Below are 57,671 nucleotides of genomic sequence, written 5' to 3' on the forward strand. Positions count from 1 at the left end.
CTAACTCGATTTGTCCTTTTCCGTTTGACATCTTTTCAGTATGAAGACGTCTAAAATTAAAAACTTCTCGCTAATACCGACTTCTTGGTATTACCTCCCTAAGATTCCCATAACTGCTGTATTTACGTTAGAGTGATAAATGGAGAAAAGCACTACTTCTGCTGTTCCCACTGTGCCGACAAATTTGAGGCCAGGTTAAAACGAAAGACCCAGTAATAATTAATAGGCTACGGAGCGGCAGGTTTCGCTTCGCTTATTGAGGTAAATGAACTGGGAATTAAGTCGGTTTTAATAGGTTATGGCCCTATTGGAGGTACTTGCGTAAACGTAGGTTGCGTTCCTTCAAAGAGATTACTCCATTTGGGAGAAAAGGGAGGAGATTTTTTCTCATCTTTTGAGGACACAAGACAGTTCGTAAGGAAGGCTAGAAAAGAGAAATACGAGGACGTCCTCATTTATTATGACGTGGAATTAATAGAAGGTAAGGCTCACTTTATTTCTCCTCATGAGGTAAAAGTTGGAGATAAAGTAATAGAAGGTAAGAAATTCATTATAGCTACCGGGTCTCCTCCTTTTATCCCAGAAATTCCGGGATTAAAAGACTTGGAGTACTGGACTAACGTTGAGGCTCTAAACCCTGATGGGAAAATCTCCTCTTTAGTAATTATAGGCGGTAGGGCTGAGGCATTGGAGTTTTCTCAAATGTACAGAAATTTCGGCGTTGAAGTGGCGATCCTTCAGAGGAGTAAAACTCTTATCCCAGATTGGGAGCTGGAGATCTCTCGAGATACAGAGAGTGTTAGAAGAGGAAGGAATTTACGTAATCACAACGTTAAGGTTAAGAAGGTAAAGTGGGGAGAAAGTGACAAGCTAGTAATTACGAACATGGGAGACATAGAAGCTGATTAGATCCTCATAGCTGCCGGAAGGAAACCTAACGTCGATTTGAATTTATCCTCAGCCGGAGTAGAACTAAACGAGAAGGGAGGAATAAAAGTGAATGACGAGCTTCAGACTACTAACCCTAACATTTAAGCTGCAGGTGACGTAATAGAAGATAAGATGTTGGAAGCCTTAGCTGGTTATGAGGGAACTATAGCAGTGAGGAATGCAATTAAGGGAGAGCATAAGAAGATTGACTTCCTTAGTGTTCCTCAAGTGATATTTACTCGTCCAAATTTGACAAGAGTGGGGCTTAATTCCTTTGATAGGGATTTTGATAGTAGAACTGTAAAGATGAAGGACATTGTAAAGGCTCAAATAATTGATGCAGAGAAGGGTCTAATAAAGATGGTAGTGGAGAGGCTCAAAGAGGATAATGGGAGTTCATGTAATGGCCGAGAACGGTGCAGAATTCATAGGCCAAGCAGCATTGGCAATAAAGCATAGGATGACGATAGATGATATTATAGGTACAGTTCACGTGTTTCCTACAGTGGCAGAATCGTTAAGGATAGTCGCTTTAGCGTTTTATAAGGATGCGGAAAAGTTAAGTTGTTGCGTTTAATCAAGTATATGTTCGAAACAACTTAAAATACTTTTTATAGGGATAAAATAACTTCGATTTAGTGTAGAAATTCCTAGTTAGAGAAAATCATAAAATATGGCTTTTTTAAGTTATACGGAGTAAATTAAATTATGGAAGAGAAGTTATCTTCGCCTAAGATCGATAGAAAAGCTTACATAAGAGCTAGGATTTTAGAAACGTTAGATGATATTGACGTAGGAATAAACATGTGGCTTGCGGGAAGGACTAGGAATTCTGCTGGGAAAATATTTAATGCAGTTAAAGCTTTGTTATCAGCTTTAGTAACTAAAAACTTAGATAAACTATCGGCTAAAGACGAGTGGTATGCAAAAAGAGGTTATACTGCACCTACTCATGCATTAAAAGGCATTTCCATTGACCTGGCAAAGTTAGGCTATCGGGACGTTGAGAATATAACTAATTTAGCTTTTCTCCTTCACGATTATCAATATAATGGTTTTGATCCAGATTTTTCTAAATATAAAAATAAGGAAGAAGTATTGCACGATATAATTACGCTAGCGAGAGGCATTTTAGACGATATAAAGAAGGAGTGGTTTAAAGAGGAGTGGGATGAAAAGCTAGACGTTTTATATAGCATAGTTACGTCCGATTTAGAGAGAATGGAGAAAAACTCCGTAAAATAATCCTGTAAGCTAACTTGCATGAGAGAGTAACGCTACTTGCTGTTTATCTTTTCATTCAAGTCATATCATTTCGAGCTTAGAAGTTTTTATCTATAATTCTAATGTTTAAATATATGTGGTTAAAGCAACAATCCATAATATAAAGTCGAAGTTGAAGAAATAAGATCCTTGTATTATTCGATTTCATAAATAATTCCTATGTAGCCGAAGTCTAGAAAATCTATAAAAAATTCTGTAAGTCTCCTATTCACCTTTAAGAAGTCCAGAACCTAAAATTTTAGGGAAACCTTTCTTGTTAAGGTATTTCGCCTCAATTGCCATTGCCTCTTTCAACCTTGGAAAGGATAAAGAGTGATGATATCTAAGGATAGGGGATAGCATAGCGTTAAAATTAATTGAAAATAGCCTTTTAGTACCGCAAACCTTCTCCTGAATTTCAAGGTATTTCCTTAATATCTTTCAGTAACTCGTTAGTGAAAACTACTTTGAATTCCAGTTCATAGACTTCCATCTCTTTTCCCTTACCGTTAAAAGTTATTTCTATTTCATTCTGAAAATTTCCCAAATCCTTGATCTTAACTTCACCTTTCCCTTCAGCGTTCATTTTAACTTGACTTTCCAATATTTTCGAAGAAGCTGATAGAAAGACCTTTTTAAAGGACAGCCTGTTAAACAGTTTTAATCTAATGAATTTATAGTTTCCAGATGAGGTTACGCTTTCGGTATATTTTTCCTCGGAATTAAAGGAAATGACATATTGGATTGCTTTTGATGCTGATGATAATCTTTCCTCAATCTCTTCCTGTTTCATTTTACTTTCCTTAGAAAGTAACTTAATTAATGAAGCATCCATGAGTATATAATTTTTTTGAAGTTAGAAAAGTTTAACAAGAGTTATTAGTCAATAAAATCTTCTCGCAGTTTCTAAAGAGTACAAAGGTCTGAAAATACTTTAATTTCAGAACATCTAAATTTCATTCGTGGAGGAGTTAATTAAAAAGGCTGAGGAAGAAGGAATTGATGTTGAGGATATTATAATAAACGCTATTAGGAATAAAAGCGAAGATCCGTCAATTTCAATAAAGTTGAGAATTGAAATCGCCGAAAAATACATTAATGAAGCAAAGAAATATCTTGAAAACGGAGATATAACTCAAGCCTCGGAGAAGGCATATAAGTCTGCAGAAGAGGTAATAAAGGCACTAGGTGAGAAGCTTAATACTAAAGAATACCAGTTAGCAACTAAGGAAGGCAGGTGGTTTACTTATTATTTATCGTCTGTAGCTTCGTTAACGGAATGGAGTAGAAAGGGTTGGTCTTCAGCTTATATTCTTCACGTTTGGGGATTTCATGAAGGTAAATTAGATATAGATACCGTAAAACGTTATATTACAGACGTTGAAGAAATGGTTGATAAGGCTAAGAAGGAACTCCTAAAAGTATAAATTCCTCCTAACTAATCACATATGACAGTTAATCAGGCTGAAATTGAGGAGATACGCAGAGACTGTGATGCTTCTACGTAACTACTCGTTATTTTTAATTACTCCTAAATATCGTTTTTACAAGTTGTTTTTATATAGTATTACCAAAGTGGTTTTTATTGATGATCCCCCTAACTGATGACGGTCACTGCTCATGAGGATGGGAGTGATAAAAGTGTGGACGGGAGAGTAGTGGTGTTTCTCTCGACCAGCCCCAATGGGTGACTGTGTATGATCCCTTAAGAGGGGTGCCCTTGGTGGAATTAAAAGTAAGGAAAAGTTACGCCACGGGTAAACACATTTGCGGTGAACTAGTTAGAGTGTGTACGTCAGGTCTAAAGGGGGGTCAGACTTTCATTGAGGTTTCATGAATTTGTATTCAACCTCTCGTCCTCATTCCCCTTATTTCACTCCCCGTGCCGTCTACGGGAGCGGTAGTTAAACCACTCCCTTCAAGGACATAGGGAGCCTCATCGAACTCATCCTCCCCCTCACATTGCTCATCGAGTTCACTGTAGGGCTCTCTTCTACATGATAGTATGTAACTACAAAATTTATAAACTCTCATGAGAAGAGCTAGGAATGTTAAATAATATCAAATGACATAAAATTCACGACTTATCGTAAACTTTTGACGACGGCGAACAAGACACCCGTTAACAATTAGTACAGCGTTTTCCAAAAAGCGTAAATATGCAATCAAGTTGAGTAACCGAGAATAACTGAACCGTGGGCAATCCCTTTAATGAGCTCAAGGTCACTATTTAGACCCTCTCTTCCATTATCATCCTATATAACTCGTACATGTTTACCTCACTGACCTCTTCTATTTCACTACCGGAGTTTACCATTTCCTTAACAATTTCACTAATTTTCCCGTCGTACTTGACCAAAAACTTACCACCACCGTACGCCCTGATAATTTTCACTCCTTGAGGAAAGCTCTTAATGTTACCTTTAATATACACTAAGTTCTTTCTCAGTTCCTCTAGTTTGTTGTCCATTATGATTCTGCCATCCTTAATGAAAATTATCCTTGTAGCGAAAATCGGTAAATCAGAGATGTCGTGTGTAGAATATATTATTATCCTACCCTCTTTAATCAAATTTATCTTATCGTATAACATCAACCTGAAGTTTACGTCTAAATTCGCTGTAGGTTCGTCTAGTATCAGAATTTTCGGGTTTTGGAGAAACACTCTGTAAAGGCTTAGGAGTTTCTTCTGTCCGCTACTCAACTTCTCGACCTTCATTTGGGCAGAAAGAGGAATGTCGATAGGCTGAGAGGACTCACCGTAGATTTCAGACCAGAATTTGATGAACTCCCCTACCGTGAGAGTAGTTGGCGGTGAATATTCAGCAGGCATATAGCCTATAAGTTTCCTCACCTTCTCCCCTTCTTTGGAGTAGAGGTCTATTCCGTCAACCTCTACCCTACCCTTAATCGGTCTCAAAACTCCGGCTAAACCTCTTAAAAGTGTGGTTTTCCCGGCACCGTTCGGTCCCACTAATGCGACGACCTCGTTCTCGTTCAACGTTAACGAACTTACTGTAACTATTGTCCTTCCACGGTAGCCGATCTCGGCATCTATGACACTCACTTTCACATACTCAATAACTTTATTCTAGTTATTTAAACGTTCCTTTAAAGACGATTACGGACTTGTAAGTTGAAATGAACGACTAACCGTCAGCGACTGAGTCGTGAAGATGGAAAAGATGAAGAAAATTTACGAACGAGGGTGAAAGAAGAGGACTTTTAAATTACGACGGTAAAGTTACGGTCTGTTATGGGCGTATGATAAATGCAATGAGGAGAAATGGCTCGAGAGTATCGGTAGTATAGAGAGAGTCTGAGTGAGATAACTATTGAAATACACGACGTGCCCCCATCTAGTTCACTCATTCCGAAAGACCTCAAATACTAGCTAAAAGTAGACGATAAACCAGAAATAAAGTAGCTTACGCAGACGTGTTATTTAGTAATAATGAGGTCCAGGCTAGAAACTACAAGAACTAAATACAAATATGAGATAACTTACTATTAGATGAGGTGTTGATGAAGTTATCAATTGACCCCGTTCTTAAGGTGTTCATTGAGAGAGCTTACTTGGAAAATTATGAAAGAAATTTTTACAACGTGATGACTTTAGTTTCTGGAGTTATAGTTTTAATTATCGTTTTTTCGCTCTTCCTCCTCCCTTCTAACGACCTCAACATGCCTAGTAACCCGGCACTATACTCGAGGATATTATACGAAACTTACGGAATCTCTTTACCCCCGTCTAAGGCTGTCGTAGTACTCGCGTTAATACCAATTATCATATTCCTCCCTTCGTTATTTACTTTAATTTTATCCTCTTCTATTCCTTACTATTTTCTTTATAATCTTAGGATGAACAGCGAAATCGAAATATTTCTGAGTTACCTGGGAGGACCGAAAAGGGTATTTTCAATAATTACGAAAGCTTCACTAATATTCACCTTGCTCTATTACATGATTTATTACGGGGTAACGACGGTCTTAATCCTCCTATTTATCCCTGTTCTTCTCAGTTCAATTCAGTTCTTAATACTGTTCTACATAGGCGGACTTGTGATAATCTTGCTGACATTACTGTTAATAATAATACTCAGTTTGAAATTCCCGTCACTGTCAAAGCCCTCCACGTCTTTCGGAAGAAGCGTACCACCGTCGTTAGCTATAGCTTCTCTAGTAAGTGTCGCAGAGTTAGTACTTTTTGAAATAATAAACGCTATGTTCGTATCCTACTCACAAATTACGACATTACTTATCATAGGCTTTAACTCGTCTATCGTGCTAATCTTAGCAGTGTTGTTCATGAAATTCCGAGGTAGCGTTACAGCAGAGGATTTCATAAGCAGGTAATAAGGTTCTCTTCCTAAATTAGGACGAGTTAAATTAGGACGAGTCCTGCTCTAACTTTTGAGTCATATTGCTAAAGATAATGAGCCATACACGGGAATAACTGAAGTTTGTGAACGGGAAAGAAATCACGTGATGACACATCACGCCTTCACTCACAATCAAACCTATTCGTAACGTTTATTACACCTTTAGGATTATAATATTACGTGATAAAGGAACCTTACGCTACTTTACTCAATAACATGCTTAAAATAATGAAGGAGGAGTTCAAAGACGACTTAATTTCAGTTGTAGTTTACGGAAGTGTTGCTAGGGGTGATAATAGAAACGATAGTGATGTTGACTTGCTAATAATTATGAAAAACCTTCCTAAAGACAGCATGCTTAAGAGGATAAGACTATTTGAGACAAAAGTAGAGGATAAGCTGAACTTAGACGAGTACTGGAAGATGGGGTATTACATATCGCTTTCACCCGTGCTAAAAACACCGGAAGAGGCTGAAAAATTCTCTCCACTATATTTAGATATGGTTTATGATGCCGTAATACTCTACGACAGAAATTACTTCTTCACAAGAATATTGCAGAAGTTAAGGGATAGGCTAAAGGAATTAGGTGCTGAAAGGGTTAGGATAGGTAAGAAGTGGTATTGGGTGCTTAAGAAGGACTCAAGATTTGGTGAAACGGTTGAATTTTGACCAATTCGCATATTCTTATATTTCACAAGCTGAGGAAAGAATAAACTTAGCTAAGGTAGAGAATGAAAGGAAGAAGTATAATATTGTAGTGAGATTGTGTCAAGAGGCTGTAGAGTTATCACTTAAAGCCTGCCTTAGGCTTGTTAACATAGAACCTCCTAAATTTTACGATGTAGGTCCTATATTGAAAAACAATGCTGACAAATTCCCCCAGTGGTTTAAAGAGAAAATAGATCTTTTCGTTTCGTATTCTAGGTCTTTAAGGAAAGAAAGAGAGCTTTCCATGTACGGTGATGAGGAATCTAACACTCCACCGGAGTTACTGTATTCTGAATATGATTCACATCAAGCGTTAAAGATGGCTGAAGAAGTATTGGACTATGCTAAGAAATTATATGAGGAGAAAAGAAATAGATAGTTTCTACAAAAGTGGTTATTCGATTTAATGTCACTTGTCCCAATAATAGAGTGTACAAGAGTTTGGCCTCCATAATGACTAATAGTCAACCGGCTGATCTGACTTTCTTCCCGCCATAGAAGGGTTCCCTTCCAAAGTGGCTCATCATTCTCGCCATCGGCTCGGACTACATTTGGTGAGCAGTCGAGATGTGCAGAGAACCAAACTCCTTTACATTTTAAAGTACCTGAGGGATTAGTATCCTACGTATCGAGAAAAGGGCTTCTTTATTGCTGGCTCTCTTTATTAAATTTAGTGTCAAGGGAATATATTGTTTACCCATTGACTAAGCATACATCTTTTTCACGTGTTAGAGAGTAAAGCTAAACACAAATGTTCTACCCCATTTTCTCTACATTTTTTAAGAAAATACTCTTCGTTAAAGTCATTACGAGCTTTGGAATACTTTATGACGTCCTTAGCTTTTAGGACGTCTTTCACCCCCCTCTGTTTAGAAGATATTACGTAAAGTACTGCTAAATCTTCCGGTGAAGTTATGTAAATCCTTCCAACACCTTTGATTACGGCCTGCCTCCTCTTAGAGAGGAACTCTTTGGTTATGTTATACCCTGGAGGTTTAACTAAGTCAACCTTTATATCGTCGATAATCATTACGTATTGCCAATGTCCTACGTCATTGGGAGTTATTTTATATTGTGAAGATATATACTCGATCAATTCCGCTAACCTCTCATAATCATCTAAATCTACCAAGAAGTCTATATCCAAGGTCGTCTCAGGCGGTGCATAAAAGTTCCTTGCAAACCTACCTATAAGTGCGTAATCCGGGTAGAACCTCTCTATTAGTCTCACCGCTTTTCTGAAAGCGTTTTTGTATTTCCATTCGATCTCCAAAATTCAACACCCAAGCTTAATGAAAGTAAGACGTACTCGACCTTGGTCATATTCGTTTCCCTATCTAAGTAATAGTTTAAGTAATCCCTTACCTCGTTGTCGCTAACCTTATATTCTCTCGCAATCGTAAACAGCTCTTCCCATTTCTTTAACCCCTCTTTTCTTCCTAGGTAATACCTCTTTGGTCTTTTACTTAATTTGTCCCACATTGTCACGTAAATGTAATCTCCTTTAACTTGGATTTTCATTACTAAAATATACTATGAATTCATAGTATATATGCATTCATAAACGATTAAAGCTTAACCACATATTTCGGAGAGTAAGCCAGCACGTGAAAATCACCCATGACGGAATATTATATCGGGAGTCCTGTAGTCTAGGGGGATTTTAGTAAAAGAAATTAATACAAATAGAGACTGAGATAAGATAGGTTTTAAAGTTACTTTTTCTTATTTTTAGGAAGTGTAGGGATTATCATCTAAATGTCAACCATCATCTTTAGGATAATGAACTTACGAAAGTTCTAGAAGATATCGAGATAGCAAGGAATTGTTAGTATAGTATTAATGATGTTAACAACGACCCTCACCAAGTATGTTGAACTTAACAGAAGTTTCATTGGCATTACAATATAACCTTAATCAGATAAGAGAAGTAGTAGTACAAAATATAATATTGGAAGGTTAAAAAGGAACGAAAAAACTGGCATCTCTGATAAGTTCCCTATTAAAAAAGTAGGAATTGAAATAAAATCTCATTAGTTTTTCTAATAAGTAATCCCGGTCTAACTAGTTAATTAATATTTAAGGTATGGAATTACAAGCTTCCACTCTACAAATTTTATGTTTACTTCAATTTTTACATTTTTATAATATATTAAGTATTACTTCAGACTGTGTAATACGTCATAAGATTAAGCTCGTTAATCTCCTCCAGAAAATATTGTATAACTATATCCCCCGTCTCGATAACGAAAAGATATTTTACAATTACTTCAATACAATTTATATAAATTATTTATAAACAATACTCTAACCTTTACAATTCGATATTATGATCACTAGTGGAAAGTATTAGAAAAAGCTTATAAATACTAAAAGCATAAATATATTAAAAATATGAGATTTCTAGATAAATAGTCCTAACCCACTTAATTTATATTACTTGATAAAAAAAGTATATTCACAATAAATTCTATTTAAGGTATAAATATCTCGTAGCTTAACTCTGAATACAATATCATGCATTCATGATTTATTGATCTGCTCTTGAGTATAAGGACTTTTAGAAAGATGTAATTGACGTTTATAACAACGTGAGACCGCTCTACGGGAGGAAAGATAAGGCTTATATTAGGAAGAGAATAGAAAGTAACTTGAGAAATTATTCATTTACAGTATAAGCCTGAATTATTATATAATTTTTAAGGAAATTAGACTCTTTAAATTACAACCTTAATTAACTATAAATACCTCTTAAACGTAAAGGCTTATTATGAAAACTTCTGAGATATTAAGGGAAAAAGTAAGAGAACTATGGGAAAAATACGTTAAACATGAATTCGTCAAGCAAATGAGGGACGGTACCCTACCGTTAGAGTCCTTCCGTTATTATTTAATTCAGGATTCTAAGTACGTAGAGGTAATGTTAAAGAGTCTAATGAGGGCCTCCTCATTTGCACCTACTAACCAGGCTACTAAAGTCCTATCCTCTATACTTTCAACGAGGGACAAGGGAATGGAAGTACACAACTATCTCTTGGATAAGCTAAACATAACTCACGAGGAAATAATGAGGACTGGATATAACTTAGCAAATTATGTATACACTCGTCACTTGTATTATTACTCTACTAAAGGTTGGAAGGAGTTTTTATCAGCTTGGTCTCCTTGCATGTGGGGTTATTATGAAGTGGGAAAGTTTGTTATAGAGTCCCCAAACCAACTGTATTCTAAATGGGCTGAGTTTTATGCTTCAGAGGACTATAAAAGAAGGGTTGATGCGATCCTTGAAGCTTTAAACTCATATGAGTTTAACGAAAACTTGCTAAAACCTTTTTCTGCAAGTGTTAGGTTTGAAATACTGTTTTGGGACTATTCCTTAAGGAGGGAAGAGACACCTTTTTACGAGATCACGTAGTTTTGGTTAAGCCTATTTCCTCACCACCCTAGAAAGGCTAGGGTTTCCCTCATCTATTCAGAGTTCCATGTATAAAACTATTCTTCATTAATACACGATACACCAGTTCTTTTTTAATTAGAGCTAAAAACTTACCGCGTAAAGATTTAGCTCTTAAGTGATTATGGGTTTTTAAGACAAGACGTAAATTAAGAAGTTAAATTCACGTAAAACTTCATGGTGATTATGACTTCACTTAAGAAAAAGCTTAATAAAAAGAAGTCAAGAAAAACACGTGGCTGTTAAGTTTTACTATCATGAATTAAAGCTTTTCATAGTCTCTGTCCTCTCGTTCCTAACAATACATTATTCAACAACTTTTTACATAACATTGCCGTATATACATAACCTACCTTATCGTGAGGTGATAGACGTAATCGTAAATCTTGTGGTCTATTCTTTCGTTCTGTCCTTACTGACTTATAAGCTCTTTAGGGGGAACGAACTTGGAAAATACTACATCATCTGGTTCTGGTCTATATTCCTTAACTACTACTTTTTTGGTGTTTCCCTCTATTTCCCTTTTCATCTAGGTATATTTACCGGTGTAACGTCTGCTTTATTATACTCCATCCCGCCATCACTAACAATGTCCGCAGTAAGGATCAAGAATAAGGCTTTTACTGGGTCTTTACCTACTCATCAATTATGGGCTGGTACAGTAATGTTCGCTTCACTGTTTTTACTCTCCCTTTATACTGGGATAATTATTAATACCTTTATTTATGGTGCACTAGCTGGGCTTTTACTGTCTTTCATAGCTGTGGGGACTAGGCAGACCATGATAAATCTTTCATTAATACCTTTATTCATTATAGCCCTTTATTATTCTGGCGACTCAATATATCACGTAACTCCTCTTACTCTCTTACTTGTTTTCGGGAGTTCTCTCCTTATCTTCTGGGTATCTATGAAGCCAGCACTCATGGTCAATCGCTTCACGGGTGAGGTTACTCCATTAGGAGTAGTATCTTCTATTTCTTTATCGTTATTCTTTCCCATATTAGTTCTAGCTTTGTGGTTTGTAACACGGATTGTAACTGTAGCATTTAAGCACAGTGATTACATTTCGCCCCTCACGTTGTCAACGATCCCTATAATCTTCTTACCTACTGTGATAAGTAGCACCGTAACGGACTATTTTAGGGGAAAAGAGCTTAATAAGATAACAAGGTATTACGGCGGTGAACCAGGGACAGGGATAATTGGCGGAGTAGGTCTTGCCGACGGTTTATGGCTAGACTTAATAGGGGTTCTGACATACTACTTAACGGTACTTAGATTCGGGTTCCTTGACGGCACCATACTTTATGTGGTAATAATAGTCCCAGCTATTGCAATTCTCTTGAGTTTTGCTTAGCTGAGTTTTCCTCCCAACCGGAGGGGCGAGGCTTTTTAACCTTTTGTAATTAGAGTATTACAGTGATTAGTTAAGCCAAAGAGGAAATAGTTTGCTAGAAGGGGTGTTAGGATGAGTAGTAAGAAATTAGGCATGCTAGGGAAAATGATAATGAGTCTAGTCGAATCTGCAGTATCTCCAGAAGCTAAAGAAAAAGCTATTAATATGACATCTGGAACAAAAACCGACGTTGTTTTGTCCCTAAGACTGTAACTCTTTTACGTAACTACTCACTACCTTTAATTACTTCTTATCCCATCGAGAGAGTGTCCTAAGCGCAAATAATTAAATAAATCTATGTACAAGTTTATAGATAATTATTGAAAAGTAAAGAAAATTAGCTGAGAAATTTTATGAGTATTTACAAGAGCTTAAGGACGATCCAGAAAATTACACCATAATATGGTATCAAGAAGTTAAGTTAGAAGATGTATAGAAAATAAAACGGGAAGATAATCCCATGTTTTTAGCCCTTGAAGGGAATAAGGTTGTTAGATCATTGCAAGTTATAAGAGGCAAATATTTTGGCATTGCTAGACAAAATCATGTTAGCGAATTGGCTTATTCAGTATCTAAGGAGTTCAGAGGGAAAGGATTAATTTATGCACCATTCTCAGACGCTTTAGAAAACGTGAAGTTAAAAATAATAACAGTTTAGGTTGATGAGAGGAACATAAGGTCCCAGAAGCTTTTAGAGAAATTAAACTTTGCCGAACTAGGTAAAATTAACGAGTTCATATACTCCTTGAGAAATGGATTTATATAAACTTATTATTTTATGTAGGGAACGAGCATTATGTACTAAAAAGAGCCAAAGAAGAGTTAGAAAGAAGGGGATTAAATATTTAGATAGTTAAGCTTAATTATTGGTAATTCGATTATTTTTTGGTAAAAGATGGAGAAAGTGGTAATAAAGAGAGTTGACAGCCAAGGAAGGATAGTTATACCAAAAGAATGGAGAGACAAGTTTAACACCGATGAGTTCATCCTAGTTCTAAAAGACGATAGGATTGAGCTTTACCCCCGTGCTTCAAACTTAACAAAACTTATTGATAGCATAGATGTTGAAGAATTGCCAAGTGATTGGCATGAGCTTAAACGTAAAGTTTATAGATTCTAACGTGTTCATTTATGCAATACTTAAACCAAAACGTTCAGTCAATGAAAAGATTAAGAAAATGAAAGAGAAAGCAAAGGAAATACTGGCAAAAATTGATAACGGGGAGGAAAAAGTTCTAACTACTGTAGTCCACATCTCTAAATCGCTAACGTAATTGAGAGTTTATCTAACCTCACAACCTCAATTAAGGTTATTGAAAACATAATTAACAATGAGAATATTATCATAAAACAAGTCACAGTACAAGATTATACTGAAGCTGTTAAAATAGCCGATGAGGAAAACGTTAGCATTAATGATGCTCTGGCTTATGTTGTAATGATGAATAACGGTATTAACGAGATTTACACTTTTGATGAAAAACATTTTAAGAAATTAAATGTGAAGATTTTGTGAATATCTGTAATATTTTTATGTAATTATTCATCATTTTTAATTATTTCTAATCTCCGTTAATGTGATAAGGTAAGCTAAAGTATGGGAACGTATTTCAACTCAACTACAAAAGTTTTATATTATAATACTGAACCTTGTATAGCATTTATTGGGAAAATCTTTGCAGTTTGAGGGATGCTTGAAAACTTTTTAAAAACATCCCTAGAGTGTTCAATGAAGTTCTTCATCTTCTTGGTGTACACTACAAAGTGATTAATTAACCTGAATTATTATTCTCCTTGATAGAAGACGGTGCTTCTTTAGCGAAGTTTTCGGCCCCATAAATCTCCCTTAATTTTCCTCAAACACAGTGTATTACCTCCACGTATTAATTATGAACCTTTTCTCATAAATACTTCGCATTTGGTAAAAAGGTTTAATTTTAAGGTGCAAAAAAACTATCATTATTTAACGTCATGAGAATCTATAGTGACCATAACATCACGGTAAGCTTAAGTTTTCTGACACATATAATATACCGTGCAGGCTTTTACCGTGAAGGAGGTCATTTATCACATAACTCCTCACGGTAACTTTAAGGAGTACAGAGAAGTAACCGCGACTCGTTATTTCACGAGGCATGGGTGGACTTTAACTAAGGTACATGAGGACAAAGTCCCAGAACACGAACCATGTACTTCGTATAGGTCTCCAGCAGTAGATCAGTTTTCCAAAGCCGAGGGGATCAGAATTACGGAAGGTTATGCTATTTCTAAGTTACTCACTCGTGCAGTTGACCAATGCGTAGAAGAAAAAGTCGTCAACATCGTGGAATACAAAGGTGTTAAGTTCTCCTATGCTGGAGACCCCTCTGATATCCCCACAGTAATAGACTACCTAAGGGGCACGGTTAAGGAGACGGCACAGTCAAGGGTGTTTAGCTTAGAACGGACTTATGGTATTTTAGACCCCGAGGTGACACTTCATCTTTTCCATCACGTTATATTTATGTTGAGGGCTGACAGACCTATGTTAAAGCTTGAAGAGAGGTTTTCACAGAGTGTGACTTTAATAGACGACCCGTTGAACCAGGAGCTCATCGGTTTTTCTACATTTGATGACGAGGGAGTGAGGACTAGGAGAAAAGAGGTCATTGGAGACGGTTACGTATTAAGTTATTTGGGAACACTAAGTAGAGGTCAGCCGGGTAACGCCAGAGGGGTGATCCCTAAGCCAGATTACTTCAACCTAGTCGTTAAGAACGGGGACTGGAGTTTAGAGGAGTTAAGGGAGGAGACGAGAGAGGGGTTGATTATAACCGGCGTTGAAAGGAGTGAGTTAGTAAAGAACAGTATAAGGATCTTTCCAAAAAGAGTAACGCTGATAGGAAAAGGGGATATACTGGTCAGAGAGATAGCTATCCCTTTACAAGAGCTCGACACTATTGATGCGTTGACTAAAGAAGTTAGGAGCGGTTATATTGACGACCACCACGGAGGTATAGCCCCTTATCTGAGGATGAAGGTTAGACCAATAATATATTAATTGATGATGTCACAAAACTATAAATGAGCGACACTGGTATATTCAATCAAAATACACTAGGTTAGTTTAGAATCTCTCTAATCTTACTTATGTAGCTTCTACTAATCTACGTTGACCTGGCTGAAGTTACATCAATTCTTTTTCCTGCCTTTTTAAATGTTATCCTTTACTCATTAGAGTAGGCATTATAGCTACATCAGTGCCTGAGAGTTTAACCTGAGGCGAACGTAACGGGTTTATTGACTTTACACGGTATCATTGATTAAGTTTGGAGTTAGCATCGTAAATTGCAAAGAGAGACTTAAAAAAACGAGTTATATGTGAGGCTACTTTTTATTAAAATCCTTTTATATATACGAAAGTTAATTTCAAATCATGCCTTTTGATTTTGAAGACCTTGGTATGGGAGTACTCTTAATAAAGCCAAAGGTCTTTCCCGACAAAAGAGGGTTCTTCCTTGAAGTGTTTAAGTCTACAGATTTCAGTAAACATAACATTCCGATACCCCTCCAAGTTAACATGTCCTTCTCAGTCAGAGGAGTAGTGAGGGGTTTACATTATCAGATAACACCAAAGGAACAAGGAAAACTTGTGTTCGTCCCTAAAGGGAAAATATTAGATGTCGCAGTTGATATCAGAAGGTCTTCCTCAACTTTTGGAAAGTATATAAGTGCAGAATTAAGCGAGTCAAACCACTACATGCTATGGATTCCTCCGGGGTTTGCCCACGGTTTTCAGGCGCTCGAGGACTCTCTAGTTGTTTACTTCGTTACTCATAACGAATATTCACCTCAACATGAGAGATGCATTAACTATTCGTATATTGACTGGGCAATAAAAGAGATTATAGTAAGCGATAAGGACAGACAATGTCCTCCTCTTGATAAGGCTGAAGTGTTTTCTTAAACTCTCCAGTGTTCTTGTTAATTTATTACAAATAAAAAGATATATAAGGGTCTCCTATCGTTTTCACAGTTTAATTAATTTTCCTTATAATCAATTTTATTTAACACTTTATTAATTATTCTACAAGATCTTTTTTCTATTACATCAGTAGTGAAAAAAGATTTATAATTTCTATTGAATAATAAGTACGATGCGGGTATTACTAATAGGAGCCTCAGGTCAGTTAGGCGTTGAAATAGATAAATTACTTTCTAAAAAACACCATGTCATCAAGTTGTACAACTCATCAGAAATCCCTGACGGTTATAAGATGGATATAACCGATTTTGCACATCTGGAAGATTTCATAATCAAGACCAGACCCGAAGTTATAATAAACACTGCAGCTATGACTGACGTAGACAAGTGCGAAACAGAAAGAGAGAAGGCGTATAAAATAAACGCTGAAGCAGTAAGGCACATGGTGAGGGCAAGTAGGGTAATAGATGCTTACTTTATTCACATCAGCACGGACTACATTTTTGACGGAATAAAGGGCAACTACAAAGAAGAGGACTTACCCAACCCGATAAACTACTATGGACTCACCAAGCTATTAGGAGAGACCTTTGCTTTATCATATGACGACAGCCTTGTTATAAGGACTTCTGGAGTGTTCAGGCACAAGGGATTTCCAGTCTACGTGTATAAGACATTGAAAGAGGGAAAGACAATCTTCGCATATAAAGGTTATTACTCGCCTATTTCCGCAAGGAAACTCGCTTCAGCTATAGAAGAGTTGTTAACCCTTAGAAAAACCGGTTTACTAAATGTTGCAAGCGAGAGGATATCACGTTATGAGTTAGCATTAAAGATTAAAGAAAAGTTCAATTTGTCAGGAGAAGTGAGGGAAGTAGATGAGGTTAAAGGGTGGGTAGCTAAGAGACCCTTCGACTCCTCTTTAGACTCCTCCAAGGCTAGGAAGTTCTTATCCGTTGATTTTTACAGTTTAGACCTAGACGGTATGGTGGTATGAGATGGAGGCGGTAATCCTACACGGAGGACAAGGGACAAGACTTAGACCGTTAACCCACACCGGTCCGAAACAGTTGATAAAAGTAGCAGGGAAACCGGTTTCACAGTGGGTTTTAGAGCAGATCAGAGACGCTGGGATAAGGGACGTAATAATTATCTTAGGTGATAACACGCCCACACGTGTTGTAGACTATTACGGAGACGGTAGTAGGTTCGGAGTGAGGATAACTTACGTTTACCAAGGTAAAGCTAGAGGACTAGCTGATGCTGTTTATAAAGTGAAGGACGTAGTGTCGGATAGGTTCTTAGTTTACTTAGGGGACAACGTGGTTCCTTACGATCTGAGTAAGTTCTCCTCTTTTAAAGGCTCGGCTTCAATCCTACTCGCTAAGGTTGACAACCCTAACAGGTTTGGAGTAGCAGTGATAAAGGACGGGAGGGTCATAAAACTAGTCGAGAAGCCTAAAGAACCGATTTCTGACTTAGCCCTAGTAGGTGTTTACGGGTTCACGAGGGAGATCTTTGATGTTATCGAGTCGTTAAAACCAAGCTGGAGAGGCGAACTTGAGATAACAGATGCATTACAAGGACTAATAGACAGAGGTAGGGAAGTGGATTACGAAATAGTTCAGGGTTGGTGGAAGGACACGGGAACTCCAAGGGATATCTTAGAGGCCAACGCATTCTTGTTAGATAGATACGCTGAAAGGAAGGTTCAAGGTGTAATAGAGAACTCTACAATTGACGGCAGAGTAATAATCGAGAAAGGAGCCGTAATAAAGAACTCTGTGGTAAGAGGGCCAACTTACGTAGGAAGGGACACGAAAATTGTCAACTCCTATGTAGGACCTTTCACTTCTGTTGGCGAGCAGAGCGAAATAACAGACAGTGAGATAGAGTACAGTGTAATCCTTGACCGCGTTAAGATAAGGGGAGTGACACTAATGGACTCTTTGATAGGAAATAACGCTACTGTTGAAAAGGGTGGAAGGTGGCAAAAATTAATTATAGGCGAGAACTCTTCGGTGATACTATGAAAATCATCGTAGTTGGGGGAGCGGGATTCATAGGTTCTGCTTTCGTGAGGGAGTTAAACAAGAGGGGGATCAGACCCCTTGTAGTCGACTTATTAACCTACGCTGGGAGAAAGGAAAACCTTAAGGAAACAGACCACGATTTTATCCAAGCTGACGTAAGGAGCGAGCAAATACACAATATAATTAAAGACTATTCTCCTGATGTAGTGATAAATTTCGCAGCTGAGACTCATGTAGATAGATCGATTTACAAACCCCAAGATTTCATAACCACTAACGTGCTTGGTGCCATAAACCTACTTGAGGCTTCAAGGAAGTTCGGTTTTAAATACATCCACATTTCAACAGACGAAGTCTACGGTGAGGAGTGCGGAGATGAGAACTCACCTTTAAGGCCATCATCGCCTTATAGTGCCTCTAAAGCATCAGCTGACCTATTCGTAAAGGCTTACGTAAGAACTTACGACATAAACGCGATTTTAGTGAGACCGTCTAATAACTACGGTCCCAGGCAGTTCCCTGAAAAGTTAATACCTAAGGCTATAATTAGGACACTGCTAGGGATGCATGTGCCGGTGTACGGTGATGGCAAAGCTGAAAGGGACTGGACATTCGTAGAGGACACTGCTAGGATAGTTTTCGACGTGATGAGTAAAGCGGAGTGGAAAGGAGAAGCTTATAACATCCCGGGTGGACAGAGATATAACGTGCTCGAGATACTGAAGATGTTGGAGGAAGTGAGTGGCAAAGAGGTTAGGATAAAATTCGTCTTAGATAGACCTGGTCACGACAGAAGGTATTGTATGATAACAAGGATGAAGTATGAAGTAACACCCTTCAAAGAAGGACTGAGAAAAACTTACGAGTGGTATTTAAATAACAGATGGTGGTGGGAGCCGTTAATTACGGATAAGTTCTTCGTAGAAGATGAGCCGTGGTTAGCAGTAAAGGGTAAGTAAACATTTAGGTAGTTTAAGGGAACTAGAGTTTTAGATAGCACCTACCACACTGTACATCTTATATTAATTTTTAGCCTTCTTGACAATCTCCCTGATTATCTCTAAGTCTATCTTGATGTCATATTTAGACTTCTACAACACTTTCTTCCACTTCTGCAATTCCTCAAATATCATTTAATATTACATTTTAATGATTAAGAATCTTCATCGTAAGGTTTTAAGTCCTTTCTGCAACTTCTATCATGTACTTGTAGAGGACGCAATGGAAAACTATGTAAGCTCCGCTTAATACCTCTCAGAGATATCCTACCTTTTTCTCATTCTCCTAAGTCCCTCTTTGTTATTGAGCCTTATAACTAGTTCAACTCTTTGATAGCATATTAAGTTTTTAGCAAGCTAGAATTACTAATACGTATTCGAGTGTATATTTGAGTTTGTTTGAGATCGAGCATAGTTATTATTATTTTCCTAAACTTTTATGAAAATGAAAAGAAGTCTATATCTTTTTCTTAAAGGTCCTAATAGAAAAAAGAACTTGAGTTTTACTGACTACGGCGTATTACTTGCAATGATCCAAAATGATATTTTTATCTAGCTAGCTTTGACTCCAATTTTGATGGTATATAGGAGAAAATTGAAGATAGAATTTGTGTACTATTCAACGGTAAAATACTAAATCTGAAGAAAATATTATAGAGAGATAGTCATTGTCTGGATTTAGATTTAATGTATAACCGTTGTGTACAAAATTTCTAAATTTCCGAGACTGTAACGCTTCTACGTAACTACTAGTTATTTTTAATTATTTCTGAATATCGTTTTTGATGTGACTATGATTACATAGTATTACAATAGTTTTTATTGATGATCTCCCTAACTGATGACTGCTCACAAGGATGTGCGTCAAAACCGGATGGGAGGGTTTTAGTGTTTCCTCGACTACCCCCAATGGGTGACTGTTTATGATCCCTTGAGCCCGTGGCAGAAATAAGGAGAAGTTACACCAAGAGTAAACACATAATCCTTCATAAATAATTTTTTAAAGTGTATAAAGATTTACATCATATGGCACTCATATTACGTGGCAGTTTTTTAGAATTGTTCGGTACTCGTCGTTATGGTCGTGGTATTAGTCAAGGTATTCTTGGTATTATATTTGTTTCCACGATCATGGTCACTGCACCACTTAAATATACTAATATCGGACTAGTCATTATCGTGGAGCTAATTTCTGTGTATTTTTTAATTGCCTTTATATATGGTGTCAGAGCATACTTACAATATTTAAGCCTTGTTAATTCAATTTCCATTTATACAACTACAGATAATAAACTGGTTGTAGAAACAGTTATTCCTAAAGAAAATACTGTACGTCAAGTGAGTGCTACTAGGTGTTGGGTAAGTGAGTATTATCGTAAGGAGAGATCTTCATCACAGTATTCATCATGGAAAAAAATAATTAAAAATATAATAATTGGATTTATTACAAGTTTAAACTTTGATGAGTTGAAGTATTTATCAAGGAAAACTTTCGTCTTTGACTTGCCGGTAAGGATAAGGAAAGTTAAGGTTAGTATTAAAGATTCTCCGACATTTTGTCTCGGCGTTATAGATCCTAAAAAATTTTATGAACTCTACGGAGTTGGTAATTTTTACGTATTAGGATCTGCCATTTACCCTGGGCTAGTTTACGGTTTAAAGATAAATTCAAATGAAATTAATGATATTAAGAATGAAATTGAATATTATGATAAAATTTGCGAAAGAGAACCTAGATTATGTGACTTTAATGAGAGAGTTAAATTAAGAGTTAAATTAATGGATAGAGTGATAAAGATTGTTCATAATTTTGTTTATAATCATACTCTTGAAGGTTATTTGATTAACGATTCTTACTTGATTTTAGGATTATCTAACGCTATTAATGAATTACTCAAGTATTCTACATTGGAGGAATAATAAAAAGGTAGATGTTTACGTAAAGAATTTGTAAAATATTAAATATTTTCTACGATTTCATCGCGTTAATAAAGAGAGGCAAAGAAAGACGAGCTCACAATTTTAAATAATATTAATTTTTTATTTATAAAAATTCAAAAGTAAATTTTAACTGACTTTTCCGTTATCACGTAAAAGAGAGCCCTACAATGAACCCAATGTGAGGACGAAGCTCCCGTTTGTCCCTACACTTTCATTTCAATCATTTTATGTTCATTCGTGATCGAGTGTAGGGACTTAGCCCTTAACCACCCACTTACTGTAGGTGGGTCATGGGACTCCTTCGAGCCCAACGACACGGGGTTCACATCTCCACGTTCACTCCCACCCTTTTGGGTAACACCTACGTCGGTTTGAGAGATCATCATTTATCAACAAAAATTCGTTATAAACAGAATATAAAAAATTTCTAACAACGCGAAAAAGGATTCACCCCAAAATTAATATTGGCTTTTATTTTATAAAAATAAGACAAACTATTGAAACTAAAGAAAAAATAAAAGATATGAAATAAGGTAAGATAAGGCTATTGGAGAAGCCCAATAATAGAAGTAGTAGTGAAATAACTGAATTGTATATGAATGATGAAATAGAAATTATGGGTAGCATATAATCACTTCGAATTATAATTGATGCTAATAAGTTCAAATTTGGCGATATAATTCCCCATGCAAATTCAAAAAATAAGACTCCTATGAAAATACCATTAACAATAAGGATAAAGGATATTGCGAGTATGGAAAAAGCTATATATAATTTATTTTTAATATCTAGATTAATTTTATAAGAGAATAAAGTACCCAAATTTAATATTATAATCATAATAGAGAGAAATAAACCTAAATCCTTCTCATGAAATCCCAAATTCTTCATAAATATCGGCCAAGTATATATAAAATAATTAAAAGAAAAATAAATTAATATATTTATAAAAATATATAAGATAACATTTCGAGAAAAAATTGAAAATATATTTTTTCTTAATTTTTCAATATTTAATATATTAATGGTATTATAAGTATTAATTATTTCTTCTTGATTTCTAGAATATAAAGTTAGAGTTAGTGAAGTTAAATACAGCACAATAGAAGCTGACAGTATTATTGTCAATGGCGATGAAACAAATGATCCAACCATTCCTGCCAGAACTCCTGCAATAGAACTGAAAACTCTACTTAGGTGGAATGCTTTATCTCTTTCTTTTATTTCAGCTTCACTCATATATACAAATAGGTATAAGGAAATCAATGCGTCACCGGTTCCGATTAGAATGAATGAAAATAGAGAAGGATAAATGAGTAATAGCGAAAAACCTAATGCATTAAGTAAAATACCCAAACTAATTAATAAAAGTTTATTATGTTTATATGATATAAATCCTATAAGCAATCTTGAAAAAGTATTACTAATCAATTGTATTGATCTGAAAATTGAAAGTGTGTACAAAGAAATACCTTGATCTATTAAATAAATCGGATAGTAAGGACCTAAATACTGAGTAATGAAATAAAGTAACGTAGATATTGCAATATAATTTTTGGCTTTTACATCCATCTTTTACCCTCAATTAAATATTCCGAAAACTACTTTAATCTTAACTCCCAGGTCGAGAAGAACTCGTCAAGCTATTCAAATCCAAAACGCGTTAGTCTGTCTTTGTATGTTATTAATACGACGTCTACACTCCTTCCCTCAACCAGTTTGAATAGCCTTAACAATCCTTTCCTTTGCGTGTTTAACCCGCTGGCAATATCTTTCAGTACTTCAGCTACCTTGTAACCTTTTGCTGTTGCGTAATTTGTTAGGTAGTCTATTTACCTTTCCAAGTCCTCTCTCTGGTCAGCCGAGAACACCCTAGCGTAAATTACAGCCCTCGTCTCTTCCCTCCTTTCTAAGTACTTTTTAATCTCGCTGTAAGGTATCCTATACTTCCCTCCTTCAGTCGTTACCGCCCTTATCCTCCCTTCTCTAATCCACCGTAGGAGAGTTGAGTATGAAATGCCGAGTAGTTGGCAAGCCTCCTTGGGTCTCAGTAGTCTCTCCACAAGATTGGTTGATAATAAATGAATATAAAAAGATCTCTGTTAACGTGGGAAAGGATTCACACCTGTTCGACAATTCCGTTAATATGAAATAAGTTAATGACCTTGAGCAGCTGGTTCTGCATTTGAATGTAGAAACATCTCTCTTCTAGTGACCTTTAGAGACTATTAAAGTGACGATTTCGCTATAATATGGTTGTTAACGAGATCATAATAATATAGAATGTAGTTAAGCGAAGTTAACACGTGGGTTTTCGGATTAAACATTTTAATACACCGAAAGAGAAAAATATCTCGTGAAAGTAAATCACGGAACACTCATTACTTCACTCCCTGCAGAAGTAACGTACCACGATAGAAAAAAGTCGGTATTGCCGAGGAAATACGTCCAAAAGGAGGGTAATTTGAGACTTTTTGTTCCTCCTTATCTCATCGATAGTGTGGCAGAAGTTCTGAGAAATCACGGGTTTAAGGATTTAAGGCTCACTTTTCACAAGGGTGAGAAATACTCCTTGTCGAAAAAGCTCTTGAAGATTTGGGAGCTTCATGTTAGAATTTTTTCCGACGGATTTATTGATGCCCACTTTGAGATAAGTAGGGATTTCCTCGAACATCTACATCACTCTACCCTACCCTCTCTATACGAAGTCTTCGATATTTATAAAGAAATATACCCTAAGATCCACATTTACGATGCAGGGAACAAGAAGTGGATTTCTGAAGTAATAAGCAAATATACGTTGAGTTTGAGGGCTCCTAAAACCGTCACTAAGTGGAAGCCGTTGTTTTACACATCCTTAATATTAATGTTTGTGGGAACGGCTCTCATCCTGAAACATTGAACTAAATATGTTCACTCCCTTTTCGGCTAAGGCTAAATAAGACGTTGTTGAATACTTATCTATGAAAATAGCCGTAGTCGGGTGTAGAGGTTTCGGCAGAGTCCACTTAAACGCTCTATCTGAGTTGAGAAGAGACCGTGAACTTGAAGTGTACGTTTTCAGCAGGGCTGAGAAGTATGCAAAAGAGTATCACAAGGAGCTCGACGCTGAAGGCTATTTCACAAGCTACGAATAAGTCCTGAACTCCAATGTAGACATTGTAGACTTAGTTGTAAGTCATGACGCTCACGAACCTATGGGAGTCTCAGCTACGAGGAGTAAGAAGAATGTTATGTTAGAGAAACCTATCGCCAGGAATGAGGAAGAGGCGATAAGGTTAATTGAGACAGCAAAGACAACTGGGGTAAAGTTCATGGTGCTAGAGAACCACTACTTTGATCCGTCAGTCTGGAAGGCAAAGGAGCTAATGGAAATGATGGGAGGTATTTCGCTAATCTTGTTGAGGAACACGAGGTTTAATTCGCCTCAGGGGTGGAGGAGAGTAAAGGATTTGATGGGAGGTGGAGCACTGATTGACGGAGGTATACATTTCGTAGACACGTTGTTGAACCTAGGGGGAGACTACACGAGTGTTAATGCATTGTGTAATTCAACATTTTCTGGACTTGAGGGAGAAGATACTACGGTTGCCGTGTTTAAATTTAAGAACGGGGCTGTGGGGAACTTAGTCTACTCTTGGGCTTCGCAGTCGAGGTGCGAATTCCCCCACTTCGAGATATATGGCAAAAACGGAACTATTAAAGAGGATTACAGAAGCAGGGTTAGGATCAAACCTTACGGTGATTTAATCGTGGAGTGGAAGAACGGTGACATCCAAGTTATCTCGACCGAGAAAGTAAACGCGGTTAAGGAGGAGATGAGGGGTTTTATTAACACGGTTGAAAGAGATAGTGAAGTACCGATGGATCCCATGATAGCGTTAAGAGACTTAAGGGCTGTGAGGAACATACATAGAAGTTGCGGAGAAATAAAGAAATAGTTACCGTCCTTGTCCTCTCGATCAACTTTTATTACCATGTCGTAACTCCATTATTTGTGGGTAATATTAAGGAAATTAAGCCTTGGGGAGTAAACGTCCCTTACATGATCCTCGCCGTGATCTACTGGACTATAGGAGGTTTTTCTCTGACGGCTAACCCTTCTGATCACCCCTATTTCATGCTTTTGGGAGCTTACTCGTTATTTTTCGGCATGATCCAAAGGCTCTTCTTTCCTGCAACTAAGTATTTTGCCCTACAAATACTAACTTTAATTCTTTTGTCGATCCCGATCTCCTATTTTCAGGTACTAGCGTCAATCAGCCTTACTGTGACGGAAATGTGGGCACTAAAAGATGTAATGACTTACGGTGGTAAATTCCCGGTGAACCTTCTCGTCCTTTCCTCTCCCTTCTTGTCTGTAGTAGCTTGGTCTTTATACCCCCAATTTTGGGTGTTAATACTCCCTCTACTCACCTACTCGTTAGGTGTAAATATCGGTGTTTTCACGGCTACTTTGAGGACTAGACCGGTTTTCGGTAGAGACCAATTACCCCTTTTGTTCTTCTTGATACTTTCGGTAATTATTCGACCTTTATACTACTTTGTGGGAGTTTTATATTTGCTAATGATCGTTAGGACAAGGTATAAAATGAATCTGAGTGCCTCTGTTACCCTTTTCTCCGTCTTCGTAACCCCTCTATTAGCATTGTTTCTGGGGGACACTCTGCACTCCTTCTTCTTAGGCGTTATGGCCCCCCTCTTCTTTTCGTGCATAGTGTACTCGACGAGTAAATATAATTACGATTACGTGTGGTTTCCCGTTTTGACTTCCTTCCTTTCTTACCTGATCAGGGGGATTAGTATCGAACTCTCCGGAATAGTTTGGGCGATTTCGTTGCTTTCTTTTCTTTACTTAGTTAGGGATAACTTTTCTTTAACCACTCTGAAGACCGGACTCTCCTCAAGGTATCTTAGGAGACGATAAGAGAAGTTTTTCCAAGTAGTCCTTATTGACTTTTCTCATTATACTCACATTTCCTTCCTATACTTTTAATCTAGAGCAAAAAACTCTTTTGTAAAATTTTTATCTAAAAACTCACGCATGATGATTTACTCCGTGAATTCTACGGGAAAATGTATATAATAAAAACTTTAAAAGGAGACAATAATTCACTCGTTAGTGATCGTTTACACTTTTCCGCCTTTAAAGGAGGAAGTAGTAAAGGAGAGACCTAACCGCTTTACAGTGATAACAGCCTCGGGAAGAAGGTGTCATCTCCACGATCCCGGTAGGTTAAAGGAGTTAATTTACCCGGGTAATAGAATCCTTATAAGAGAGGCTAAGGGTAATAGGAAGACAGACTGTCAGGTGACAGCAGCTTGGAGCGGGAAGGAATGGGTCATCACAGACTCCAGTATTCACAGCGAGGTAGCCAGAAAATTCCTCCCTACTAATGTTAAGAGCGAGGTTAGGGTAGGAGAGAGCAGGTTAGACTTCACTTACGACGATACTTTTATAGAGGTAAAGGGATGTACTTTAGTCAAAAACGGCGTTGCATTATTTCCTGACGCCCCAACGGAGAGAGGTAGAAGACACATTGAGGAGTTAATAAAGCTAACCGAGGAAGGTCATAATGCCGTTATCCTAATCTTAGTAATGAGGAGCGACGCTATTTGTTTTTCTCCAAACTTTGAAACTGATGAAAAGTTTTCTGAAACTTTTCTAAGAGCGTTGAAGAAGGGAGTTAAGGTCGAGGTAAAGACCTTTCATTTTGACGGTAAAGACCTCGTCTACAAGGGTGACATCCCAGTATGTAGAGACCTTCTCCATTAGGAGATAGTTAGTACTACAAACACCAGAAATAAGGATTTAATACTCTTAAACAAGTTGCTAACGGCAACTTAACACAAGCTTCTCTTATTATAACAAGAGATGGTTTTACCTTATTAACTCGTGAATCCTATCGTATTATGTGCTTTGGATAAGCAAAAGGAAGGCTGAGGACTTTTATAAGCTAGCAATGACGTCCTTGGAAGCTGGAGACCTCGACGAAGCTCTGAGGAACTTGAGGCAAGCCGTAAATTTAGATGGTAACAACGTAAAGTACCGAAAATCACTTTTAGACATTTACGTTAAGTTAGGATTGTGTGAAGAAGCGGTAAAGGAAGCTCAGAAGTTAACGGAGCTAGCTCCTGATGATCCTGAAATTCACTACAAATTCGCTTTATGTCTTCATAAAATGGGGAAGGAAGAAGCCCTAAACGAGGTGGAGAAGGCTATAAAGTTAAACTATAATAACCCAGAATATCACGTCCTAAAAGCAGAAATCCTTAACGACGAAGGATACCATGAAGACGCACTACTTGAGGCAGAGAAGGCAATTAGGCTAGGTAAGGACGACGAATATATTCATTATTTAAAGGCAGAGATTCTGAAGGAAGAGAACAGGCTTATGGAAGCTATTGAAGAACTGGAGAAAGCCTCGTCGTTCAACCCTTCGAGCACATTTTATTATATAGAAAAGGCAAGGATTTACACACAATTAAAGTGGTATGAGGAGGCTCTGGAAGAGTATGAAAAGGCTTGTAATTTGAACGACTCCAATGACGAGTGTCATTACGAAAAGGCTATAGTGTTAATGACGTTACACAGATGTGACGACGCACTTAACGAATTGAACAAAGCAATAAGGCTTAACCCGAGTAGGACAGAATACCGTTTAGCTAAGGCTAAACTCTTAATAGTTACGGGTATTTACGAAGAAGCGTTGGATGAGTGTGACCAAGTGTTAAAAAAGGATCCAAATAACTTTGAGGCTCATGAGCTGAAGGCGGAAGCGTTAGAACATCTAGGGAAAAACGAAGAGGCTAAGAGGGAATTCGAAGTAGTTTATAGATTGACCCACGATAAGGAGGTTTTTGACTAAGGTTAGGTAAGACCTCTCCTTCTTAACGTTTCGGATTATCTGAATTATATAATCCAAGGCGAAGTTAGCTTTTATCAATACGTTGATCTCATCGCGTATGTTAGATATCGAAAAACGTTAAAGGAGCTTATTATGTGTTTATATCGCTTAAAAATCGGAATAATGATATACGAGCTATAACAACATTAATACTATTTTTACGCTATTAGGAGAGTGTTATACCTTTGTTAGGAGACTGTATAGCCCTAGAATAAACTTCTTCGGAGGAGTGACCGTGGAGGAATTAGAAATAATTAAAAGTTAAGGATAAGTTACACAACGAGTAAACACACTGTTTAAGAGCAATAATTACTAGTGTAAGTTTTCGCTTATTCTTTTCTCTACTACATATAGTACAAGGGATATAACACCGGCTAAAGTGGTAGCCTCCAGTAAAGGCACAAACAGCTGGGGCTTAGCGAAAACCAGAAACTTTAGAGAGAAGAGAAAGTATGTTATGATAAACTGAAATTCTTTCGTGGTATACTGAGAGCTTTTCAGGAAGCTTAGGGAGATCACTAGGGAAACGATATACCACCCTAAGAAGTTAGTCACCGGAATTCCGTACCATTCCAATCCCGAGGAATACCAGGTCCAGTAATGGGCTGTAACCATTATTGGATCGACTGACATGTCTATGATAACCATCATTAAGGGAAAGAAGATGACCTTATACTTTAAGGGAAAGTCCATTAACGGTAAATAGGATATGTAACTGATTATCCCCCATGCAAGGATTACGAATATAGGGACACCTAAAATGTAAGGAGGGAAATTATAAGCGTAATGGCCGAAAGGTATGCCCGTATGTATTCCTAATTCTTCGAATGAGAAACCGATTAACATGGCTCCAAAGAATAATCTAAAAATATCCCTCCTATGCAATGAAATCAAGATAAGAGAAACAAGAGATAGTGAGAAGAAAATGAATAGTATACCGTCAAGAATTATTCCTACCAGAAGTATAATAAAGGAGATGGTTATGAGTTTATCACGTTCCATAACAAAATAATGTTAGTAAAAAGGAATATAGAGTTTGTTAAAATTTATCTGAAATTGTCGTTTAAAAAGCATCTAACCGCCACTACTAACTTTTTATACCCATTTGACATCTTGTTATTTACCTTCCCTTTTTCGATAACCTCTCCGAACCTCCTAACCGGTGGGGGATATCTTAGCACCTTCTCTACTATTTTTACTGAAGTGGAACGAGATACCCTAACCCATACGTGGATAAAATAAAGGAATGGTCAGACCTAATTATGCTGAGTCTAGGAAAACCCACGGAGATATTTAGAGTACGGAATAGGTACCTGCCATTAGTATTCTCTAAACAAGTTTAGAACGCTCTGATTCTCCCCTAGTTAGGACACAGCTAGTTCTCAGTTATCAGACGTCGAGAAGGGCGAGTATATAATATTGATAATAATAGCCGGAAATTAAACTAATACTAACTAAATAGGGAACGCAGTGGAAGCCCTTACTTCTCTAGGGATGTGGATATTCTTAGCAATTTTGATATAACAATTAACGGCGAAGAGACTGCTAACAAGCCTATGACGTCAAACTCATTCTTAACGTTACTTAAGAATTGTTTAACGATCTCACGTAATACTATTTTCCAATCTCTGAGTATTACGAGATCAAAGATAGGAGAAGAGACCCTCCTTAGCTCTTTATGAAGTGGATGATCTGAGATTAACATTGCATAACGAGTCAGGGGTTCAAAAAGTCAATAAGCTTATCCTAACTTCTGTACATTTTCGTTGTAACCAGTAAGGTTGAAGTAAAAGATCTCTCATGGATGTTTGATACAGTCTTACAGTCCGTGTACTCGAATGAATTCCATAACTTCCCCGTCATAGTATACAAGGAATTTTATCATTTGCTTAAACCATTCATATTTTAATTAAATTGTGAAACTCACCGATAAAACTTTATTACATGTATCTAGTAACTAAAGGATGATGGTGTTAAAGAAAAGGTAAAAAAAATTCCATTTACAATATTCCTTTGTGCTCGTATAATACCTGAGGTGTAAAGGCTTTAATTCTCCAACTTATGTTAAACTGCTTTGCAGCCTGCATCAACATGTCCATGTTTTCGACATCCCACTGGCAAATCGCCGTCTTATTTTCATGAGAAATTTCTACTTTTTCAAGCTTCATTCCCTTAGGAAGTTTCTTGTCCTTAACCATTTTGACTAACTGGTCGAAGAAGTTTGTAACAGCGTCTTTTTGGCTATCTTCCCATTCATGAACTACTACTACTTTCATAACAACCCACCATCTATAATTTATCTTAGAAACTAATAAATCTACTTGTTGGAAACATTTTCAAGATTATAAAAATAAATAATATAATAAAATAATAATAATAATTAGTTAAATTAAGTTTTATCAAATTACTCCAAAATAGTTTAACTATTACACACAATGTTTAAGTTTAGCATAATTCATACGATTATGTTCCCCTAATAACCAAGGGATTGTATCTCTAACCCATAAGTAAATAGGATACTAAAACGACATCAATGAACTCTCCAAGTCCAAGTGATAAGGACCTAACGTGAGGCCAGCCTGAACTATTTTCACGTTAAAGACTTTTATCTGATGAGTCACCTTAAACATTCTTCTATGAAAGCTGTGACATAACTGTATTCCTTAGCCAAGGTCTCTGGATCAGTTAGTGAATGACCGCTATCATTTACAAACAGTAACACGTCATTTCCTAACTTCCTCGCTTTCACCACGTATTTCAGCGCATGGGCTGGATGAACCCTATCGTCGTTTATCCCCGTATAAACGAAGGTTTTTGGCAACCCGCCTTTCAGGTTGTGGTAGGGGCTATAAGATAATAAGTAGTCCTTGAACTCAGGGTCATCTGGATCCCCGTACTCTTCAATCCAATATCTCCCTACGTACATTTTATGATATCTCATCATATCTAGAACCGGATGACCGATTACCGCACAATCCACTAGTTGAGGAGTCTTGTTAAGTACAGCTCCGACCAATAACCCACCGTTGCTCCCTCCCATTGCAACTGTCCTACCTCCAGCAAGTTTGACCAGGCTCAGGAAATGCTCAAAGTCCCTGAAGACGTTTTTCTTGTTCAAGAGCATCCCTGCCTTATGCCATTCCTCCCCGTTTTCATAACCTCCCCTTAAGTTAGTGACAAGAAAGGAGTATCCATCCTCCAGTAAGACCTTAAGGTGGTACGGTGAAAAAGGTAATAAAGAAATACGGAAACCCCCGTATCCGTAAACGATTACCCCTTTCGACTTCTCGTGTTTATAAAGGAGGAAACCATGAAGTAGTACATCACCTTTTATATATATGTCTTTAACACCTACTTCGTATTTTCCCGTCTCGATAATTGTCTCGCTATTAGTCAACACTCCTCCTTCAATCCTTCTCCTTGTCACCTTAGAAATGAAGGAAAACGAGGTCTCGAGTAGGAAAAGTGAACTTCCTCCTCCGTCCATCATAATTACGTTATCGTGAGGCTCCTCTCCTATCTTTTTACCTGAGAGGTCATAATATTCTACTGGAGTTCTATAGTCCTTTATCAAGGATATAGCTATAAAGTCTCTACCGCTTGCCACAGCGTTTATAGGTTTTTCAAAACCCAGTGTCACCCCGTTCAGGATCACATTATCGTTCTTGCGATATATTATGTAGTCCTTATAATCAACTACGTCTATCAACTCTGCCTCATCTACCTTCCTCAACTTATCAAAGCTTTCACCTACGTACAGTTCTGAGTATCTCCAACCCTTCGTTTTCACTAAGGTCATAACGTCTCCGAACACGTCAATCGATATGAATTCACCGGGCTTTAACTCCTTACCGTAAACTATATCGTCACCACAAAAGACCCTATATGTTGGGTACTCTCCACCGTCCGGGGGAGGAGATGTCCTATAGCTCTTGACGTAACAGACCTCGTTTCCGTGGTAAAAAGGCTGTGAGACCCAGTTACCTAAGTCCCTTATAACCCTACCTTCTTCTGATAGAATAAAAGTCCTAACCTCGTCACTACCCTTCTTTCCCACACTAATGCCAAGTTCCCTGAAGCCCCTTATCTTCCATATATATTGTATTACCTCGTCACTCTGGGCTGCATATAACTCCTTCCGCCCTAAGTTCACTGACCTTTTCTTTCCGTAAATCAGCATAACGGGTGTGTTTTCATCGAAGGCGAAAAGCTGGAGGACGCGTGGTTCGTAGAGAATCTCCAGAAGCTTGGGGTAAAGTTCATCAGCCCTTTTGCCGAGAAGTAATTTAGTCCTCTCGGTCTCCTCCTTTATGAACTGTACTGTTCTCTCGTCTTTTAAGTCCTCAAGGTAGATGAACTCGTCTTCCATTATCAGAATTTGGTTCAATGAGGTTATTAAACTGTACTAGAAAATTTAGGGATCTAGAAAGGATTAGCCAATAAGTGTCAGCGACAAAAGGATATTCTATGTTTTCGGCATCTCTATTAAAAGACTATAACCACTCCACTCATACGTACGAAAACTTCAAGAATCGACTTGTTATAGATCATGGGCTGGTAGGAAAAAGTGTCTTACCTCGGTCTTCATCATTCTACTATTAACGGTATTTGATATCTGAGTATCCTGACCTTTTTCCCTATTTTCACTTCGCCTTCGACTATAGCTAGAAGCCCTCCCTTTACTCCCTCAAACCTAACCATCGCTATTTTCTGAGGTGGGTCTACCTTATTACCCTTATCATCCCTGTAAATCACCGTATAGGTGTCTATGTACGGTGCAGACCCGACCTCAACGAACTCAGTCTTACAGAAGCACTCCTCGCAATAAAGACGCGGAGGGACGTATGTCATACCACACCTTGGGCACTTACTCCCAATTATCTTGCCAGCCTGAATTCCCTTTACGAATTCCTCTCCCGCTATCCCTACCGTATAGAGGTATTCCTCAGCACCCATCTTATCTATTAAAGACAAGGGCTTATTCCCGTCACCCTTAAACCAGCTCATCCCTCGACCACCTTAAAACACTCTATATCGTTTATACTGCCTTCTCTCTTTTCCCTCCACACAGCTTTCACCTTTTTTCCGATTAACCGATCCACGTCCACTTTACCACATATTCTGTGAAAGAGACCCGGGAATATCCAGTCCTTCTCTCTCCCTCCTAACCTTATCACGGCGATTACCTCCGGCTCTTCCAACTTGTCCCTAGTCCAAGAAATATAGCTCGCACTAGCTGTTTCTATTACACCCTCATCTCTCACTTCGACCCACTCGTCTGTAGGTCTGAAACAGTCGTCACAGTACATTCTTGGCGGTACGTAAACCCTTCCGCAACGGTAGCACTTCCTACCTATAATCTTCCCTTCTTTCAGACCGTTGAGAAACTTCGTATAAGCTATCCCTGCTGAGAAGGAATAGTAGGCTTCAAGCTTATACCTTATAGTCACAGCTTCTTCGCTCTTCTTTATCGGAGTTACCACAGCCCTCACCTCCTCATGATCACTACAGCTGACATCTGCATGAGGTCGCCCCAGTTCTGAGCCAGACCGGTATATACGGGTTTCTTCACCTGCATCCTCCCAGCAATACCCTTTAACTGCCAGTAAATACTTATGACCTTTAGAAGACCGGAAGCCCCTATTGGGTTACCGCAACCCATGAGTCCTCCCGAGGGGCTACTGGGTATATCACCGTCAAGATCGAACACTCCCTCCTTAAGGAGTTTGGGGGCTTCTCCTCTCTTTGCGATCTTCAAACCCTCGATGTGGTGGAGCTCTTTGTAATCGAACGGGTCATGGGGCTCTATCACGTCGATCTCCTTATCAGGCCTTTCTATCTTAGCCATTTTGTATGCCATCATAGCCGATTCTTCCACATATCTGGCATAGGCTAGTTCTCTGTTACTCCACTGAGGATTGTCCATGTTCCATCCTACACCTACGATCCATACCGGGGTGTCCGTAAACTGTCTAGCAACATCCCCGTTAACTACCACTATAGCCCCCGCACCGTCGCTCACCGGGCTTACGTCCAACCTGTTGACGGGCCACACTAAGACTTCGCTGTTCAAGACGTCATCGACCGTGATGTTAGCTGCTGCCTGAGCGTAGGGGTTATTCAAAGCGTTTCTCTTATTCTTTACTGATACAAGTGCTATTTCCTCTTTGGACACGTTATATGTCTTCATATATCTATACATTTCCATTGCGAAGATCCAGATGAGGTTAGGGTTTAGGGGCTTTTCTGTTATCGGATCCCATATGTAACGGAAAACAGACTGGGGATGAGGTAAAGCGTGGCTCATCTTTTCCTCACCGATCACTAAAACCTTATCACAAAGCCCGCTAGCCACGTGATACCATGCTGAGATGGTAGCCATGCCTCCAGTAGCTCCACCAGCATAAACTCTGCTTACAGTCTTTCTAACTCCTCCCGAGTGGGCTATATGTTCTCCCCTCATGTGAACCCCGTCGTAAGCATCAAGAGCTGCACTAGTTATAACGCAGTCGATATCCTTTAGTTCGAGCCCAGCCTCATCGAGGGCTTTTCTAGCAGCTTCCCAAGCCATTTCCTGAGGAGTCTCCTTAAGTCTCCTCCTGAAGAGTGTTAATCCCGCCCCTACTATAGCTACTTTCCTCAACATCATCACCTCTCCAGTACTGCTACCCCTCCCGTAAAGCTCGGGACTCCTCTCCACGAAGCTACAACTGCTTTATCGAACTCACCTCTCCTCATAAATTCCACAGCGTCCAGTAGAAGTGCCAGACCACTGGCGTCCAACGGTCTTCCTTCTGACAGATGCCCTCCGAGAGGGTTTACCGGTGTTTTTCCGTCCGCATAGAGTTCTCCTTCCCTTAACTTTTTCACGGGGTCTTGAACCTTTAATGCCTCTAAGTGTTGTAACTCTTTGTAGCTGTAAGTGTCATCGACAAAAAAAGCTACGTTTTCCAGCCTATGCAGTCTCGCGATTTTGAACGCTTTGTCAGCAGCCAACCTGAGGTATGTAGACCTTCCGAGATCGGATAACTCCATAGTTGAATCGTAACCTACTCCTACACCGGTTATCCATATGGGATCGTCTGTGTATTTTCTAGCGACTTCCTCGTTAGCTAATACGATTACTACGGCTGCATCTGTAAATGGAGATATGTCGAGGCTTGTCAGGGGGTAAACTACGTACGGCTGCTCGACTACCTCTTCTATGCTTAAAGATGATGAATATGACCCTCTCGGGTTTTTCAACCCGTTTCTTTTGTTCTTTACAACTACTTCAGCTAGGTCTTCTTTGGTCGCTTTAGTCCTTTCCATGAACTTCACAGCGTCTAGTCCCGCCAAGAAATGGAAGTTCCTTGCACCTATTCTACCGTACAACGGGTCGTAGGCGAACTCCATTATCTTTTCCATTGTTATAATATCGCTGGGTTTTGCGTGTGACTCCACTACAGTTACCTTAGATATACCTGATTCAATGTGCATAACAGCGTGCATTATCGCCTGAACCGAGTCCCCAGGTACTGTCATTACGGGCCTAAGAGTACCTCCGATAGGGTCTGGAGCGAACTCACCAGAAATGCTTATCCCTTCCCAGAAGTCCTCCTGGCACGACACAAATGTGTCCACGTCTCTTCTTGGGTTTACATGAGCGTCTTCATAAGCCCTTAAAGCCGCCTCAAATACCATCTCCCTGAAGGAGAGCTCGGGAGTCGATGGAGTGAAGCCGTACCAACCTACTCCTATTATACCGACTCTCATATTTTCTCAGATGTTATCAATATTATTAAATCTTTCTTTTTATTCCTGTTTTTCCAATTTTATTGACTAAATAAAATTAACTGAATAGTAGAAAGAGATTCAGAGATATAACAAGAATTTTCAGTTACCGTAAAGTAAGGTAATGGTTTTAACTTCACATTACGATATTCAGTAGTGTTAGGGCTACTGGTAAGTCACGGCTCTCCTACTATCCTAATAGAGGACTTGCCTTGGAAGAAAGAACTGAGGGAATTAGGAGAGAAAATAAGGAGAGAATATGAGCCTGATCTGGTCGTAGTCTTGTCTCCCCACTTTATGAACTGGGGTGAAGACAACTTAATAGAAGCCGGAGAGAAGCTTAAATGTATTCAGGACTATTACGGGTTCCCTGAGGAACTTTACCGCTACTGCTATGAAATGCCTAATGATGTTGAGGTGGTGGAGAAGCTTTCAACTTTTCTCAGAAAGGACTACAAGTGGGGACTTGATCACGGCGGCTGGATCCCGTTATATTATATGTTCCCGGAGGGAGGTATTAAGGGTGTAACTATATCCATTAGCAACCGTTCACCTGAAGAACACTATCGTTTAGGTGTTAAGATAGGGGTCGGACTTTCATTGAGGTTTCATAAATTTGTATTCATCCTCTCGTCCTCATGCCCCTTATTTCCCTCCCCATGCCGTCTACGGGAGTTAAACCACTCCCTTCAAGGACATGGGGAGTTTCATTGGGCACCTTCCTCCCCCTCACATTGCTCATCGAGTTCATAGTGGCACCCTCCGATTAATTTTTGTAAGTAAAGCTTATAAGCTTTACTTTAAATAATCAATTATGGTTCAAGTTACATTCCATTCAAAAATATTCTCAATGGGTCATGATAAATACGGAGACCCAAAATACGCAATATACGTTCCTAAGGGAGTCCATGAGAAGATTAAGGGCTTGTTAGAAAAAGAGGTGATAGTAATTGTCATCCTACCAGATGATGAGGAATAGGATTATCTGTTCTATGGAAGCTCTCGAAAACTTCCAATTCGTTACAGTGAATGGTAAGGTAATTTTTGAAGATAAGGATAGGGTCGTTAGGATTGCTAGGGCTTACTCACAAGTAGTTAAGAGTGCTATTAGGCCATTGTTTGATGGGAAAAGTGTAGACGAGTTAACCAAGGAGTTTTACGACGTTTTGCCGAACTATATTTACCTAGAAACTGCTTTAAAGCAAGCTAAGACAATTACTGACGGTTTGTTGGATAGAGAGAAGGATAAGATTTTGCACGCTAAGATTAAGAGGTTCTGGTTTGGTAGTAGGGGTAACAAAAGTGATAAGGGCAACAGAAATGTGAAGTTCCACGTTTTAGAAGACCACGTTGAAGTTAGAGTTAAAGACCCATGGGGTAAGTGGGTTCACGGGAAGGCATATTTTGGCAAGGAGTATTTACCATTACTCCATGAGTTGGAGGAATTAGCAGAAAGGAAGGAGGAGGGTTATGGTGCTGTAGTAAGTTTCAAGGATTACCCTATGATTCACCTCCAAATCCCACTCTGGCTTTATCTGAAGCACTTTTCTTCACCAAAACCTGTGGGTTACGGTTTGGTTGCCGGTTTTGATTTGAACAGTGATAGGCTGAACGTTGTTGTGGTTAATGAGGAGGGTAAAGTTGTTACTAAAAAGACTTTTTGGCATTCAGATGTTGTTAGACCGGGTTTTCCTAAAGGGAAAGCTAGGGTTTTACGTTTGAATGCTCTTTCACAAGCTCTTAATTTCCTATCACGGATTGGTGTTGATTACGTTGCTTTTGAGGACTTGTTTCTAGTGAAGAGGAGGAGGTTCACTAGGAGTAAGAGCGGTAATAGGAAGGTTTCGCGTTTTGCTAAGAGGCAAATGTTAATTCACGGTGTTATTAGAGCGCTTAGGTTAGGTTTCAACGTTGTGTTAGTTAGTCCTAAGGGTACTACGAATTCTGAGGATCACGACAAGGTGATGAGGGAGAAGGGATTTGATAAGCACACAGCCTCAGCTTACTTAATAGCCTTAAAAGGATTAGGAATGTTAAATAATATCAAATGACATAAAATTCACGATTTATCTGAAACTATTGTCAACGGCGAAGTACTAAGACAAACTGGTAGAAAACCATTAGTCATAGCTACAAGTTCGCCAACCCATAGGCTAGACTTATATTCCCTCAAGGTCGGCAGGGACACATTCTTCTTATTCGACCATATACTTCAGGACTTAATCGAAGAGGGTAGGTTTGAGGAAATAGTCAAAATACAACAACTTTTTCCGAAGGAGTTTAAGAACTCTTCACCGGAGGGTGACCTGAAGCCACTGTACGTTATGTTAGGTATAGTAAGACCTACTTTGGGTAAGGTGATTTATTACGACGTACCGTGGCCCGGAGTTAGCACGATGCTAGCGTCTTTTCAGTAAGTAGATTAAAGAAATGTATAGCTTGGCGAGAAAAAGCGTAGAATTAGTTTTAAATCTTCTTGTTCAGGAACGCGTTCAGGAATTCCTTTTCGACCTCATCAAATTTTACTTGGTTGTTACCGTGTATGTACTCCCAGACCTTGACTGCTGTGCTCAGAACTACACCTTGTCCGAAGTGGTTAACGTACCCGTTGAAGTGTTCGCACGAACCTACGAAGACACCGCTCGTATCACCTTCGTAGATCACCCCTTTTGAAGTCAAGGCGAACTGGGATACGTCATAATGATTCTTAATCGCGAAGAGGAAACTCAACGCGTCCGCTATGTACCTATCGCCGATCGAAGTCCTCATACAGTGTACGAACCCGCCGAAATCGAAACCCTGAACTGATAACATGTTATATATATTCTTGTCGGATGATACTATATTAGAACTCAGGTCGTTATTCCCCTATATACACAGTAATCCAAAAGGGAGAAAACGTTAAACCACACCTTACGCTTCTTGCCTAAACATTTTTAAAGTTTCAATGTTTTCCTTGACAAACTGTTATAATCATACTAGTTAAGAACTCTGATGTGCTTTCATAGTGTGGAATCATGTCCTTCTTTTTGTGTATAACTTTTTAAATAAGGCCGTTGTTCTCACGAGTATGAAATTCCTCCGTGAGTCCACCGGTTTCGTTAAGGAGTTCAATACTTTTGACGCTTTTGCCCTTAATTTCTCCTTTCTGGGTCCTGCAGCAGGCGTAGCCTATCCACTCTTCATAGCGGCCTTCTTACCCGAAGCCAGTTGGACATTAGCTGTGATCATAGGCTCATTATTGATGGTACCGGTCGTCATTAATTACTACCTCTTAACAGTGTTGATCCCCAGAAGTGGAGGGGACTACATATTCGTGTCTAGGGCTATGGGACCGTTCATCGGTAGTGTTCTAGGTATGTCACTTATCATGGCTTTTACTATGGGTTTCCCAGTATTGGCCTTACTAGAGGTCGTTATGGTAATTACCCCTGGTCTACAGTCAATAGGGTACGTACTAGGTGTTAGAGGTCTGATCAGCCTTGGGGAGGGAATAACTTCTTCTCCTTCAGAGCTTTTCGCAGTTACTACATTAGTCATCTTCGCTGTTTTTTCCCTCTCGTTATCAGAAAGACTATACGTTAGGGCATTCCGTTATCTCACTTTGCTTCAAATAGCCGGTACGGTTTTTATGGTAGTAGGTCTGTTCACAGTTAACGACCAACCGGTCTTCACTTCACCGTACGTAAACTTACAAACGTTGTCTCTTTCCTCAATATTCGTTCTTTCCATGTTTGCCTTTACTAACGCTCCAGCGTTCTTTGCAGGTGAGATAAAGAGAATTAAAAAGAGTTTCATATCGGGTTATCTTATCTCATACGCTGTAGCGACGTTGTTCGCGTTATTATTAGTGATAGGGATCGAGAGAGGATTCGGTAAGCAAAACTATATTAATTACGTACTTAATGGGTGGAGTCTACCAATGTCCACTTCGTCCATTCTCTCCTTTGCCGTATATGCGTTTTTGAACGTCCCGTATATTGTGGTATTCTTAGTGATCTCAGCCCTAAGTTGGTACGTGCTATACGCGATGATAAATGTGGGAGCATCATCAAGGATACTTTTTTCAATGGCCTTCGACAGGTTGCTTCCCTCATTCTTTGCCGAGGTCAGGAGAGGTATACCTATATACTCGCTTATATTCACTCTAACCCTTTCAATGCTTTTCAACTTCTTGGAGGTATATCTGGGTTACTCCGTTAGCTTTGCAGTCGACGGCCTTTGGTTCGTAATTTGGAACTACTTAATCGTGGCAATAGCTTCGATAAAATACGGAAAATCCGACAGGAAAATTCTTATTACGTCTCTTCTATCGGTTTTCACGTTGTCTCTCGTAGTAGTACTAACAGTGCTTTACGGATTACTGAATAGCTCCTTCGGAAGCGTAATATTCCAAGGTAATACAGCCTTTGACTTAGCTACGATAATACTACCACCCATGACCGGGACAGTGACTTACTTAATATCCAAAGAGATCAGGAAAAAACAGGGTATTGAACTGTCGGAGATATACAAAGAAATCCCTCCAGAGTGATCATTTTATCAAACGCTCTGCGTTGTCCTTCAGTATCTTCTTTTTTATCTCACCGTCGATAGGTATAGCGTCAAACTCCTTCAACCACCTCTTCGGGCTGATAAGGGGGAAGTCAGAACCGAAAATGAGCTTGTCAGCTAGCCTTTTGGCGTTATCCCACAAAACTCTAGGAATGTACTTTGGTGCCCAACCGGATAAGTCTAAATAGACGTTGGGTTTGTGTAGTGAAACAGCAATGGCCTCTTCCGTCCACGGCCAGCCGAAGTGGGCTAAAACCATTTTCAAGTCCGGATACATCACCGCAATCTCATCGAAATGTATTGGCCTACCGTAATCGAGCCTTATGTTCGATCTTACGCCAGCCCCTATGCCTGAAGTGCCCGTATGAAATACAGCGATTATGTTGTGTCTTTCGACAACCGAGTATAGCTTCATAGCCCTCTCGTCTAAGGGATGAAAGCCTTGTAACTGAGGGTGGAATTTAACACCTTGGGGTTCTACTTCCTTTATCGCCTTTTCGAGTTCCTCTACCGCATTTGGCTTCAGGGGGTCTACTGAGATGAACTTTATCACTCGTGCATCTCTAATCCCTGCGACTAATTCATTTGGAATCCTTCTTCCCATGAAAGTGGTAGAGTCTATAGGCAATATAACGACTCTTTCAATGCCTAATGTTTCAACTTCGTCTAAAATAACCTTTAGGTCTTTTATCTCGACCTTAGCGTTGAAATATCTTAGTGCGGGTTCAGCATACTCACCGAGATATCTGAGGAACTCCTTTACTGGGGCGTGAAAGTGGAAATCTATTGCCCCAATGCTTTTCTCAACTCCTCTATTATTGAGGGGTCATCTAACGTAGATACATCACCTATTTCTTCTCCCCTGACTAGAGCCCTCAGCAGTCTCCTCATTATCTTACCGCTCTTAGTCTTCGGTAGACGCCTAACAAATACTACTCTATCAACAATATAACCGCTGTTCCTTAAGTACTCCTTGATCATGTTTTCCAGTTCTTGGCTCTCGGACACACCCTTCTTAGGTACTGCTACTACTAATATCCCTTCGCCTCCGTCTTTCTTGTAACCAACTGCTGCAGCCTCAGCTATTGCCGGGTGTGTGACTACCACACTCTCTACCTCCATAGTCCCTATTCTTTCCCCTGCTGTTATTACGTCATCTGCCCTACCTAACACGTACAAGTAACCGTCTTTGTCCACATATCCGTAATCACCGGTGTAGAAATAACCTTGAAACCTAGACCAATAAGTCTTAACTACTCTTTCACCGTTATGATCTTTATGCATCTTTGCCAAGGCCGGGCTACACGGTTTCAACACGATATAGCCCTTACTCTGAGGGGGTAGAGGTTTACCCTCATCGTCTACTACTACGTATTCTGACCCTGGGAACTTAGTCCCCGCGGAACCAGGCTTATAGGGAATCTCGGCTATTCCGAAAGGAGTAGCCGCGACTGGGTAGAGGTGTTCCGTCATCCAATACGCATCTGCTATATACACATTAGGAATGTGTTCTCTCAACCACATCCACGCCCCAACATTTAATGGTTCTCCAGTGTTGAGTATCATTCTTAAAGTAGATATGTCCCCTGATTTTACCGACTCCTCTCCTAAGCTCTTCAATGTATATAACGTCGTTGTTGACGACCAGACCAACGATACTCCGAATCTCTCGACAACTCTTGAGAATATGTCGGGTTTATAACCGATAAACCCTTCGAAAAGCACTCCTGTTAATCCCATGACCGGAATCACGTATACGTTTGCCATAGGCCATACTGGCCAACCAAGCTCTGAAATCGTCCACCACACGTCGTTCTGTTTTGGGTTAAAAATCGATTTGAACGCTGTGTTTAATGCCACCACGTAACCGCCGTTGGTGTGAGTGAGACCTTTTGGTCTGCCCGTTGTCCCTGATGTGTAATATATCGTAGCGACTTCGTTAGATTCTACGGCTACTGGCTCAACTTCCACCTTACCTCTGGGTTTAACCTCCTCGTATATTATGTCCATCTTGTTAACGTTAAAGTCATCATAGCCTCGCTTCACGACCAGAACCTTCTCTACCGGAGTCTTATACTCGTTAAGTAGTTTATCGACGAAGTCTTTTATCCTTATTTCGTTCCCGTTCCTGAAGCCCTTACTAGCTACTACCATTACTTTCGAGTCACAATCGTTAAGCCTATAGGATAGTGTCTCAGGACTTAACCCTACGTAATGTATGACTAGAGTAGCACCTAATCGGTGAACAGCTAAAGAGAAGTATAAAGCTTCTGGGATACTCGGCATTAAGAGCGAGACCGTGTCACCCTTTTTCACTCCCAACTCCTTTAATACGTAAGCTGCCCTGTTCACTTCACAGTATAGGTCTCTGTAAGATATTGCCTTACTCTCAAGCCTCTCGTTAACCCAATAGAACGCTACCTTCTCTCCCTTTTCTGGTAAATGTCTATCAACGGCGTTATAAGATATATTCAACAACCCGTTTACGTACCACTTTTCGAAAGGCGGATGACCTTCAATAATCTTATCAGGTCTCTTGAACCATGTTATCAGCTTCGCTTTTTCCGCCCAAAATTTCTCAGGGTCCTTTTTAGCTTCCTCCCATTCTTTGATCACTTTCTCCAGACCGTAAAACTTAGCGTCCATAAAATTATATTACATAAATTCTCATATATATTTTACTTTGCACATTTATTTATTAACGATTATTTCAAAAGATAACATATGAGCGAACTGATCTTGGACTCCATAAGGGAATTCGTGAAAAGGCATGTAGAGCCCTTGGCAGTAAAAATTGACAAAGAGGACTGGTACCCCAGAGAGTTAGTAAGAAAAATGGGGGAAATGGGGTTTTTAGCACCTATGAGCGAAGGGCTTAGCCTACTTGACACAGCGTTGATCTTAAAGGAAATTGCTAAGGTTAGCGGTTCCGTAGCTCTCATACAAGACGCTCAGGGCGAACTGGTAACAGAACCACTGAGAGTTTATGGGGGAGATAAATACACTGTGGAGATGCTTTCCAAAGGCGAGTTAATAGGGGGGTTTGCCCTCAGTGAACCTCAGGGAGGAAGTGATGTAGCTTCAATCAATACTAGGGCAGAGAAAGTTAACGGAAAGTGGATGATCAACGGGAAGAAGATGTGGACTACCCAAGGTCTTTATGCCGATGTATATCTCGTTGCAGCAAAGACCGGAGAAAATGGCCTTAAGTCTATAACTACTTTTCTAGTACGAAAAGGAGATTGTGTAAAGGTGAATAAGATAGAAGTGATGGGAAATAGAGGCACTGGTACGGCTGAAGTTGAGTTCAACAACTGTGAAGCTGACAATATCGTAGGTGAAGTTAACAAGGGCTGGGAGGTAGTCAAGTACGCCCTTCTAGTGGGAAGGGTTGCGATCTCAGCCATAGCTCTGGGTTTAGCTGAAGGAGCTTTAGAGGAAGCTCTCGAGTGGGCAAAGAGTAGGGAACTGTTTGGAACCAAACTCGTGGAAAAGCAAGGTATACAGTGGTATTTAGCAGAAAGTGTAGCTCAGATAACTTCCCTCAATACGTTGTTAAAGTCTGTAGCCAAGACTGAGGACGTTTTCAAGGACGAAGGAAAAATTGCGGTGTTGAAGTATTTGTCAACAAGAATTGCGACTGACATTGTGGATAAAGCTGTACAAATCATGGGTGGAATGGGTTATGCTAAAGGGACTAAAAGCGAGAGGGCTTACAGAGATGTAAGATTAGGAAGAATAGGGGAGGGAACCGATGAAGTGCAGTTAGGGATAATCTTTAAGATGATTAATAAAGAGGGACTCCGGTACTTTACAGAATAGGAAGTTAAGAGGATATGATAATCCCTACTCTTTCAAATGGTTCTCTAAGCCACATGTCTACTACCCACCTAATATGACCTTCTGAACCAATGGCGAGAACTAATGGAAGGGAACCCTTGCCCTTTCTGGATTTATGTATTTAGATTGGGTTATAGTAACTTATGGAGTTCCTTATGTTGTGAGTGTATCTTAAAAATATTGTTAAAAAATTAGCTGGAAGGATTGTATGATTGTTGTGGGAAGTCAAAAGGAATGGCTGAACCTGCAGGGGTGCTAGCTCCATATGGAATTATTATTTTAGTAGGTAGTACTAATACATATCCTCCAGCGGCACCTCTAATGTAGTCTTGATATATCCATGTTTGATATGCTACCGTTCCTGTTGTGTTTGTCCAATCATATACTGGTGAGTTCCCTGGTAGTCCTGCTGCATATGTTCCTGGTGTATTCATTGCTGTTATAAAGTTGGGTACCCAATTATCATATGTATAGAATCCTGCAATGTCTGCTGGATTTATACTATTAGCCTCTATTACATAATATGTTTGTCCATTTATTGTTACTTGTTCAATTGGTACTGACCTTTAATTACATAGAAATCCTGTAAAGGTACATATTGTTGATTATTTACTGGATCAGTTTGTCCAACAAATTGATTATTCAATTGAACTATTTGATCATGATTTTGAATTATTGTACCTGCATATTGACCATCCCATACTACATCTTGCATTGTAGTTCCATTACTTAGTATTAAATCACCCTCAGGATCTGTATGTCCATTATAATTTATTGTTTGGTCATATGGTACAAATGCTTCATAACCGCTGGGTGAACCCACGTACTGCAAAGGCAACCGGTGCAGTGTTGGTAGTAGTAAAACCAAGGCGATGGCGACAACCACAACGACCACAACGCCGATGACCACGTACTTCAACGCACCCATAACACCACCAAAACAAACAAACAAACCCTTTAAGCATTACGGCCCAAACCAAGCAACTGCTGAGAGGGATTACCTGCAGGATTTAACCACGCCAAGCGTCTCTCGGCACCCTAATCATGGTCACTGGTAGGTGCTCAACCTCACATCGGTTAACCCAGCCCTAACTGCAACCGCACTGGTAAGGTAATAACTGCATTAGGATAGATGCATTATCGCTCATCATCTACGCATCAATTCACCACCCTGACTACAACCTCAATTATACAAGCCATGCAAACTAGACAATGAGAACAGACCAGAACTCCGAGACCGACTCCCCAAGGCTAAACATGGTAGAAGAAGAGCTTTGCGATGGCAAGCCTAAACGACTCACTCTTCAAGTCGCAACACTCCTTATAGACCTCAAGGAACAACCTCGCAGGCAGCTTCTTGGTAAAGGTCACAGCACCATAGAGTGTGAGTGCTTTGGCTAGTTCCTTATTATCATTAATCAATGCGTGGAACATTAGGGCTAACAGAGCCGTTGAAGAACCAGGGGCCATTAGTTGGGCTAGGGACTTACCATCAAGCCCATACACCAACTTCTCAAATTTCCTAATCAACGCATTGGTATCAAAACCAAGCTCCCTAAGCCAACCCGACGTCTCGTTCTTTAAAATCAGTTCGTTAAAGTTGTAAGTTAGTTTCCATCTTAACCCCCAAACGGCATCGCTGTCGTTCATGACAGCCAAGAAGGCGCCTTCACAGTCCCTTCTTATCATTGAATCTTCAATTGAAATGCACTCCTCATACCCCTCCTCAGGACTTTTCATCTTGAAGGCAACCATTAACGCAGGCAGGTAGTTACCAAACATTCTATATCCAAAGGCATCGATCAACTCCTCAGGGTTGACGCTAAGCTTACCCTTAAGCTCACTACTTAACCTACCCCTTGGACTGAGTAGGGCGTTGAGCATAAGTCTGGTCAGGACCGAGGCTTTCCTATCGGCGTTTAGCACCCACAAATGCTCCTCAAGTAGCTCGTTGATCATTTCGTAGTTACCCGTTAGGGCCAGGGACATGAGGTACTCACCAAGTACATCCGATGCATGACTGAGGTACCTGCCCGTGAACTCGAAATGCTCCTTAAAGGTCTCCTCGTACAACCGCCTAAACTCATTAACCAACTTTTCGCCAACCAACGAGCCCTTGATCGCCTCAACACGCAATACCCAACTACATGTAGTTAGGTAGTTTTTATAATCACCGATTTCCCCATGCTCCTTAGCTGCCTCGTTAAATAGGTCCCTCGCCTCATCAAGCTCATTATTCTCAAGCCTATAAAACGCCAATGCATACTTGAGAAGCGATGCTGCATCAAGGATTACTATCTTAACTGCCTCCACATCAGCCTTTAAGGACGAGGATTCGATGTAGCTCATGAATTCCTCATCTCTCATTAACTCCTGAACCCTCTCTCTCATATCGGTTAGTTCCTTAAGGACCTCACTAGCCTTACCAACCACATTAATGCCTAGTTTCTCCTCCATAAGCCTCCTCACAGTCTCATATATTAACGCTGGGGCTAACGCATACGCCCAAGCAATGACGTCTAGCTTGGACTTGAACCTACCCAACTCATTGAGCAAATCAACAACCCTACCAACCATATCCCCAACTTCCTTACTATTGAAATGACTACTAATGTATTGCCTAAGCAAGGCGGCGTAGGCATCTATTGCATTTACGAGGGACCAAGCATACCCCTTAACCACATCACCGTAATTGTCTAAAATCTCATTCAGCTTATCAAATATGTACCTAACTGTGATAGGGTCGAGGTTCTCCATATCCGATACCGAAGCTAGTAGTTTGAGGTACCTATGTGGTGCCTTATCACGTAACGGTTCTAAGGCACCTAGCACTGGCTTAATGAGGATTGGCAATGCAACGCTTTTTATGGCGAATGGCGCTATGCGCAATGCTACATCGGCATCGCTGGGCTTGACGACCTTGCCTAACCTGGCAGCGTTGGCGATTATTGAGGCTAGCCCAAGACCATAAAGTCCCTCAGCACCACTTATGACCCTACCCCTGGCGATATTAAGGATCCTATTCAACTCGGCAACAGCCTCATTGTACTTATCGATGAATGCCTCAGTCGAGACACGTGTATAAATTAGGTACCGTATTAATGGTGGGATTACGTCACCAACGAGTAGGTAATCATCAACGCCGCATCTGTTTAAGGCATTACCAAGGGACTTAGCAACGTTCCCTCTTAAGCTCTCAGGAAAGCCCTCGGGCCTAGGCACTATAGGAATCCCAGTTAAGACATACCCGATTATTAATGCGGACCTTTTCCAGCAGTTCGTGAGTGGTTTTAAGGCAATCATCAATCTCGTAGAGAGAAGTACTGATAAGTTCATTCCTAGGAGCTCATCCTCATTCTCTATTAATCGTTCTAATTTCTTTACCGAATTCTTCATAAATTCCTCCGCTGATGATCCTCCAATTTCCCTGCCCTCCCCTAACGCCTCCTCATAGCCCCAATCCAAAGCCTTAATGAAATCCTCAAATCCATGGTCGATGTAGTGCTTCCTCGCCTCCTCACCACCCAACCCAATTAACTCCCTAAGTGTCTCCTCGATCAAGTCCTCATGCAATGTTGAGAGCCACTTGGCTATCGGCTCTAGGTCAGCCTCCCTCAAGTCCTCCAACTTCGACTTAGCTAGCCTATCCCTATCAATGAGTTTCCAAACCCCACCCTCATTCACGGCCTTCGTTATGTACGTGAACCCCTCGGGTATTGGTCCGAAGGCTGCGTGGAGGATTAGTGGTACAGAAACCTTCTTAGCCAAGTCCATGCTCTTCCCGAGTATTGTGCTCCATATGTAGTTTGCAAAGAATAACTTGGGCTCACCAGCACTCTCCCTCAACGCCTTATCGACATCCTCAACCTTGCAATCCTTCTCACGAAGCCAGATGCCAACGTGCTTGGCAACAAGGGTGTAGGAGTCAAAGCCCATGACCCCCTTAACCAGGTCATCACTCACGTTATCACACCCCGAGTACTTCCTGATGACCTCCCTGAGGAACTCCTCATTCATAAGGTCCACTTCGATTATGTAACTTCTAATCTCATTCAGAATATTCCTTAACTCCTCACTCTTCGAAACCTCATCATAAAGCTCCCTCGGGAGGATAATGACCACCCACGCATTCCTAACCTCCATTAGTTCCTTCAGCGTGTTCTTGACGCTCTCGATGCCATGCTTCACCACTTGCATGACCTCGGGCTTGTAATAGGCCATAACGGGTGTTGGGTCGTAAATCACTACGAACCTCCTACCAACGGTCTTAATTAGGTTGTTTAGCCCTACTGCATCTCCAGGGTTTAACGAGTCAACACGTATCACGGCGTTCATCGGCTTATCAAGAACCACGCTACCTAAACTACCGAGGAGTGATCTCCAAGCCACGTACGTGGCCAGCGTTGACTTACCGATTCCCCTAGGACCAATAAGCACAACCCTACCGTCCTTAACCAACTTACTGAAGACATCCTCAGCAACCTTACGGAACTCACCGACATCGACAAGGTCGGTCACTAGATCATCTTTGTCCGTGCCTACCCAAGTTTTAATCTTCGGGACCCCACCCTCAACAATGAAGTTACCGTAGAGTAAGCCGTTCTCGACATCGTATATGTAGAAGACCTTTGCACCAACCAACAAGCCCTCCACCTTGGTCTTTACCTCGTTCAACTCCTTCTCAATGCTCTCCAGTTCATCGTTGATTATTTTCTTTATGTCTTCTTCGGTTAATTGTTTTCTTTCGGCGATGTTGGCTATGTTTGTTATGGTGTCTTTGAACTCCTCAATGCCCAACCCCCACTCGTAGGCAACCTCATCAACAACAGCCTCGAACTGCTCATTACCTAGGTAATTCCTAACTTCCCTAGCCACACCCACAAGCCTAACGAAGCCCCCAATCACCTCATCCCTATCCTTCCTCCACCTACTCACCACCATCTCAACGAACCTGCCCACCAACGAACCAGCTAGGCTAACAGCAACACCAACCCCAAGTAGGAATGACAAACCAGTGATTACTGCTTGGGTACCAACATCCATAGGTGCCTTTTTCAGGAAGTCCTTGATTAAATCCCCAAAACTAACCTTACCAAGGCTTAGTTTGCGGATTGACTCAACATCCTTGCTGGGTAAGTCCTCCCTCAACATGCTTGGTGAAATTCCCTTACCAAGCCCCTCATGCCTAACCCGAGCAAGCTTAAGGGCATCCCCACTAAGCACCTCCTTGGCAGCATCCTCGTAGTACTTGGGTAGGTAGATCACCTCGGCGTTGCTCAGCTTATCCCTCAACCTAATGGCATCCGTGGTGCTTCTAGCAACAACGGCGACACGCCCATTGACACTGCCTAATCTACCAACGAGTTCATCAATGCCGCCGAACTCATTAACCCTACCCCTAACGTCATCACCAACCTTGCTTCCAAACTCACGGTAGGCGTAGACCACATCAACCAAACCACGCCTAAGCAACGCGGTGACCAAAAGACCCCTAGAACAACCAGGTGATGCCAGGATGAAAATGCCGGAACGCTTAGCTAAACGCCTCTCCAATTTAATAACAACATCATTAACCAACTTATCCAAATCATTTTGAGCACTCATACTATACTAAGTAACGCCATGTTTCTTATAAATTTCACTCAGCATTTTACTTCTTAATGCCTGACTTGGTGCGGTTAGGCGTTTTGCGGTGCTATTCATTAGGATGGGTCTTGTTAGGAGCGAAGGCGGTGATTATGTGCCGAGTGTGTTGAGTACTTTGAAGGGTTGTTGGGCGACGGTAGGGGTGGTGTTTTTGGTTTGTGTTAATGTGCCTTATGCGTGATTTGCTCAATGACTAGTCGATAACCACCGACATGGACATTAAATGTGCAGAGATGATTTTAAAGCACGTACTCGACAAACGCGAAGGTGTAGCAGAAGCAAACGCACTCTACGAAGAAATAGCCGAGAGGATAAGCTCGGAAGGAGTGAAGAGGGCGAGGGAGGTGTGGGAGGTAGTAATGAATGGTGTTTTGATTATTTAAGGAATCTGGAATATCTTCGCCATTGTTTTCTTCCTCCTCCTCATTATCTAACCCTGCCTCTTCATCACTTCCTCCGTTTGCTCTCAAGGACAAGCTTAATAGTCTCCTTTTATCTTGATCAATGTTCTCATCGAAAACAGCGAAGGTAGTACTAACCCCACTGGTCTCGAGCTCCACGAGCCATTCACACGCGGATGAGCCGGAGAGCGTTGCGAACACACTACACGGCATTACCAAGCTAGTTCTGTATATTAGTTGCTCGCTACTGGAGCCCTAGGCAAGAGAAACTTAGAAAATGGTACTTGAGGTTTGCACCGAGGATTTGTTGTCGAATTATTGTGGTTTTAAGTAAGCATCATATGAAGGATTAAATTATTTTGCTTTTATGCCACCAGATCAACAAAAGAATAAAAATTATTATCAAGATGAGTATTTTGGTTGTATAATTGGTTCAAGGCGGAAAATAATAATATGAATATAATCTTCTTATTGATGAATGGAAACATTTTCAATTACACACTTGCCTTACAACAATATGGCTTTAATGGATATAGTGCAAATGCAATACCACCAAACCCACCAGCATCTACATATAATGATAAAACATTACACTTGTTTTGCAAGAAGCAAGGGTTTTAAGATTACGTAGGGTATAGTAGTATATGCAAGAACTGCCAAAACCTTGGTTTGATCTATTAGGTTACAAGAAGACTAGGATTGAGGAGGCTTATTATGAATCTAAGATTGCTGAAGAATTTATTAATGAAGGACTTTTACGTAATGCCGCTGGTAAGGCATTTCAAGCCTGGAAGGCTTTACTGGGAGCGATGTTAGTTGATAAAAGGGATGAACTGTTAAAAAAGTATCCGGGAAAGAAGAGGTTAAGAGGAAAAAAGGTTGTGGAATTCGCTGATTGGTTAATTGCTATAGTTCCTTCTTCTTATTTGGAGGAACTTTCATTATTGCTTGGTAAAGACGTTAACTTAATAACTAAACTAGCCTTAGCTGTGCATGAGTACCAATACAATGGGGCCGATAAAGACGCAATACTAAGCCCTTTCAGAACCGATGAGATTGCAAAGATTAACATATTGAACTTATTAGAAGAAGTAAGGGCTAGGTTACAAAAAGTTAGCTAATTAGTTAGAGCTTTAGCCTGTGTATATTCATTGATTTAGCAATGGTCATTATCAACTGGATAGCTATCCTTAGAGGAAGATATCGTGATATCCACCCTTTTAACACTCTTGTAAATAATATAATAAATTATTAGTGAGAAAACTGAGTGTGGTGATAGTGTCGTCGTTAAGCTACAAATTCTGGGATCAACCTTCTCTCCCACAAGACTAGGGCTATGGAGTACATCATGCTACGAATGCTCCTATTTACTGCCTTCGTTGCTCTCTTGAATCTAATTAGCCTATCCCTCAATGAGGAATGAAAGGACTCGTTCGGGTTAACTGGCGAGACAACCGTGTGGTCTTTCAACCGGAAGTACAAGTTATAATCATCGCTCACCCATCTACCCTCTTCAGGCAAATACTTTTTGACCTCAAGGAAAGTCCTCTCATCCCTACCCAAAATGAGGTAAACTCCCAGCTTCGTGTACACGTAACAAGTGAAAACCCACTTGTAAAAAGCCCTAGCATTCTTGTACAAGTAAGTCCACATCTCATCAACAACCTTAGCAACAACCTTACCCTTAACCAGCTCCTCAGCCCTACCCCACAACTCAACCAACTTCTCATACTTCTGCCCACCATAACGCTTAACCCAAGTGAAAACAGTACCAAGAGGTACGTTAAGCACCCTAGAAATAGCCCTCATACTCATACCATTAGCATACATTCTCAAAGCCTCCTCCCTCAACTTCCTAGAATGGTAAGTAGCATCACCCAAGAAGTACTTACCACAATCCCTACACAAATACTTCTGCCTACCCAAAGGCCTACCACACTTAACAACATGATGACTACCACAAGAGGGACAAGAAACGTCTTGCCAAAATACAGGCTTCCTACCCATAAGTAATACTCGTTATACAAAATGTAAATACCTTAACGACGACACTATCAGATAATTTTCCAATTTTGCTCATATTGGATAACGTCATAATCTTTCAAAACATTTTAAAACTCCTAGAAGAAAAGATATAAAATATGAATATAAGTGAGGTAGATGTAGAGGGTTTCAGAGGGCTTAAAGTTAACGTTAAACTCAAGAGGATTAATATTGTCCTCGGAGAGAACGGTAGTGGTAAGACTTCTTTTCTTGAGTCAATTTACTTGTCTACTCTTTTTCAATCTGACATGAATGATAACGATATAAACACTTCTCTCCTTTACATGCTGAGCAGTAGAGGAGACCTCCTTTCCGCTTTTTCCACATTATCCGATTCTAAAGTTAAACTGGATGACGTGACAACACAATTAAAGAGAAATAACCCTTATAGTCTAGATGTTGAAATAAACGGTGAAAGAGTAGCTGAAATTACAGTGAAATCAATTTCATTACTAGAGATTCAGCCCGTGTCAATGCTTCTTCCGATCGCGAGGATTGAAAAAAGGGTAAGGACAAGGTATTCCCCCCTTTACATTTCTACGTTATTTGAGAGTTCAGGTAACCCGGAAAAGATTTACAGTATTGCGAGGAGGAAGAGTAAAGATAAGGTGAGGACTGACCTCGAGATACTACAAGATGAGTACGGTCAATACAAGCTATATTACGGTACACTACCAGTATACGTCATGGGCAGAGGGCTCTTAAAGAGGGAATTAATAAAACTAGCCCTAATGTCATCTGACATCCTCTTAATCGATGAAATTGAAGATTCCCTTCATCCCGATCTTGTAATGGAAATATTGAATGATATAAAGCAGAAAGAGGGAGTTCAAGTAATTTTCACTACTCACGTAAATGAAGTTGTAAAAATGGCGGAAAAAGTACTTAACGATTCTGAGGCTCAAGTAATTTATCTATCAAAAGCAGGATATAAAACGTACAAGCTTTCAGAAATTTCTGAATTTGAGAAACCCCTTAGTTGGTTAGGATACGTGTGAAACCTATGGCTATAAGTTGTGATAGAATATTTGTAGAAGGTACTACTGAAAAGATCATTCTTAGTAAGCTAGGTTTTAATGAAGGTAATGTAGAAGTAAGATTTGGAAAGGAAGAGGTGATTAAGGAATTTAAAAAGTACTTGTCTTCCTCTATGCCTACCCTGAAAAAGGGAAATGTATGTTTTGTAATAGATGGAGACGAGGAAGGATATGAAGGTGTTTCTGGTAGACTTAAGAAGGATATAGAAGCACTAGATTATTCTCCACCGTATATAAAAATGTGTAAGGATAACTTATGTTATGTTTTAGTAGTCATAGGCGATAAAAATAATGATTTTAAAGGTTGTATTGAAACAATATTGTTGGAAAAACTAAAGACAGACGACAAAATTAATGATCTAATACACAGAGTATTAGAGTATGAACAACAGAATGTAAGTCATCTTTCAATGTGCGATAGGGACAAAATACGTTTTTATTTATCGATATTTTTACTTTCTGGAGAACCTACAATGCTTTATCTATCTAAAAGGTTTACAGAAGAGTTATTTAGAATAGTCGGAGAGGATGTCCTAAGAAATATTATCGCCTATTTCATAGAAATCAAATAGAATTACCAAAAAGCTTTTATCGTTTACGTGGAAAAAAGAGAGGTTCACATACCGGGGTTTGGGCTTCATTGAATTTTCATGAATTTGTATGCAATCCTCAGCCCTTGGGCTTCACCAGAGTCACTTCCGTTACCCCTCCGCCCCTTTAGCAGGATAACCCCAACCCACATCCGTGAATGTGGGGGAACACGCAATCTTTCAGCCACACTTTTCGGGAAAACCATGTCTGGTGTGACTTTACTCACATTAACCAACAAAGTAATATAAACTTCACGGTCTATCGAAAACTGTTGACTACGGCAAATAGGAGGAATATTGCTCCTTGTTGCTGCCGTTCTGTCTTTACCCGTATTCTTCGGCTTATTTGGAATCTCGTTCGTGTTATTGTTAATAGCCGGGATCTTGGCACAGTCAAAAAGAAGTTAAATATTTTTACTACGGAAAGTGTAGAACCTCCTTAGTAGTATTTTTGATAGGCTAGGAGATTCTAAAGTTCCTCATGTTATCTCGCATAACCTTTTTCCGTAATCATAAATATTCAATCTCTTTATGAAGAATGTAAAGAAAAGAAAAAAGAAAACGATAACTTCTAGTTCTCAGGATTTAGCTACTTCTCCCAGTTCCTTGAATATTAGATTGAAGTCAGCCTCAGATAACTTTACGAACACTCCATAGTGTCCCATAGCACATACGGCATAGTCACCCGCAGCTACTGCCCACCCGTGGAACGGTGTCCACTTCATCTTAGTTAACATCGTGAATCCTTCTGCCTCCATACTACCCATCATCGTGTTTGCCGCACACATCTTGGCTACTAATTCAGCTATTTCCTTTGGTATGTCGCCTTTGTATCCCAGTAGTTTACCGTCCGCCGAAAAATGACCTGCGGCTATTGCTCCCTTTATCTTCATTAACCTTTCGAGTTTTTCTTCACTCATGTTTGTTCACTTTTTATTATATCAACCATTAATATAAGATTTTTGCAAAACTCTTTTTAATTTCAAATAAATTACAACATATTTCTTTTCATTCTATTATGATGATAATGATAAATTATTCATAGTAGATGTAAAGACTATGAAATGTTTTGATAATAAAGTTTATATAATAAAAATCTTTAATTTCAGTAAGAATAATTTAAAAGATAAAAAATAGTTTCTAACTCTTTACTCTAACTTTATACTATCCTTTACTCTCTAAGCCCCTTATCACTTTCAGTGCCTCACTTACGTGAGATGAGGGGTTTAGCTGAGAGGAGTAAATATGGATAATTCGCCCATCGATGTCTATCACAAATGTCACCCTAGGCGGTATGAGTAAGCCTTTGACGCCGTATAACTCCCTTATCTTACCTTCTGTGTCAGATACCAAAATGAACGGTAATTTATATTTCTCCTTAAACTTTTTATGAGAGTCCACATTATCGCCGCTTACGCCGATTACAACAGCGTTAAGCCTCTGGAGGTCATCATACCTATCACGGAAAGACATTGCTTCAGCTCTACAGCCTGGAGTATCGTCCTTAGGGTAAAAGTAGAGAATTACAAACTTCCCTCGGAAGTCCGAAAGTCTTATTTTTCTCCCTTCGTCGGTAATTCCTTCAAAATCAGGAGCCTGATCACCTATTTTTAGTTTCACATGATCTTAACGTATTTTTCGTATTTAATTTTGCTTACAAAATAGCCAATCAATTAACTTATATAGTTTTTATTTCACAACTTCAAAATTTAGGTGGATGAACGTTTGCACATAACTTAATGAGACTGTGACTCTTTTACGTAACTGCTAGTTATTTTTTATCACTTCTAAATATTGCTTTGAGCAATGTTTGTATAGCGTTACCAACGAATTTTCTACTGACGATCTCCCTAACTGATGACGGGCTCTGCTCATGAGGATCGAAGTGAGAAAAGTGGATGGGAGAGTAGGGTGTTTTCTTCTACTAGCCCCAATGAGTTAAGGGTGAAGGTGTATGAGTCCTTGAGAGAGGTGCCGTGACGGAATTATATTAAGAGTAAGGATAAGTTACGCCACGGGTAAACACCTAACTCAGCAATAACATTTTTAAACAAAACTACGAAATAAATGAACCTTGTGATAGTAGGTTACTTTGACGGATTATGCGAGCCAAAAAACCCAGGTGGTGTAGCGACCTTTGGTTATCTCATAATCTTGAATAACGGACAAAAAATCAAAGGTTATGGACTTGCTGCAAAGCCTTTCTCAAAGGACTCTACTAATAACGTAGCTGAATATACGGGAATAATATGCCTGATGGAGGAGTTGAAAAGACTCAATGTATTTCAGCCTATAATTAGAGGCGACTCTCAACTTGTGGTAAAGCAGTTAAACGGAGAGTATAGAGTTAAGGCAAAGAGAATTATACCTCTATATAAGAGGGCTTTAGAGTTGAAAGAAGAATTAGATGCTAAGGTAGAATGGGTGCCTAGAGAGTTAAACACCGAAGCAGATCACCTAAGTAGAGTTGCTTACGATTTAGTTGTAAAAGGAAAACTTGCTGATGTAGGATGCAAAATTTTTGATCATTATATGTAGATGCTGATGGGTTTGGTGGTATTGCATTTGCACTATATCCATTAAAGCCATATTGTATGGCAAGTGTGTAATTGAAAATATTTCCATTCATCAATAAGAAGATTATATTCATATTATTATTATTTTCCGCCTTGAACCAATTATACAACCAAAATACTCATATTGATAATAATTTTGATCGTAGTGTTGATCTGGTGGCATAAAAGCAAAATAATTTAATCCTTCATGTGGCGCTTACTTAAAACCGCAAAAATTCGACAACAAATCCTCGGTGCAAACCTCAAGTACTATTTTCTAAGCTTCTCGTGTTTAGGGCTCCAGTAGCGAGCAATTAATATGCAGAACTCGCTTGGTGGTGCTATGTAGTGTGTTCGCAACGCCCTCCGGCTCATCCGCGTGTGAATGGCTCGTGGAGCTCGAGATCCGTGGGGTTAATACAGCCTACGGTGTTTTCGATGAGAACATTGATCAAGATAAAAGGAGACTATTAAGCTTGTCCTTGAGAGCAAACGGGGGCAGGAGTGATGAAGAGGCAGGGTTAGATAATGAGGAGGAGGAAGAAAACAATGGCGAAGATATTCCAGAAAATAATCAAATCACCATTCATTACTGCCTCTCACTGCTTCGCCCTCTTCAATCCTTCCGCGTTTAATCTCTCGGCTATTTCCTCGTAGAGTGTCTTTGCTTCCTCTACGCCTTCGTGTTTGTCGAGTACGTGCTTTAGAATCATCTCTGCATAGTTAATGTCCATGCTGGTGTCTATCGACTAGTCATTGAGCAAATCACGCATAAGGCACATGAACACAAACCAAAAACACCATCCCTACCGTCGCCCAACAACACATCAAGGTACTCAACACACTCAGTAAACACCGATACATAATCACCACCCTCACCCCTAACTAAACCCATCCTAATGAATAGCTCCGCAAAACGCCTAACCTCGCTTAATTCGAACATTAAGAAGTAGAATGCTGAGTGAAATTTATAAGAAACGTGGCGTTACTTAGTATAGTATGAGTGCTCAAAATGATTTGGATAAGTTGGTTAATAATGTTGTTACTAAATTGGAGAGGCGTTTGGGTAAGCGTTCCGGCATTTTCATCTTGACATCACCCGGTTGTTCTAGGGGTCGTTTGGTCACTGCGTTGCTTAGGCGTGGTTTGGTTGATGTGGTCTACGCCTACCGTGAGTTTAGGAGTAAGGTTGGTGATGACGTTAGGGGTAGGGTTAATGAGTTCGGCAGCATTGATGAACTCGTTGGTA

General features: G+C 39.6%; 65 protein-coding genes and 2 pseudogenes (1 of these 67 running past the window's edge). 40 read left to right on the forward strand and 27 right to left on the reverse strand.

All coding sequences use genetic code 11. From position 1 onward, the window contains the following. Positions 1–276: 276 nt before the first annotated feature. The 4 genes and pseudogenes from WIW72_RS13225 to WIW72_RS04515 all read left to right on the forward strand — a co-directional run bounded on the left by WIW72_RS13225 (position 277) and on the right by WIW72_RS04515 (position 2,175). Positions 277–1,035: pseudogene (locus WIW72_RS13225) on the forward strand (FAD-dependent oxidoreductase). Positions 1,036–1,062: 27 nt separating this feature from the next. After that, a complete protein-coding gene (locus WIW72_RS13230; protein WP_443294827.1) occupies positions 1,063–1,389 on the forward strand; it encodes a hypothetical protein in 327 nt (108 codons plus the stop codon). After that, positions 1,334–1,507, forward strand: a complete 174-nt coding sequence (locus tag WIW72_RS13235) for a hypothetical protein (protein ID WP_443294828.1) — start codon at positions 1,334–1,336, stop codon at positions 1,505–1,507. The genes WIW72_RS13230 and WIW72_RS13235 overlap by 56 nt, the downstream gene beginning before the upstream one ends. A gap of 131 nt (positions 1,508–1,638) precedes the next feature. Then, positions 1,639–2,175, forward strand: a complete 537-nt coding sequence (locus tag WIW72_RS04515; protein ID WP_337701715.1) for a PaREP1 family protein — start codon at positions 1,639–1,641, stop codon at positions 2,173–2,175. Between the two features lie 436 nt (positions 2,176–2,611). On the opposite strand, the gene WIW72_RS04520 is transcribed toward WIW72_RS04515, so the two are convergent. Then, positions 2,612–3,028, reverse strand: coding sequence for a hypothetical protein (locus tag WIW72_RS04520; RefSeq protein WP_337701719.1), 417 nt, complete (start codon positions 3,026–3,028; stop codon positions 2,612–2,614). A gap of 127 nt (positions 3,029–3,155) precedes the next feature. Here WIW72_RS04520 and WIW72_RS04525 point away from each other — a divergent pair, with 127 nt between their 5' ends. After that, the gene (locus WIW72_RS04525; protein WP_337701721.1) at positions 3,156–3,620 is read left to right on the forward strand and encodes a PaREP1 family protein; all 465 of its coding nucleotides are present in this window, start codon (positions 3,156–3,158) and stop codon (positions 3,618–3,620) included. A gap of 418 nt (positions 3,621–4,038) precedes the next feature. Here WIW72_RS04525 and WIW72_RS04530 read toward each other — a convergent pair whose 3' ends face one another. After that, the gene (locus WIW72_RS04530; protein WP_337701724.1) at positions 4,039–4,227 is read right to left on the reverse strand and encodes a hypothetical protein; all 189 of its coding nucleotides are present in this window, start codon (positions 4,225–4,227) and stop codon (positions 4,039–4,041) included. Positions 4,228–4,423: 196 nt separating this feature from the next. Continuing rightward, positions 4,424–5,266, reverse strand: coding sequence for an ABC transporter ATP-binding protein (locus WIW72_RS04535; RefSeq protein ID WP_337701726.1), 843 nt, complete (start codon positions 5,264–5,266; stop codon positions 4,424–4,426). 452 nt (positions 5,267–5,718) lie between these two features. On the opposite strand from WIW72_RS04535, the gene WIW72_RS04540 reads away from it, so the two are divergent. The 3 genes from WIW72_RS04540 (at position 5,719) to WIW72_RS04550 (ending at position 7,665) form a co-directional block, all read left to right on the forward strand. Continuing rightward, positions 5,719–6,549 carry a hypothetical protein gene (locus WIW72_RS04540; protein ID WP_337701728.1) on the forward strand — a complete coding sequence of 277 codons (831 nt, stop codon included), beginning with the start codon at positions 5,719–5,721 and terminating at the stop codon, positions 6,547–6,549. A gap of 206 nt (positions 6,550–6,755) precedes the next feature. After that, a complete protein-coding gene (locus tag WIW72_RS04545; protein WP_337701730.1) occupies positions 6,756–7,247 on the forward strand; it encodes a nucleotidyltransferase domain-containing protein in 492 nt (163 codons plus the stop codon). Next, a complete protein-coding gene (locus tag WIW72_RS04550) occupies positions 7,237–7,665 on the forward strand; it encodes a HEPN domain-containing protein (protein ID WP_337701732.1) in 429 nt (142 codons plus the stop codon). The genes WIW72_RS04545 and WIW72_RS04550 overlap by 11 nt, the downstream gene beginning before the upstream one ends. Before the next feature lie 342 nt (positions 7,666–8,007). On the opposite strand, the gene WIW72_RS04555 is transcribed toward WIW72_RS04550, so the two are convergent. Together WIW72_RS04555 and WIW72_RS04560 are read right to left on the reverse strand one after the other, a co-directional pair. After that, positions 8,008–8,559 (reverse strand): hypothetical protein, encoded by a 552-nt coding sequence (locus WIW72_RS04555; protein ID WP_337701734.1) that lies wholly within the window; start codon positions 8,557–8,559, stop codon positions 8,008–8,010. After that, positions 8,514–8,807, reverse strand: a complete 294-nt coding sequence (locus tag WIW72_RS04560) for a hypothetical protein (protein WP_337701736.1) — start codon at positions 8,805–8,807, stop codon at positions 8,514–8,516. The genes WIW72_RS04555 and WIW72_RS04560 overlap by 46 nt, the downstream gene beginning before the upstream one ends. A 1,249-nt stretch (positions 8,808–10,056) precedes the next feature. On the opposite strand from WIW72_RS04560, the gene WIW72_RS04565 reads away from it, so the two are divergent. From WIW72_RS04565 to WIW72_RS04625, 13 genes are all read left to right on the forward strand, one after another. Then, positions 10,057–10,701: a TenA family protein gene (locus WIW72_RS04565; RefSeq protein WP_337701738.1), complete on the forward strand. Its 645-nt coding sequence runs from the start codon at positions 10,057–10,059 to the stop codon at positions 10,699–10,701. 274 nt (positions 10,702–10,975) lie between these two features. Next, on the forward strand, positions 10,976–12,100 hold the full coding sequence (locus WIW72_RS04570) for a hypothetical protein (protein WP_337701740.1): 1,125 nt from the start codon (positions 10,976–10,978) through the stop codon (positions 12,098–12,100). A gap of 111 nt (positions 12,101–12,211) precedes the next feature. After that, the gene (locus WIW72_RS04575) at positions 12,212–12,352 is read left to right on the forward strand and encodes a hypothetical protein (protein WP_337701742.1); all 141 of its coding nucleotides are present in this window, start codon (positions 12,212–12,214) and stop codon (positions 12,350–12,352) included. A gap of 247 nt (positions 12,353–12,599) precedes the next feature. Further along, positions 12,600–12,797 carry a hypothetical protein gene (locus tag WIW72_RS04580; RefSeq protein WP_337701743.1) on the forward strand — a complete coding sequence of 66 codons (198 nt, stop codon included), beginning with the start codon at positions 12,600–12,602 and terminating at the stop codon, positions 12,795–12,797. A gap of 237 nt (positions 12,798–13,034) precedes the next feature. Next, positions 13,035–13,259: an AbrB/MazE/SpoVT family DNA-binding domain-containing protein gene (locus WIW72_RS04585; protein ID WP_337701746.1), complete on the forward strand. Its 225-nt coding sequence runs from the start codon at positions 13,035–13,037 to the stop codon at positions 13,257–13,259. Beyond that, positions 13,228–13,413 (forward strand): hypothetical protein, encoded by a 186-nt coding sequence (locus WIW72_RS04590; protein ID WP_337701749.1) that lies wholly within the window; start codon positions 13,228–13,230, stop codon positions 13,411–13,413. The genes WIW72_RS04585 and WIW72_RS04590 overlap by 32 nt, the downstream gene beginning before the upstream one ends. A gap of 71 nt (positions 13,414–13,484) precedes the next feature. Then, a complete protein-coding gene (locus tag WIW72_RS04595) occupies positions 13,485–13,655 on the forward strand; it encodes a type II toxin-antitoxin system VapC family toxin (RefSeq protein WP_337701848.1) in 171 nt (56 codons plus the stop codon). A 519-nt stretch (positions 13,656–14,174) separates the two neighbouring features. Continuing rightward, entirely contained in the window at positions 14,175–15,179 is a 1,005-nt protein-coding gene (locus tag WIW72_RS04600; protein ID WP_337701751.1) for a metallopeptidase TldD-related protein, read from the forward strand. Positions 15,180–15,554: 375 nt separating this feature from the next. After that, positions 15,555–16,085, forward strand: a complete 531-nt coding sequence (rfbC, locus tag WIW72_RS04605; RefSeq protein ID WP_337701753.1) for a dTDP-4-dehydrorhamnose 3,5-epimerase — start codon at positions 15,555–15,557, stop codon at positions 16,083–16,085. A 190-nt stretch (positions 16,086–16,275) separates the two neighbouring features. Continuing rightward, entirely contained in the window at positions 16,276–17,100 is an 825-nt protein-coding gene (locus tag WIW72_RS04610; RefSeq protein WP_337701755.1) for an SDR family oxidoreductase, read from the forward strand. Position 17,101: 1 nt separating this feature from the next. Beyond that, complete coding sequence (locus WIW72_RS04615; protein ID WP_337701757.1) at positions 17,102–18,136, forward strand: glucose-1-phosphate thymidylyltransferase; 1,035 nt, start codon at positions 17,102–17,104, stop codon at positions 18,134–18,136. Beyond that, the gene (locus tag WIW72_RS04620) at positions 18,133–19,095 is read left to right on the forward strand and encodes a dTDP-glucose 4,6-dehydratase (RefSeq protein WP_337701759.1); all 963 of its coding nucleotides are present in this window, start codon (positions 18,133–18,135) and stop codon (positions 19,093–19,095) included. Before WIW72_RS04615 ends, WIW72_RS04620 begins: the two co-directional genes overlap by 4 nt. Before the next feature lie 1,065 nt (positions 19,096–20,160). Then, positions 20,161–21,054, forward strand: coding sequence for a hypothetical protein (locus tag WIW72_RS04625; RefSeq protein ID WP_337701761.1), 894 nt, complete (start codon positions 20,161–20,163; stop codon positions 21,052–21,054). Positions 21,055–21,278: 224 nt separating this feature from the next. Here WIW72_RS04625 and WIW72_RS04630 read toward each other — a convergent pair whose 3' ends face one another. The 3 genes and pseudogenes from WIW72_RS04630 to WIW72_RS04640 form a co-directional block, all read right to left on the reverse strand. Beyond that, positions 21,279–21,458 carry a hypothetical protein gene (locus WIW72_RS04630; RefSeq protein ID WP_337701850.1) on the reverse strand — a complete coding sequence of 60 codons (180 nt, stop codon included), beginning with the start codon at positions 21,456–21,458 and terminating at the stop codon, positions 21,279–21,281. An 88-nt stretch (positions 21,459–21,546) separates the two neighbouring features. Beyond that, positions 21,547–22,647 (reverse strand): MFS transporter, encoded by a 1,101-nt coding sequence (locus WIW72_RS04635; RefSeq protein WP_337701763.1) that lies wholly within the window; start codon positions 22,645–22,647, stop codon positions 21,547–21,549. 74 nt (positions 22,648–22,721) lie between these two features. Then, a pseudogene (locus WIW72_RS04640) lies at positions 22,722–23,138 on the reverse strand (IS607 family transposase); the annotation flags it as partial. 293 nt (positions 23,139–23,431) lie between these two features. Here WIW72_RS04640 and WIW72_RS04645 point away from each other — a divergent pair. From WIW72_RS04645 to WIW72_RS04670, 6 genes are all read left to right on the forward strand, one after another. After that, a complete protein-coding gene (locus tag WIW72_RS04645; protein ID WP_337701765.1) occupies positions 23,432–23,977 on the forward strand; it encodes a hypothetical protein in 546 nt (181 codons plus the stop codon). Positions 23,978–24,038: 61 nt separating this feature from the next. Next, the gene (locus tag WIW72_RS04650; protein WP_337701767.1) at positions 24,039–24,212 is read left to right on the forward strand and encodes a hypothetical protein; all 174 of its coding nucleotides are present in this window, start codon (positions 24,039–24,041) and stop codon (positions 24,210–24,212) included. A gap of 21 nt (positions 24,213–24,233) precedes the next feature. Beyond that, positions 24,234–25,016, forward strand: a complete 783-nt coding sequence (locus WIW72_RS04655) for a Gfo/Idh/MocA family protein (RefSeq protein WP_337701851.1) — start codon at positions 24,234–24,236, stop codon at positions 25,014–25,016. 56 nt (positions 25,017–25,072) lie between these two features. Then, positions 25,073–26,002, forward strand: coding sequence for a hypothetical protein (locus WIW72_RS04660; RefSeq protein WP_337701769.1), 930 nt, complete (start codon positions 25,073–25,075; stop codon positions 26,000–26,002). Between the two features lie 180 nt (positions 26,003–26,182). Then, positions 26,183–26,851, forward strand: coding sequence for a DNA/RNA nuclease SfsA (gene sfsA / locus WIW72_RS04665; protein WP_443294841.1), 669 nt, complete (start codon positions 26,183–26,185; stop codon positions 26,849–26,851). Positions 26,852–26,990: 139 nt separating this feature from the next. Next, on the forward strand, positions 26,991–27,944 hold the full coding sequence (locus tag WIW72_RS04670) for a tetratricopeptide repeat protein (protein ID WP_337701773.1): 954 nt from the start codon (positions 26,991–26,993) through the stop codon (positions 27,942–27,944). Between the two features lie 351 nt (positions 27,945–28,295). Here WIW72_RS04670 and WIW72_RS04675 read toward each other — a convergent pair whose 3' ends face one another. From WIW72_RS04675 to WIW72_RS04710, 8 genes are all read right to left on the reverse strand, one after another. Then, positions 28,296–28,985 (reverse strand): carotenoid biosynthesis protein, encoded by a 690-nt coding sequence (locus WIW72_RS04675; protein ID WP_337701775.1) that lies wholly within the window; start codon positions 28,983–28,985, stop codon positions 28,296–28,298. 478 nt (positions 28,986–29,463) lie between these two features. After that, positions 29,464–29,688: a hypothetical protein gene (locus WIW72_RS04680; RefSeq protein ID WP_337701777.1), complete on the reverse strand. Its 225-nt coding sequence runs from the start codon at positions 29,686–29,688 to the stop codon at positions 29,464–29,466. Positions 29,689–29,983: 295 nt separating this feature from the next. Beyond that, on the reverse strand, positions 29,984–30,259 hold the full coding sequence (locus WIW72_RS04685) for a hypothetical protein (RefSeq protein WP_337701779.1): 276 nt from the start codon (positions 30,257–30,259) through the stop codon (positions 29,984–29,986). 341 nt (positions 30,260–30,600) lie between these two features. Then, positions 30,601–32,352: a prolyl oligopeptidase family serine peptidase gene (locus WIW72_RS04690; RefSeq protein ID WP_337701781.1), complete on the reverse strand. Its 1,752-nt coding sequence runs from the start codon at positions 32,350–32,352 to the stop codon at positions 30,601–30,603. 218 nt (positions 32,353–32,570) lie between these two features. After that, a complete protein-coding gene (locus tag WIW72_RS04695) occupies positions 32,571–32,990 on the reverse strand; it encodes a Zn-ribbon domain-containing OB-fold protein (RefSeq protein ID WP_337701782.1) in 420 nt (139 codons plus the stop codon). After that, positions 32,987–33,466: a Zn-ribbon domain-containing OB-fold protein gene (locus WIW72_RS04700; RefSeq protein ID WP_337721240.1), complete on the reverse strand. Its 480-nt coding sequence runs from the start codon at positions 33,464–33,466 to the stop codon at positions 32,987–32,989. The genes WIW72_RS04695 and WIW72_RS04700 overlap by 4 nt, the downstream gene beginning before the upstream one ends. Positions 33,467–33,471: 5 nt before the next feature. Continuing rightward, positions 33,472–34,632: a thiolase domain-containing protein gene (locus tag WIW72_RS04705; RefSeq protein ID WP_337721255.1), complete on the reverse strand. Its 1,161-nt coding sequence runs from the start codon at positions 34,630–34,632 to the stop codon at positions 33,472–33,474. Then, positions 34,632–35,738, reverse strand: a complete 1,107-nt coding sequence (locus WIW72_RS04710) for a thiolase domain-containing protein (protein WP_337721241.1) — start codon at positions 35,736–35,738, stop codon at positions 34,632–34,634. The genes WIW72_RS04705 and WIW72_RS04710 overlap by 1 nt, the downstream gene beginning before the upstream one ends. Before the next feature lie 174 nt (positions 35,739–35,912). Between WIW72_RS04710 and WIW72_RS04715 the strand changes: the two genes are divergently transcribed. From WIW72_RS04715 to WIW72_RS04725, 3 genes are all read left to right on the forward strand, one after another. After that, positions 35,913–36,509, forward strand: coding sequence for a DODA-type extradiol aromatic ring-opening family dioxygenase (locus WIW72_RS04715; protein ID WP_337721242.1), 597 nt, complete (start codon positions 35,913–35,915; stop codon positions 36,507–36,509). A gap of 61 nt (positions 36,510–36,570) precedes the next feature. Next, positions 36,571–36,735, forward strand: a complete 165-nt coding sequence (locus tag WIW72_RS04720; protein WP_187146850.1) for a hypothetical protein — start codon at positions 36,571–36,573, stop codon at positions 36,733–36,735. Continuing rightward, positions 36,722–37,807 carry a hypothetical protein gene (locus tag WIW72_RS04725; RefSeq protein WP_337721256.1) on the forward strand — a complete coding sequence of 362 codons (1,086 nt, stop codon included), beginning with the start codon at positions 36,722–36,724 and terminating at the stop codon, positions 37,805–37,807. The genes WIW72_RS04720 and WIW72_RS04725 overlap by 14 nt, the downstream gene beginning before the upstream one ends. A gap of 415 nt (positions 37,808–38,222) precedes the next feature. On the opposite strand, the gene WIW72_RS04735 is transcribed toward WIW72_RS04725, so the two are convergent. Beyond that, on the reverse strand, positions 38,223–38,570 hold the full coding sequence (locus tag WIW72_RS04735) for a hypothetical protein (RefSeq protein ID WP_337701791.1): 348 nt from the start codon (positions 38,568–38,570) through the stop codon (positions 38,223–38,225). A 256-nt stretch (positions 38,571–38,826) separates the two neighbouring features. On the opposite strand from WIW72_RS04735, the gene WIW72_RS04740 reads away from it, so the two are divergent. Next, positions 38,827–40,290, forward strand: coding sequence for a hypothetical protein (locus tag WIW72_RS04740; RefSeq protein ID WP_337701792.1), 1,464 nt, complete (start codon positions 38,827–38,829; stop codon positions 40,288–40,290). Here WIW72_RS04740 and WIW72_RS04745 read toward each other — a convergent pair whose 3' ends face one another. Both WIW72_RS04745 and WIW72_RS04750 read right to left on the reverse strand, forming a co-directional pair. After that, on the reverse strand, positions 40,291–41,097 hold the full coding sequence (locus WIW72_RS04745) for an amidohydrolase family protein (RefSeq protein ID WP_337701855.1): 807 nt from the start codon (positions 41,095–41,097) through the stop codon (positions 40,291–40,293). It lies immediately after the preceding gene. Then, positions 41,094–42,956 (reverse strand): AMP-binding protein, encoded by a 1,863-nt coding sequence (locus tag WIW72_RS04750; RefSeq protein ID WP_337701794.1) that lies wholly within the window; start codon positions 42,954–42,956, stop codon positions 41,094–41,096. The genes WIW72_RS04745 and WIW72_RS04750 overlap by 4 nt, the downstream gene beginning before the upstream one ends. Positions 42,957–43,034: 78 nt before the next feature. Here WIW72_RS04750 and WIW72_RS04755 point away from each other — a divergent pair, with 78 nt between their 5' ends. Beyond that, positions 43,035–44,132 (forward strand): acyl-CoA dehydrogenase family protein, encoded by a 1,098-nt coding sequence (locus tag WIW72_RS04755; RefSeq protein ID WP_337721243.1) that lies wholly within the window; start codon positions 43,035–43,037, stop codon positions 44,130–44,132. 209 nt (positions 44,133–44,341) lie between these two features. Here the strand turns inward: WIW72_RS04755 and WIW72_RS04760 are convergent, their stop codons facing one another. From WIW72_RS04760 to WIW72_RS04770, 3 genes are all read right to left on the reverse strand, one after another. Continuing rightward, the gene (locus WIW72_RS04760) at positions 44,342–44,584 is read right to left on the reverse strand and encodes a hypothetical protein (RefSeq protein WP_337721244.1); all 243 of its coding nucleotides are present in this window, start codon (positions 44,582–44,584) and stop codon (positions 44,342–44,344) included. Between the two features lie 107 nt (positions 44,585–44,691). After that, on the reverse strand, positions 44,692–44,982 hold the full coding sequence (locus WIW72_RS04765) for a hypothetical protein (protein ID WP_337721245.1): 291 nt from the start codon (positions 44,980–44,982) through the stop codon (positions 44,692–44,694). 419 nt (positions 44,983–45,401) lie between these two features. After that, on the reverse strand, positions 45,402–49,754 hold the full coding sequence (locus tag WIW72_RS04770; protein WP_337721246.1) for a hypothetical protein: 4,353 nt from the start codon (positions 49,752–49,754) through the stop codon (positions 45,402–45,404). 88 nt (positions 49,755–49,842) lie between these two features. On the opposite strand from WIW72_RS04770, the gene WIW72_RS04775 reads away from it, so the two are divergent. Continuing rightward, positions 49,843–49,977, forward strand: a complete 135-nt coding sequence (locus WIW72_RS04775; protein ID WP_337721247.1) for a hypothetical protein — start codon at positions 49,843–49,845, stop codon at positions 49,975–49,977. Positions 49,978–50,035: 58 nt separating this feature from the next. Here the strand turns inward: WIW72_RS04775 and WIW72_RS04780 are convergent, their stop codons facing one another. Continuing rightward, the gene (locus tag WIW72_RS04780; RefSeq protein ID WP_337721248.1) at positions 50,036–50,410 is read right to left on the reverse strand and encodes a hypothetical protein; all 375 of its coding nucleotides are present in this window, start codon (positions 50,408–50,410) and stop codon (positions 50,036–50,038) included. Between the two features lie 261 nt (positions 50,411–50,671). Here WIW72_RS04780 and WIW72_RS04785 point away from each other — a divergent pair, with 261 nt between their 5' ends. Further along, positions 50,672–50,818: a hypothetical protein gene (locus WIW72_RS04785; RefSeq protein ID WP_337721249.1), complete on the forward strand. Its 147-nt coding sequence runs from the start codon at positions 50,672–50,674 to the stop codon at positions 50,816–50,818. Between the two features lie 23 nt (positions 50,819–50,841). Then, complete coding sequence (locus WIW72_RS04790) at positions 50,842–51,318, forward strand: PaREP1 family protein (protein ID WP_337721250.1); 477 nt, start codon at positions 50,842–50,844, stop codon at positions 51,316–51,318. A gap of 166 nt (positions 51,319–51,484) precedes the next feature. Here the strand turns inward: WIW72_RS04790 and WIW72_RS04795 are convergent, their stop codons facing one another. After that, positions 51,485–52,204: an IS1/IS1595 family N-terminal zinc-binding domain-containing protein gene (locus tag WIW72_RS04795; RefSeq protein ID WP_337721251.1), complete on the reverse strand. Its 720-nt coding sequence runs from the start codon at positions 52,202–52,204 to the stop codon at positions 51,485–51,487. A gap of 134 nt (positions 52,205–52,338) precedes the next feature. On the opposite strand from WIW72_RS04795, the gene WIW72_RS04800 reads away from it, so the two are divergent. Together WIW72_RS04800 and WIW72_RS04805 are read left to right on the forward strand one after the other, a co-directional pair. Next, the gene (locus WIW72_RS04800) at positions 52,339–53,238 is read left to right on the forward strand and encodes an AAA family ATPase (protein WP_337701808.1); all 900 of its coding nucleotides are present in this window, start codon (positions 52,339–52,341) and stop codon (positions 53,236–53,238) included. Positions 53,239–53,243: 5 nt separating this feature from the next. Beyond that, on the forward strand, positions 53,244–53,849 hold the full coding sequence (locus WIW72_RS04805; protein WP_337701810.1) for a hypothetical protein: 606 nt from the start codon (positions 53,244–53,246) through the stop codon (positions 53,847–53,849). 596 nt (positions 53,850–54,445) lie between these two features. Here the strand turns inward: WIW72_RS04805 and WIW72_RS04810 are convergent. Next, positions 54,446–54,787, reverse strand: a complete 342-nt coding sequence (locus tag WIW72_RS04810) for a DUF2173 family protein (RefSeq protein ID WP_337701812.1) — start codon at positions 54,785–54,787, stop codon at positions 54,446–54,448. A gap of 244 nt (positions 54,788–55,031) precedes the next feature. After that, a complete protein-coding gene (locus WIW72_RS04815) occupies positions 55,032–55,487 on the reverse strand; it encodes a peroxiredoxin (RefSeq protein WP_337701814.1) in 456 nt (151 codons plus the stop codon). 456 nt (positions 55,488–55,943) lie between these two features. Here WIW72_RS04815 and rnhA point away from each other — a divergent pair, with 456 nt between their 5' ends. After that, positions 55,944–56,405 (forward strand): ribonuclease HI, encoded by a 462-nt coding sequence (gene rnhA / locus WIW72_RS04820; protein ID WP_443294836.1) that lies wholly within the window; start codon positions 55,944–55,946, stop codon positions 56,403–56,405. Between the two features lie 367 nt (positions 56,406–56,772). Then, entirely contained in the window at positions 56,773–57,057 is a 285-nt protein-coding gene (locus WIW72_RS04825; RefSeq protein ID WP_337721252.1) for a hypothetical protein, read from the forward strand. 107 nt (positions 57,058–57,164) lie between these two features. On the opposite strand, the gene WIW72_RS04830 is transcribed toward WIW72_RS04825, so the two are convergent. Next, positions 57,165–57,365: a hypothetical protein gene (locus WIW72_RS04830; protein WP_337701820.1), complete on the reverse strand. Its 201-nt coding sequence runs from the start codon at positions 57,363–57,365 to the stop codon at positions 57,165–57,167. Positions 57,366–57,568: 203 nt separating this feature from the next. Between WIW72_RS04830 and WIW72_RS04835 the strand changes: the two genes are divergently transcribed. Then, positions 57,569–57,671, forward strand: partial view of a hypothetical protein gene (locus tag WIW72_RS04835; protein WP_337721253.1) — the 5' portion only. Its footprint extends 4,166 nt past the window's final position; only the first 103 of its 4,269 coding nucleotides appear in the window; the start codon lies at positions 57,569–57,571; the stop codon falls past the right edge of the window.

This window comes from Stygiolobus sp. CP859M, from assembly GCF_037389975.1.
Lineage (GTDB): Archaea > Thermoproteota > Thermoprotei_A > Sulfolobales > Sulfolobaceae > Stygiolobus.

Bases quoted from the DNA above. Each gene is read 5' to 3' on its own strand.
- WIW72_RS13230 (WP_443294827.1), top strand. From the start codon at position 1,063: ATGTTGGAAGCCTTAGCTGGTTATGAGGGAACTATAGCAGTGAGGAAT.
- WIW72_RS13235 (WP_443294828.1), top strand. From the start codon at position 1,334: ATGGCCGAGAACGGTGCAGAATTCATAGGCCAAGCAGCATTGGCAATA.
- WIW72_RS04515 (WP_337701715.1), top strand. From the start codon at position 1,639: ATGGAAGAGAAGTTATCTTCGCCTAAGATCGATAGAAAAGCTTACATA.
- WIW72_RS04520 (WP_337701719.1), bottom strand. From the start codon at position 3,028: ATGGATGCTTCATTAATTAAGTTACTTTCTAAGGAAAGTAAAATGAAA.
- WIW72_RS04530 (WP_337701724.1), bottom strand. From the start codon at position 4,227: ATGAGAGTTTATAAATTTTGTAGTTACATACTATCATGTAGAAGAGAG.
- WIW72_RS04540 (WP_337701728.1), top strand. From the start codon at position 5,719: ATGAAGTTATCAATTGACCCCGTTCTTAAGGTGTTCATTGAGAGAGCT.
- WIW72_RS04560 (WP_337701736.1), bottom strand. From the start codon at position 8,807: ATGAAAATCCAAGTTAAAGGAGATTACATTTACGTGACAATGTGGGAC.
- WIW72_RS04565 (WP_337701738.1), top strand. From the start codon at position 10,057: ATGAAAACTTCTGAGATATTAAGGGAAAAAGTAAGAGAACTATGGGAA.
- WIW72_RS04575 (WP_337701742.1), top strand. From the start codon at position 12,212: ATGAGTAGTAAGAAATTAGGCATGCTAGGGAAAATGATAATGAGTCTA.
- WIW72_RS04580 (WP_337701743.1), top strand. From the start codon at position 12,600: ATGTTTTTAGCCCTTGAAGGGAATAAGGTTGTTAGATCATTGCAAGTT.
- WIW72_RS04585 (WP_337701746.1), top strand. From the start codon at position 13,035: ATGGAGAAAGTGGTAATAAAGAGAGTTGACAGCCAAGGAAGGATAGTT.
- WIW72_RS04590 (WP_337701749.1), top strand. From the start codon at position 13,228: ATGAGCTTAAACGTAAAGTTTATAGATTCTAACGTGTTCATTTATGCA.
- rfbC (WP_337701753.1), top strand. From the start codon at position 15,555: ATGCCTTTTGATTTTGAAGACCTTGGTATGGGAGTACTCTTAATAAAG.
- WIW72_RS04610 (WP_337701755.1), top strand. From the start codon at position 16,276: ATGCGGGTATTACTAATAGGAGCCTCAGGTCAGTTAGGCGTTGAAATA.
- WIW72_RS04615 (WP_337701757.1), top strand. From the start codon at position 17,102: ATGGAGGCGGTAATCCTACACGGAGGACAAGGGACAAGACTTAGACCG.
- WIW72_RS04620 (WP_337701759.1), top strand. From the start codon at position 18,133: ATGAAAATCATCGTAGTTGGGGGAGCGGGATTCATAGGTTCTGCTTTC.
- WIW72_RS04625 (WP_337701761.1), top strand. From the start codon at position 20,161: ATGGCACTCATATTACGTGGCAGTTTTTTAGAATTGTTCGGTACTCGT.
- WIW72_RS04630 (WP_337701850.1), bottom strand. From the start codon at position 21,458: ATGATCTCTCAAACCGACGTAGGTGTTACCCAAAAGGGTGGGAGTGAA.
- WIW72_RS04635 (WP_337701763.1), bottom strand. From the start codon at position 22,647: ATGGATGTAAAAGCCAAAAATTATATTGCAATATCTACGTTACTTTAT.
- WIW72_RS04650 (WP_337701767.1), top strand. From the start codon at position 24,039: ATGAAAATAGCCGTAGTCGGGTGTAGAGGTTTCGGCAGAGTCCACTTA.
- WIW72_RS04675 (WP_337701775.1), bottom strand. From the start codon at position 28,985: ATGGAACGTGATAAACTCATAACCATCTCCTTTATTATACTTCTGGTA.
- WIW72_RS04680 (WP_337701777.1), bottom strand. From the start codon at position 29,688: ATGTTAATCTCAGATCATCCACTTCATAAAGAGCTAAGGAGGGTCTCT.
- WIW72_RS04685 (WP_337701779.1), bottom strand. From the start codon at position 30,259: ATGAAAGTAGTAGTAGTTCATGAATGGGAAGATAGCCAAAAAGACGCT.
- WIW72_RS04690 (WP_337701781.1), bottom strand. From the start codon at position 32,352: ATGGAAGACGAGTTCATCTACCTTGAGGACTTAAAAGACGAGAGAACA.
- WIW72_RS04695 (WP_337701782.1), bottom strand. From the start codon at position 32,990: ATGAGCTGGTTTAAGGGTGACGGGAATAAGCCCTTGTCTTTAATAGAT.
- WIW72_RS04705 (WP_337721255.1), bottom strand. From the start codon at position 34,632: ATGATGTTGAGGAAAGTAGCTATAGTAGGGGCGGGATTAACACTCTTC.
- WIW72_RS04710 (WP_337721241.1), bottom strand. From the start codon at position 35,738: ATGAGAGTCGGTATAATAGGAGTAGGTTGGTACGGCTTCACTCCATCG.
- WIW72_RS04720 (WP_187146850.1), top strand. From the start codon at position 36,571: ATGGTTCAAGTTACATTCCATTCAAAAATATTCTCAATGGGTCATGAT.
- WIW72_RS04725 (WP_337721256.1), top strand. From the start codon at position 36,722: ATGATGAGGAATAGGATTATCTGTTCTATGGAAGCTCTCGAAAACTTC.
- WIW72_RS04735 (WP_337701791.1), bottom strand. From the start codon at position 38,570: ATGTTATCAGTTCAGGGTTTCGATTTCGGCGGGTTCGTACACTGTATG.
- WIW72_RS04740 (WP_337701792.1), top strand. From the start codon at position 38,827: ATGAAATTCCTCCGTGAGTCCACCGGTTTCGTTAAGGAGTTCAATACT.
- WIW72_RS04750 (WP_337701794.1), bottom strand. From the start codon at position 42,956: ATGGACGCTAAGTTTTACGGTCTGGAGAAAGTGATCAAAGAATGGGAG.
- WIW72_RS04755 (WP_337721243.1), top strand. From the start codon at position 43,035: ATGAGCGAACTGATCTTGGACTCCATAAGGGAATTCGTGAAAAGGCAT.
- WIW72_RS04760 (WP_337721244.1), bottom strand. From the start codon at position 44,584: ATGAATACACCAGGAACATATGCAGCAGGACTACCAGGGAACTCACCA.
- WIW72_RS04770 (WP_337721246.1), bottom strand. From the start codon at position 49,754: ATGAGTGCTCAAAATGATTTGGATAAGTTGGTTAATGATGTTGTTATT.
- WIW72_RS04780 (WP_337721248.1), bottom strand. From the start codon at position 50,410: ATGCCGTGTAGTGTGTTCGCAACGCTCTCCGGCTCATCCGCGTGTGAA.
- WIW72_RS04785 (WP_337721249.1), top strand. From the start codon at position 50,672: ATGAATGGAAACATTTTCAATTACACACTTGCCTTACAACAATATGGC.
- WIW72_RS04790 (WP_337721250.1), top strand. From the start codon at position 50,842: ATGCAAGAACTGCCAAAACCTTGGTTTGATCTATTAGGTTACAAGAAG.
- WIW72_RS04795 (WP_337721251.1), bottom strand. From the start codon at position 52,204: ATGGGTAGGAAGCCTGTATTTTGGCAAGACGTTTCTTGTCCCTCTTGT.
- WIW72_RS04800 (WP_337701808.1), top strand. From the start codon at position 52,339: ATGAATATAAGTGAGGTAGATGTAGAGGGTTTCAGAGGGCTTAAAGTT.
- WIW72_RS04805 (WP_337701810.1), top strand. From the start codon at position 53,244: ATGGCTATAAGTTGTGATAGAATATTTGTAGAAGGTACTACTGAAAAG.
- WIW72_RS04810 (WP_337701812.1), bottom strand. From the start codon at position 54,787: ATGAGTGAAGAAAAACTCGAAAGGTTAATGAAGATAAAGGGAGCAATA.
- WIW72_RS04830 (WP_337701820.1), bottom strand. From the start codon at position 57,365: ATGTTCGAATTAAGCGAGGTTAGGCGTTTTGCGGAGCTATTCATTAGG.